Origin of the sequence: Candidatus Pedobacter colombiensis, from assembly GCA_029202485.1 — a bacterium.
Lineage (GTDB): Bacteria > Bacteroidota > Bacteroidia > Sphingobacteriales > Sphingobacteriaceae > Pedobacter > Pedobacter colombiensis.
The window spans coordinates 2595218-2652888 of record CP119313.1 but is presented as its reverse complement, the minus strand read 5'-3'; the positions used below and the strand labels follow the sequence as shown (position 1 = coordinate 2652888).

Here is a 57671-nt window from a genome sequence, read left to right as displayed (position 1 = left end):
CAAGATATAGACAATGACTTGGTCAGAGTTAATTATATCGACGGTGGTAAGCTGATCCAGCTTGACGTAAATGCAGTTCTTGTGGCTACCGGTAGAAAGCCTAATATTGATACTTTAAATGTTGCGGCAGCGGGTGTAAAACTGGATGAAAGAGGGTATATTGCAGTTGATGACTCTTTAAAAACCAACCAGCCGCACATTTGGGCAATTGGCGATGTTAATGGTGGTCCACAGTTTACCTATATCTCCCTTGATGATTTTCGGATCATCAGAGATCAAATATTTGGTGGCGATTACACTTCAATTGCCGAAAGGAAACAAGTTGCCTTTTCCGTTTTTATCAGCCCTCCATTAGCACATATTGGTTTAAGGGAATGGGAGGCTATTGAAAAAGGATATAAAATCAAGGTTGGAAAACTTCCGGCAATAGCTATACCCAGGGCCAGAATTTTAAATGAAACTAATGGTATATTAAAAACGATTGTGGATACTGAAACCAATAGAATATTGGGTTGTACACTTTTCTGTGCCGATTCCAGTGAAATGATCAATACAGTTCAAATAGCGATTAATGCTGGTTTGGATTTCAAAATTCTAAGGGATACGATATACACGCACCCATCTATGACGGAAGCCTTAAATGATTTGTATACTTTGATCTAGTGATTAAGACTTACGAGCTGATAGATATTTAAGGATTAGATAAACTAAAAGTTTTGTCTCCACTCTCCACCAAATCTGTTGGTCACCATATTCTAAACTTACCCAAGTTCAAAACAAATCAATATTTAATATGTTCACATAAAACATTTTGATCGTCATTCCAACAACTAGCAAATGAAGACAATATCGCAACTCCAGCTCAGAAATATTATGGGAAATCAAATAAAATATTAGAAAGGAGGAAAAAATCAAAAGAGAAACACCCAGAAAAAGAAAATCAGATTACATCATTTGCAAGGCAAAAAATAATCCAAGAATTGCTCTTTAAAACGCAAAAAAAATAACCAATTCTATAAACGGGAGTGTGCTAGTTTTTTATGGATTAAAAGTACACTTTGGTTAGATGATATACCAAAAATTACTCAAATTATTAACTAGTTAAATATATAGACAAAATGAGTTCAAATAAAATAAATTCATTATTAGCAAGAAATACGGAAAATGCTCCAAAAGGTATCGGTCCATATTCACAAACTGTAGCTTTCTCTCATTACAATAATCTTTCAGCTCAATTACCCATCGACCCCAAAACCGGTAAATTGATAGCTGGCGGTATAAAAGAGCAGGCTGAACAGTGCTTTAAAAATATCAAGGCAATTGTAGACAGCATCGACCATGTTATGAGCGACATTGTTAGAATCACGGTGTTCGTTAAGAATATCAAAGATATTGACGCTGTAGACGAGGTTTATAAAACTTCTTTCCCAACCTATGTTCCTACAAGGACAACAGTCGCAGTTGCAGCTTTATCTATGGATGCTTTGGTACAAATTGAAGCACTTGTTTCACACGGTGAAGGTACAATTCCAAACGCACCACAATCAGGAGACCTTATAAAGCTTACAAATAACACGGTAAATGCGCCAATAAGTCCTCTGTCTATGCAAACTGTAGCTTTTTCTCATTACAATAATCTTTCAGCCCAATTACCTATCGATCCAAAATCTGGTAAATTGGTCGATGGCGGAGTAAAAGAACAGGCTGCACAGTGCTTAAAAAATATTAAGGCAATTTTAGAAAGTATCGACGTTCCTTTTGACGATATTGTTAAAATTAATATCTTCCTTAAAAACCTCTCAGATATTGAAGCCGTAAACGAAGTTTATTCAACATTTTTCCCAGACTCGGCTATTGCCAGAACAGTAAAATATGTCCCTGCGCGTACAACAATTGCAGTATCAGCTTTACCTATGGATGCTTTTGTACAAATTGAAGCAGTGGTATCACATGGAGATGGAACGCCTCCACAAGCTATTGAACACAGACACGGAATCGTTATATGGGCAAAAAACACTGAAAATGCTCCAAAGTGTAATCTGTCTACACAAACTGTAGCATTTTCTCATTACAATCATCTTTCAGCTCAATTACCTATCGACCCAAAAACTGGGGAATTAGTAGGTACTGCAATAAAAGAGCAGACCGAACAGTGCTTGAAAAATATCAAAGCAATTGTAGAAAGTATCAATCACGTTATGGAGGAGGTGGTTAAGGTAAATATCTTCCTTAAAAACATTACAGATATTGATGCTGTAGATCAAGTTTACAAAACATTCTTCCCTGGCGGTGTTCCTGCACGAAGAACAGTTGGCGTATCAGCTTTACCTAAAGATGCTTTAATCCAAATCGATGTAGTTGTAGCAAACGCTGAAGGAACACCTCCAAAAGCGTAACAGGCATTTGTTTGTAAATACAGGATATCAAAGTTACTTGTTAATGCCGACAGTGAATGCGAAATTACATATTGTCCAGTCCTGAAATCGGGATACAGGATTTCAGGACTAGACAATGTAATCGCAATCCTACTCTTCACACCTCTATATTCTTCATTTAATGAGAGTTAATTATTTAGAACAAAATCCAACTCTCAAGCGTTTAAATGCTATATAAAAATTAACTTATTAGAAGAAATTCTTATCACCAAATTTTTCAATTATGCACCTGGTACCAAGAGAAACAGAAAAGCTAATGTTGCATGTCGCTGGCGAATTAGCTAAAAGCAGAAAGGCCCGTGGTCTTAAATTAAACTATCCGGAAAGCATTGCTCTTATTAGTAGTGAACTGCTAGAGGGTGCTCGTGATGGACGAACTGTTGCCGACTTAATGCAATTCGGTGCTACCCTACTTTGTCGAGAAGACGTGATGGAAGGTATACCTGAGATGATTCATGACGTTCAAGTCGAGGCAACTTTTCCAGACGGAACAAAATTAGTAACAGTTCATAACCCCATTCGTTAATTTAAAAAGCATAACCATGATACCAGGAGAATTTTTTATAAAAGATGGTAATATCATTTGTAATGAAGGTCGCAAAACAATCAAAATAAAGGTCATCAACGAAGGAGATCGCCCTATTCAAGTAGGCTCTCATTATCACTTTTTTGAAGTGAACAGACAAATGTCCTTTGACCGTGAAAAAGCTTATGGAATGCACTTAAACATCATTTCCACTACAGCAGTACGTTTTGAGCCAGGAGAAATCAAAGAAGTGGAACTGACTGAATACGCAGGTAGCAAACGTATTTTTGGACATAATGACTTAGTAAATGGCGCTCTTGCAGAAAAGAAGCAGGTAGCAATGGATAAATTAGCTGAGGATCAATTTAAAAACATTATATCATGAGTTTAAATGTAAGTAAAAGGAATTATGCCAATATTTTTGGTCCTACTGTTGGAGATAAAATTCGTCTCGGTGATACCGAAATCATAGTTGAAGTTGAAAAGGATTATTTATCTCATGGAGACGAAAGTAAATTTGGGGGTGGAAAAACCATACGGGACGGGATGTGCCAGTCTTCTACCGCATTAGAGGCCGATGTATTAGATTTGGTAATAACTGGAGTTATCATTATTGATCACTGGGGAGTTGTTAAAGCGGATGTGGGCATTAAAGATGGTAAAATTGTAGGCATTGGACGAGCAGGGAATCCAGATATCACAGATGGCATTACTCCTAATATGATTATAGGTGCATCAACGGAAGTGCATGGAGGTGCTGGGCAAATTTTGACTGCTGGGGGTATTGATACACACATTCACTTTATCAGTCCAACACAAATGGAGACAGCTTTGTATAGTGGTGTTACCACTATGATTGGTGGAGGAACGGGGCCAGCTGATGGAAGCTTCGCGACAACGGTGACCGCCGGAAAATGGAATATAAAAAGAATGCTGCAGGCAGCGGAGGAATTTCCAGTTAATGTTGGTTTTTTCGGAAAGGGAAATGTTGCGGAAGAAAGACCAATTGAAGAACAAATTGAAGCAGGAGCTTTGGGTGTAAAAATCCATGAGGATTGGGGTGCTACTCCATCAGTGATTGATGCATCATTAAACGTAGCCGACAAGTATGATGTACAAGTGGCTATCCATACAGATACCTTAAACGAAGGAGGTTTCCTAGAAGACACAATGAAAGCTATTGCAGGTCGTGTGATCCATACTTTTCACACTGAAGGAGCTGGCGGTGGTCATGCTCCAGATATTATTAAAGCGGCAATGTACCCCAATGTACTTCCAGCATCAACAAACCCAACTCGTCCTTATACTATAAACACCATTGATGAGCACCTAGACATGCTGATGGTTTGTCACCATTTAAGCAAGGATATTCCTGAAGATGTGGCATTCGCTGATTCAAGAATCCGACCCGAAACCATTGCAGCTGAAGATGTACTACAAGACATGGGCGTATTTAGCATCATGAGTTCAGATTCACAAGCTATGGGACGTGTTGGGGAAGTCATCACCCGTACTTGGCAGACAGCGGATAAAATGAAGAAACAAAGAGGTTCTTTGGCGGAAGACGACAAACTTGACAATGACAACTTCCGGGCTCGTCGATATGTTGCAAAATATACTATAAATCCTGCGATTGCCCATGGAATCTCATCTTATGTTGGTTCAGTTGAAGTAGGTAAATATGCTGATTTAGTACTTTGGAAACCTGCATTATTCGGTGCAAAACCGGAAGTAATTGTTAAATCAGGGTTGATTATGGCTAGCAAAATGGGTGATGCAAATGCATCCATCCCTACACCTCAACCCATCATTATGCGCAATATGTTTGCTAATTACGGCAAAGCATTAACAGCGTCAGCATTTATTTTTGTTTCAAAAATCTCTTTAGAGAAAGGTATAAAAGAAGAATATGGTTTAGAAAAAACATTATTGCCAGTTTTCGGATGCCGAAACATTGGTAAAAAGGATATGATCAACAATACAGGTACTCCTGAAATAATGGTTAATCCAGAAAACTATCAAGTTAGTATAGAAGGTGAGGTTATTACCTGTGAACCTGCTAGTGAAGTAGCATTAGCACAACGTTATTTCTTGTTTTAATAGGAGAGACCATCAATCTAATAAAATTAACTCCTTGTTTATTGTCCGGAGTTAATGGTTCTTACCTTGGGCATGGGTGTATCTAAAAATATATCTCTTAGAAAAGACACAAAATGATCGTACATGGAATAATTGGAAATGAGTCAACTCATCCCATCGATGGATTGGAGAGAGATGTCTTGGAGATGGAATGGTTCGAAGCCACAAAGCGTATTCAAAGAAGAATAAGCAAAGGTGGTACAGATATCGCCATCAGGTTTATGCGTGAGGGAGATCGTCTTCATGAAGGTGATATTGTTTATCAAGACGAACAAAAAGCTATTATCGTGCATGTTAAACCCTGTGAAGCCATTGTGATGACTCCTTCCTCTTTACTGGAAATGGGAACTATTTGCTATGAAATAGGGAATAAACATTTACCCCTCTTCATCCAAGAGGATAAAATAATGATGCCTTTTGAGCAACCCATGTTTAGGTGGTTAGAAGCCAGTGGGTATCATCCGGAAAAGCGGATCGTACAATTACTCAACCTTCTAAAATCAAACGTTGCACCACACGGACATGGTAGTACCTCTCTATTTACCAAAATCATAAACCTAGCCTCATCAAACGATTAAATATGGAAACAAACTATTTAGGAAGCCTACTTCATTTAGCAGACCCGACCCTTCCTATTGGAGGCTATTCTCATTCTAATGGATTAGAAAGCTACATACAAAACGGAAAGGTAAACAGTATAGCTTCAGCAAAACTTTTTGTGGAGAATATGCTGACGTACAACTTGAAGTATAACGATGCATCCTTTGTAAAATTAGCTTATGAAGCAACTGAAGCGGATGATATACAGGAAATTATAAAACTCGATCAAGAATGTACCGCATTGAAAAGTCCGCGAGAAATCAGACAAGCCAGTCAGAAACTGGGTTTACGATTAATTAAGATTTTTCGGCGACAAGTTGAATTTAAAATAGTCAAGGAATATGAAAAAGCTATTCTTGACAATGTGGCAACTATACATTATTGCATTGCCTTTGGGATGTATGGACAACTTTTAGGCATACCAATTCAGGAAACTTTGTTCGCTTTTTATTATAATGCTGCTATTGGAATGATTACCAATTCAGTAAAGTTAGTCCCTTTGGGGCAACTTGATGGACAGGATATTTTATTTCAATTGCAACCTGTCATCACACAATTAACGAAAGAAACTGCATTCATAAATAGAGAACTTGTTGGCTTGTGCAATATCGCTTTTGATATTCGATGCATGCAACATGAACGTCTATATTCAAGACTTTACATGTCATGATTTATTAAAAAATGGAACCAAGAAAATATATAAAAATCGGCGTTGCTGGTCCAGTAGGTTCAGGAAAAACGGCCTTACTAGAGCGTTTAAGTCGCAGAATGTTAAATGATTACAATATTGGCGTGATTACGAATGACATTTATACCAAAGAAGATGCTGAATTCATGATCAAAAATAGTCTTTTACCGAAAGAAAAAATTATCGGAGTCGAAACAGGTGGTTGTCCGCATACTGCTATTCGTGAAGATGCCAGCATGAACCTAGAAGCTGTAGATGAATTGGTAACACGCTTTCCTGATATCGAATTAATCCTTATTGAAAGCGGAGGCGATAATCTTTCTGCCACCTTCAGTCCAGATCTTGCTGATGTAACCATTTTTGTCATTGATGTTGCCGAAGGTGAAAAAATTCCACGTAAAGGAGGTCCAGGCATTACTCGCTCAGATTTACTTTTAATTAATAAAATTGATTTGGCACCTTATGTATGCGCCAGTTTAGAAGTGATGGAAAATGATGCAAGGCGTATGCGTAATGGTGCACCATTTTTGTTTTCAAACCTTCTTGCGATGGAAGGACTGGATGAAATAATTGGTTGGATCAAGAAGTACGCCCTTTTAGAAGATGTTGAAGAACCAAACTTAATCCGATAACCCAATGGTATGTTCACTCAAAATCGCAGTGGAAGAAAGAAATGGAAGATCCTTTTTGAGGGATTCTTATGTGACTCAACCCTTTCGGATAGTGCCTGTAGGTCAAAACAGATCAGATTATTTTTCATATTTAATGATCATGAGTTCGTCTCCAGGTATATTAAATGGTGACATGTATGATATACAAATAGAAGTTAAAGAAAATGCACGCCTTCAATTACAATCCCAATCCTATCAACGTCTCTATAATATGGATGGTAGTGCATCTCAACTGATGGAAATCCAATTAGCAAAAAACAGTTCATTTTCTTATGTACCTCATCCGATAGTTCCTCACGAAAATTCAAACTTTAAGAGTATTAATAAAGTTCGTATGGAGTACGGCTGTGATTTATTGATGAGTGAAATCATCACCTGTGGACGAAAACATTATGGGGAATCATTTCAATACAGTCATTTTCAAAATATAATTGAAGTCTATCATGACAATCGTTTGCTTTTGAAAGACAATGTATTGTTAAAGCCGGCCTTAATGCCTTTGGAGTCACTCGGAATGCTAGAAGGCTTCACTCATCAAGGTACTTTAATTTTTATAAATACAAAAAAAGAAAAGGTATTAGAGCTTATCGAACATTTTCATGATGAAATGGAAAAGCTTGAAGATGTAACTTTTGGAATTAGTGATATACAGCATTATGGCTTCGTTATTCGAATTCTTGGCAATGGAGCCGAGCAATTATTTGATTTTTTTAAGCAAGTACAGCACCATCTCTGGAAACGTAGTTTTAGAAACAATTAATTAAATAACATGACATCAACACTATTGACCCTATCCATTACAGCGATTACGATTAGCTTTTTCCATACAGCGTCTGGGCCAGATCACTATTTGCCCTTCATAGTGCTTTCACGTTCTCGAAAATGGAGCATGCCTAAAACTATCTCACTTACCGTTATATGTGGCTTTGGCCATATTTTAAGTTCGGTTCTTTTGGGGCTCTTTGGTGTATTTTTAGGTTGGCAATTAAATCGAATTACGTGGTTTCAAGATATCCGAGCAAATGTATCGAGTTGGGCATTACTCGGCTTTGGATTATTGTATTTACTATATGGTTTAAGGCAAGCTTATCTAAACAAACCGCATAAGCATTTTGATGTCATGGGCGAAGATGTATATGTATTTGAGCATCAGCATGGAGAACCTGTGATGCAGAATAAGCGGGTAAAAGTTACACCACTGGTGTTGTTCGCTATTTTCGTAATGGGTCCTAGTGAGCCACTAGTACCATTGTTATTTTATTCAGGAGTAAATAGATCCATCAGTGAGGTGGTCGTCTTGATTGGTGTATTTACCATCAGTACGATTTTAACGATGGTCGGTATGGTTTTTCTTGGAATCTATGGTTACTCTTTCTTCAAAGCGGATAAACTAGAACGTTTTGTACATGCAATAGGCGGTGTAGTTGTAACAATTTGCGGTATAGGAATGGTGTTTTTAGGATGGTAATCCAAAAAGATTTATAAATTAAATATAAAAATAAAATGTATACATCGATAAAATTAGGAGTGCAAAGTATATTACGAGGTTTTGGTCAAGTGATGCTCCAAAGAAATGCGTGGACAGGATTATTGTTTTTATTGGCAATTTGTTATGATTCATTTTTGATGGCTGGTATTGCACTGATTAGCAACATCATAGGAACGCTTACAGCAAAGTTGTTAAAATTCAGAGAATTAAACATTGAAAATGGAATATATGGATTCAATGCGACACTGACGGGCATCGCCTTAGCATTCTATTTCCAACTGAATTCAATTGTATTATTAACCATTTTTATCGGTTGCATTTTGTCAACCTTATTAATGGAACTCTCCATTCGATACAAAATTCCAGTTTTTACATTCCCTTTCATATTAATAGTTGGTATTGCGCTGATGGTATTAAATATATTTGAAATTGCAGAAAAATCGATACCTGAAAATGTTGTAGACATCATAAAGTTTGAGGAGCTCACAGACTTTTTTGTTCAGGGGCATGCCTTTGGACAAGTTCTTTTTCAGGGAAGTGAAGTTGCTGGTCTTATTTTTCTTTTAGGCGTATATATAAATTCTCCAATTGCTGCATTATATGCTTTTGTGGCGACTACGATCAGTGTAGCCATTTCACATTTTGGAAAAGGACCGCTAGACATGATCAATAGTGGAATGTATTCTTTTAATGCTGTATTATGTGGAATCGCTTTCAGTGGACCCAAACCAAGGGACGGGGTTTTCGTATTCATATCAGTAGTAGTGGCAACCCTATTTGATATGTTAATGGTTCATTATGGATGGACCACACTAACCTTCCCTTTTGTGGTGGCCATGTGGGTTGTACTACCTATTCGGGGATTACTCACATACATAGAATCAAAAATTATAAAACTAAATCAAATTATTCTAAGCAAAAAACAAAAATGAAATATAAACTGCAAGTATTCGGATTAGGCACCTTACTATTTCGCAATTCAGCCATGCACAAGACTTGATCTATAACCTTTTAGATTTTGATTTTGTTGAAGAATTCAACATTTATTTAGGAAATTAAAGAGCCTCCTATCGGAATCGAACCAATGACCTACTGATTACAAGTCAGTTGCTCTACCAGCTGAGCTAAGGAGGCTTTTAATTGTTTGAGGCCGCAAATCTATAACTTTATTATTTCCCCGCAAATTATTTTTTAGAAGTTTTTCTGGATAATTATGGCTTTGGCTTTTAATTTTCTAGCTATTAATGAATTGGCTTCAGAAACTTTTTATATATAATATATCTACGATAATGACGTCCGACACTGGCACTTCATTCCAGACGGCTCCCGTTTCTGCTGATCGCTGCTCAGAAAGCAAGGTGATAGAACTTATTATCGGCTGCCATTCTTGGGAAGTATTCAGGAAGGCTGGCCATCTTAATTTCCGTAAAGCCGTTTTTTTCATAAAAGCGACATGCGGCTTTTAATATATCCACTGTTCCAAGATAAATATCTGTAATGTCGTTGTCGCGGCAAAATTGGATGAATTTATCAAGCAATAATTGAGCAATACCGAATTCATTCCCTCTAAATTCCTTTTTAACGAACATTTTTCGCAATGCACAAGCTTTATGACCCGTATTGATCAATGCAATAGTGCCTACCAATTCATCATTGTATTTTGCACCCCAGAAATTGCCACCGCCTTGTTGATAAAATGACTCAATATTTAGCAGATCGGGTTGATCTTCTAAAGTTACAGGGACATTAAATTCAATTTGTTGAATAGGTAAAATCAGGTTTATGATTTGCTCACTGTATTTGTTGTTAATTTGATAGATTTTGATGGTGCTGCTCATAGTTAATGATTGATGTGTATATCCCTGTTTAATTGCATTGTTTGCTTTTGTGGAAATAAATTAAATAAAGTCTGATTTATTAAGTAAAAATAGGCTTACTAAAATCATAATTATGTAAAAAATGAAATTTAGAGTCTACTTATTTTAAAACTAGCTGATTAAATTTAATAATAGGGTAAAAAAACTGACATTATATTTCAAAAACGCGTGCAAAATATAATTTTGTGTTGTACTTTTGCGGAAAATTTCAAATAAATGACTCGAAAAAATAGTAATCCGGAAAAAACTGTGGATGTTGTGCTGATTGGGGCAGGTATAATGAGTGCTACTTTAGGTATGTTACTCAAGGAACTTCAGTCGGATATCACTATCGAAATTTTTGAAAGATTAGATGTTGCAGCCGCTGAAAGTTCAGACGCCTGGAACAATGCAGGCACTGGTCATTCGGCCTTTTGTGAATTGAATTATACCCCGCAATCGGCTGATGGATCTGTTGATACTAAAAAAGCTGTTTCTATCGCAGAATCATTTGAGGTTTCCAAGCAGTTTTGGTCTTTTCTTGTGAAAAGCAAATTGGTAGATAAACCTGAAACATTTATTAAAAGTATCCCACATGTGAGTTTTGTATGGGGTGAAAAAAACGTTGATTTTTTACAGAAACGTTTTGAAAAATTACAGGAAAGTGATTTGTTTAAAGGTATGGTCTATTCTGAAGATGCGAAGCAACTTGCGGAATGGATGCCTTTGGTGATGAAGGATCGTAGCCCTTCTGATAAAGTTGCTGCAACAAAAATGGAGCTGGGAACGGATGTTAATTTTGGCGCGCTGACCAGAATGATGTTCAATAAATTACAAGCGAAACCAGATGTAAAACTTCATTTTCATCACGATGTGAAAAAACTTAAGCAGAAAAATGGCTTATGGGAAGTAAAGGTTAAGGATGAGGCTACGGGACAAAAAAGAGTAGTAAAAGCAAAATTTGTGTTTATAGGTGCTGGTGGTGGTTCTTTGCCGTTGCTTGAAAAAGCCGGTATCCCGGAAGGTAATGGTTTTGGTGGTTTCCCGGTAAGTGGTCAATGGCTTAAATGTGTAAACCCTGAAATTATTGAACAGCACCATGCAAAAGTATATGGGAAAGCTTCGGTAGGTGCACCTCCGATGTCTGTACCGCATTTAGACACCAGGATGATTGATGGAAAAAAGGCATTGCTTTTTGGACCATATGCAGGTTTCTCAACCCGTTTCTTAAAAAATGGTTCATTACTAGACCTTCCTTTATCTATTAAAGCGAATAATATCCGTCCAATGATATCAGCTGGATTAGATAATTTACCATTAACCAAATACCTGATCAATCAGGTTCGTCAGTCACCTGAGGATCGTATGATTGCATTAAGAGAGTATTTCCCGGCTGCAAAAATGGAAGACTGGGAATTGGAAACTGCAGGTCAACGTGTACAGGTAATTAAAAAAGATGAGAAGCACGGTGGTATCCTTGAATTTGGTACCGAAGTGGTAACTGCCGCTGATGGCTCCATTGCTGCACTTCTAGGTGCTTCTCCAGGTGCTTCAACAGCGGTTTCCATTATGATCTCCTTATTGGAACGTTGCTTCCCTGACCAAATCAATACACCTGGGTGGCAGCAAAAGCTTAAACAGATGGTCCCTTCTTACGGCGAATCATTAAATGGTAATTCGCAACTAACAGACAACATCAGAGCACAAACAACGCATGCGCTTGGATTGAGTTATGGATTAAATTAGTTAAACTCAAATGATAAAGAAAGGCTATCCCATAACAGGGTAGCCTTTTTTGTTGTATATTTAAGAGAAATGCTAACTCTTTAATAAAGTGCATATGCCCCGTTGGTCTAAAATAACGCTTAAAGTCTTCGCAATCTTTGTAGCACTGGTCTTCCTTATTTACGTTGGTCTGGCGACTTATGTAAATGCTAATCAAAAAAAGTTGCTAACTACAGTTACGGAGCAACTTAACAAAAACCTTAATGGTACCCTGACTATTGGGGGTATGAATTCTTCTTTTCTTAAAGGTTTTCCAGGTGTATCATTAAGCCTTAAAAATGTAATTCTTAAAGATAGTCTCTGGGATAGGCACAAGCACAACCTGTTGGAGGCAAAAGATTTTGATGTTTCAGTAAATGTGTTAGGGCTTTTAAGAGGTGATATTGATATTGAAAAAATAGGTATTAACAACTCTACTATTTACTTATTTACAGATAGCAATGGTTATAGCAATACAGCTGTCTTTAAAAATAAGAAACAACAAGATAAACCGGCAGAAAAAGGATCGGTTCCTGCTAAAATCAGACACATCATATTAAATAACGTAGATTTTGTAGTTGACAATAAAAGAGGACATAAACTTTTTCATTTTGTAATAGATGAGTTGAAAGGGAAAATGGACTATCCTTTATCTGGTGGCTGGAAAGCTGATGTTAGATTGAAAACGCTTGCAAAAAGTTTAACTTTTAATACAAGTCGTGGAAGTTTTATAAAAGACAAGTTGCTGGAAGGACCATTTAAGATTAGTTATGATGCTGATACTGATACACATATTGTTGATGTGGCGCCTAATAAGTTGAATATTGGTAATGATCTGTTTATCATTGGTGGCAGATTTGATACTTCAAAAGAAAATACGGATTTCACGATAAATATTGAGGCTCCAAATATTCTTTGGAAAAGCGCTGCGGGACTTCTTGCTCCAAATATAACGATGAAGCTCAATATGTTTAATCTGGATAAGCCTATTCACGCCAAGTGTACCTTGAAAGGAAATATGGGGGCAGGGGGCGACCCGCTGATCGATGTAGCCGTCCTAGTCAGGGATAATGTATTGACTACTCCAGGTGGAGTTGTTGATGACTGTAATTTTAATGGAACATTTACCAATAACTATGTAAATGGAAAAGGTTTAGGTGATGAAAATTCTATCATTAAACTTTACCAGTTTAAAGGCAGCTATAAAGAGATACCATTTTTAATGGATACTGTATTTATCAATAATCTTGAAAAGCCCATTGCCAGAGGTAAGTTTACATCACAGTTTGAAATTGCAAAATTAAACAATATAGTAGGGCAGGAGACTTTAAAATTTGGGAAGGGAACTGCAAACGTAAACCTGACTTATACTGCTGATATTGTGAATTTTCAACTGGCAAAGCCATTGGTTTCAGGATCAATAGCTATCAAAAATGCAGATGTTAATTATGTGCCCAGGAAGCTTAGTTTTAACAATACGGCTATTCTGCTGAATTTTGCGAATAATGACCTTTTTATAAAGAACATTCGTCTGCAGAGTGGCAAAAGTGTTGTTTTAATGGATGGTGTGGTACGTAATTTTCTAAATCTATATTATACTGCACCGGAAAAGATTTTACTAACCTGGAAGATCCGCAGTCCACAAATACATTTGGCTGAATTTTTAGGTTTTCTGGGGAGTAGAAGTCAGGCTGCGAAAGCAAGAAGTAAACAAGCGAAACAAACTACCATTTCGGAGGATTTAAATACGGTATTCGAGAAAAGTAATGTGAATATGCACTTAAACGTAGATAAAGTTTATTACAACAAGTTTTTGGCGACAAATGCCATTGCAGATCTTCAGCTTTCTGAATCCGGTATAGCCATTAAAAATGTAAGCTTAAAACATGCCGGTGGTTCACTTAAACTCAATGGGAATGTTAGCCAGAAAGGAGGCTTAAACAGATTTACCGTGAATACTATTTTAAGCAATGTAGACATTCAACATTTCTTTTATTCCTTTGATAATTTTGGTATGAAAACACTTACTTCAAAAAACTTAAAGGGTTATTTGTTTTCTAAAACCAATATTTCGGGGGGCATTACAGATCAGGGAAAGTTGGTAACAAGTTCTATGATGGGGAGTCTCCTGTTTGACCTTAAAAAGGGAGCACTGCTTAACTTTGATCCCATCATTAATGTCGGGAAATTTGCTTTTCCTTTTAGAGATCTGAATAATATTACATTTGATAACCTGAATGGCAAATTTGATATACGCGGACAAAAGATCACCATTAACCCTATGGAAATCAATTCCAGTTTGTTAAATATGGATGTTGCCGGAGTTTACTCCTTGTCTACAGGCACAAATATAGCGTTAGATGTACCGCTTCGAAATCCTAAAAAAGATGCAGATATTACCGATGCGGCTGAAAAAAAAGCAAGGCGAATGAAGGGTATAGTTTTACATTTGTTAGCTACGGATGGTGAGGATGGGAAGATTAAAATTAAACTGAACAGAAACCGGAAAGCGAGCAAGTAAAGACTTATATTTGAGTATGTTAATGTATAACCCCAAATAAAGTAATCTTATGAAACGTAATGCAACTGCCGTTTGGAATGGCACAATCAAAGAAGGCTCCGGTCATATTACTACTGCCAGCAAAGTACTTGATCAGACACAATATTCTTTCAATAGCAGGTTTGCCGATGGCATTGGTACCAATCCTGAAGAGCTTATGGCAGCAGCACATGCAGGCTGTTTTACAATGAAGTTAAGTCTTGATTTAACTGAAGCCGGTTTTACACCGGGTACTTTGGAAACCACAAGTACAGTTACCCTTGATAATGGTGTAATTAAAAGTTCCAGCCTTGTGCTTAAAGCAAGTATACCAGGTATCACGGATGCTCAGTTTCAGGAAATTGCAGCGGGTGCAAAAGCTACTTGTCCGGTAAGTAAAGCTTATAATGTTGACATTACACTGGAAGCTTCTTTAGTTTAGTCAATATTTTCTATAAAATCGATCAATTATCCTCCTGTTTATTTCATAGATAGGAGGATTTTTGTCTATTTTCGGGTTTTCATTACAGATTTATAACCCGAACCACAATGAACAAGCCAATACTTGTTTTGAAATTAGGCACCGCCTCCATAACCACTACAAAAGGAGAGCTTGATGAATTGGTAATTGCAGATGTTGCGCGTCAGGTAGCAGATGTTGCTAAAGATTACCGGCTGATACTTGTTTCGTCTGGCGCAGTGGGTGCCGGCAAAAAATACATCAAAAACTATAAAGGAAAGATCTCTGAGCGTAAAGCCGCAGCTTCAATCGGTAACCCTTTATTATTGAATATTTACGCTAAGCATTTTTTACCATACGGCATATCCATAGCCCAAAGTCTTTGCGAGCGCCAGCACTTCTCTAACAGAAAGCAATTTTTGCAGTTAAAGGAAACCTATGAAGAGTTATGGAAGAATGATGTGATCCCTATTGCCAATGAAAATGATGTAGTGAGCAGCCTGGAGTTAAAGTTCTCGGATAATGATGAGCTTGCTACTTTATTAGGTGTCGGTTTTGGTGCTTCAGTAATTTTATTAGGGACTTCAGTTCCTGGAGTACTGGACAGAGAAGGTAAGGTGATTGATAGAATCGAAAGCATAAACAACGATATATTTTCGCTTGCAGACAAAAACAAATCAGATTTAGGTTTAGGGGGAATGATCTCTAAATTGACCTTTGCACATCTGGCCTCGGCTATGGGGATTAAGGTGGTCATATTCGGAGTCCGTACACCCGATGGCATAAATAAGGCTGTTAAGGAAGAAACAGGTACGGTTTGTATTCCTAAGGATTGCAGCATTTCGGCCCGAAATAAATGGCTGGCTAGCGGTAGCTTAGTTACCGGTCGCATCATGGTTGATGATGGTGCCTGCGAAGCCATCAGAAATCGTAAAAGTTTACTTGCGGTAGGTGTACTTTCTGTTATAGAGAAATTTAGTGACGGAGAGATCTTTGAAATCACGGATGCTAAGGATAATATCATTGCAGTTGCCCGTGCTAAAACTTCATCCGAAGCCATAGTTAAAGACTCAAAACAACATAATCTGGAAATCGCAAATGCGAGCGATATTGTAATATTGTAAATGATGGAATCAATTCAACAACAGTTAATTAATGCGAAAAAAGCTCAGCAATCTATTTCTTCGCTGAGTGATAAAGGAAAACAAGACCTAATCAATGATTTAGCTAAGCTGATCAAAGCACAGTCTGCGGAAATCATTGCTGAAAATCTAAAAGATTTGGAGAAAATGCCTGTATCAGACCCCAAATGGGATCGCCTGTTGTTGAATGAAGCCCGGATATTAGCGCTTGCATCAAGCCTTAATGATGTGGCAAGCCTTGATGACCCTACTAATAGGGTGCTTTCAGAAAATACATTGACAAATGGACTTTTTATCCAAAAGAAAACCGTTCCAATTGGTGTTGTAGGGGTAATATACGAGTCGCGACCAAACGTAACTATCGATGTTGCTGCTTTATGTATCAGATCTGGAAATGTATGTTTATTGCGAGGTGGACAAGATGCTTATCATACCAATTTATTTATCGTTTCTTTAATTCAGCGAGTTTTAACTGAGCATGGACTGGATAAGCATGTGGTACAACAACTTCCAGCGGATAGGAAGTATATTTTGGATATTTTACAAGCCGAAAAATATATTGACGTGATTATTCCACGCGGGTCAAATCAGTTGATAGAATTTGTACGTAAAAACGCATTGGTTCCTGTGATAGAAACAGGAGCAGGGGTTTGCCATACTTATATAGAAAAGACTGCAAAGCTTGCTGAAGCTGCTGATATTGTAGTAAATGCTAAAGTATCCAGACCGTCGGTATGCAATGCTTTAGACACCATTGTGGTAGATAGTGCTGTTGCTGAGCCATTTTTAAATCTGATAGCACCTTTGTTATCGGAGTATAATGTAGAAATGTTTGCAGATGAACGTTCTTTTCCAATTCTGAAGCAGCTGAACTATCCTAAGATTAATAAAGCTGCACCGGAAGATTTTGGAAGGGAGTTCCTTGACTTTAAATGTTCTGTGAAGGTAGTGGATCATATAGATGAAGCTCTGGCACATATTGCTAATTTCTCATCAAAACATTCTGAAGCCATTGTAACGGAAGACCATGCTAAAGCTGAGCGTTTCCTAAATGAAGTTGATGCGGCGGTGGTTTATTTAAATGCCTCAACAAGGTTTACTGATGGACAAGTATTTGGTCTTGGAGCCGAAATTGGTATCTCTACTCAAAAGCTCCACGCTCGTGGTCCTTTTGCACTCGAAAAACTGGTTACCGAGAAATGGGTAGTCAGGGGTGCAGGTCAGGTTCGCTAATCCGCTTATTTACAGTTGTATGTGTGTGCTGTAATTCCCCTTTTTGGGGAAATAATGCATCGGGGAAATTTGGTGTTGCAACACTAAAATACCTTGATTTAATTGCATTCAGCTTAGTTTCTTTGGCTTGAATTTTGAAAATGCTTGTATAGTATTCCACCACATATAAATTACAAGTACTTGAGATCAGACAGCCTACTTAGAATGCTTGAAGTAATAGATGATTATGCTATTCTCTTTTTAGACAGGCATGGAAATGTTGAGAATTGGAATAAAGAAGCGGAGAAGATTAAAGGATATGCAGCCGAGGAAATTATCGGGCAAAACTTTAGTGTATTCTATAATGAGGAGAGTAGGAGGAACAAATTACCTGAATTACTTATTGAAGAAGCCAGGCTACGCGGTAGGGCTCAACATGAAGGTTGGCGATTAAGAAAAGGTGGTGAGCTGTTTTGGGCCTTTGTTACGATTTCTGCAATTTATGGCGATAAAAATGAGGTAGTAGGCTATTCTAAGTTTATCAGAGATCTTACTGCTAAACGCCATCTGGAAAAAACTACGGAAGAATATGCCCGTGAGCTGGAAATCAAAAATAAGGAGCTGGAGCAATTTGTATATATCGCCTCTCATGATTTACAGGAACCCTTACTTACTGTTAAAAACTTCGTTGAGTTGTTTAAGGACGAGTATAAAGACGTTTTTGATGACAATGCAAGGTTATATCTGCAGTTTATAGATCGTTCTACAGAAAGAATGAGAAATCTGATCAAGGGCTTACTTGATTATGCAAGATTAGGTGGACAACAAGTTAAAACACTTGTGGATTGTAATACGCTAATGGATAGTTTGCAGAATGATTTGTTTAGTAGTATAACGGCTGCGGGAGCTAAAATCACCTATGAAGGTCTTCCTATTGTTTATGGTTTTGAAACAGCATTAAGACAACTTTTTCAAAATCTTTTAAGTAACTCCTTGAAATTCAAAAAGCCGAATGTGTTGCCCCAAATTGACATCTCAGTAGTTGCTCATGATAATTTCTGGCATTTTGAATTTAAAGATAATGGGATCGGTATTGAAGAACGCTATAAGGAGAAGGTGTTTGTTATGTTTCAGCGTTTACATAACGTGGCCGATTACGAAGGCTATGGCATTGGACTGTCTCATTGCAAGAAGATCGTTGAATTGCATGGGGGTAGAATTTTTGTTGAGTCTATTTTAAATGAAGGAAGTACCTTCAGCTTCACGCTAAGGGTATAAGATTAAAGAAAGACATAGAAATTGATAAGGATAAAAGAAAAGTATATTAATGAAAAGATATAAAGATCTTGACTGTGTATTGTTAGTTGATGATGATATTTCTACAAATTTCATCCATCGGAGGATCGTGGAAAATGCTAAGATAGATGTAGATGTGAAGGAGATTTCCTCTGCAAAAGAAGCATTGGATTATTTAACTTATTCGGGTAAATATGAAAATATGGAACATGCGCCAAAGGCCGGCATCATATTTTTAGACATCAATATGCCCGGTATGAATGGTTGGGACTTTATTGCCGAATATAAAAAATTAGACGAAAAACATAAAGCCAGAATTGTGGTCGTTATGCTTACCACTTCGCTTAATCCTGATGATGAGCAACACGCTGCAAGTGTTGAAGAGATTGCTACATATTTACATAAGCCTCTAAACATAGAGGCTTTCGCTAAGATTGCGGATAAATATTTTGAAGTAGCGGATGAGGAATGATCCTGAGGTAATTAAACCTCAAGATCACTCATTACAGCTTTAATTTTTTCGCCAAGTCTGGTATCTGTTTCTTTAAAGCTTGCTTTATCTTTTAATGCTGCATTTACACTGCAATAGAACTTAATCTTAGGTTCAGTTCCGGAAGGTCTTGCTGAAACAATACTTCCGTCTTCAGTTATAAACTGTAATACATCAGATTTAGGTAGTTCCAACTCAGTTTTTACATTGGACTTTAAATCTGTCTGCACACCAAGCTCATAATCTTTCAGCGTTTCAATTTTCGAACCACCTAAAGTTGCAGGAGGATTATTTCTAAACTTCTCCATCATAGCTTTAATATCCTCAGCACCGGTCTTACCTTTTTTAGTGATAGATACCAGCTCTTCTTTATATAGACCGTATTCTATATACATATTCAATAATGCATCATATAGACTGCTGCCTTTATCTTTATAGAAGGCGGTCATTTCGGCAATAAAAGCACAGGAAACTACTGCGTCTTTATCTCTCACTAAATCACCAATCAGGTAGCCATAACTTTCCTCGCCACCGCCTATAAAGGTTTTCTTACCTTCTAATTGGGTCATAATCTGGCCAATCCATTTAAAGCCGGTTAAGGTATTGTAGTAAGTAACGTTTTTAGCTTCTGCAATGGCTTCTATTAAATTAGAAGTTACAATGGTTTTTACAATGTATTCGTTTCCAGTAAGTTTTCCTTTTTCCTGCCATGCAGTTAACAAATAATTGATAAGTAGACTGCCGGTTTGATTTCCATTTAACAACACAAATTCCCCATCCTTATTTTTAACGGCTATACCTACACGGTCTGCATCCGGATCGGTAGCCAGTACCAGGTCTGCATCAATATCCTGCGCTTTCTTCAAAGCCAGTGTTAATGCTTCCTTTTCCTCGGGATTAGGGTAAACCACTGTAGGGAAATTTCCGTCTGGTTTACTTTGCTCTTCAACAATCGTTAAATTGGTAAAGCCAAATTGTGCCAATGCTTTAGGAACAAGGGTAATTCCTGTTCCGTGGATAGGAGAGTAAACTATTTTAAGATCCTTTTGGCGGGAAATTGCTTCTGGTGAAACAGATAATGCGGTTATTTTATCCAGATAAAGCTGGTCAATTTCTTCACCAATCAGTTCAATATTGCTATCTATACGGTCAAACTTAACAGTGTCAATGCTTTTGATTTTTGCTACTTCATCCATTACCATGCTGTCGTCTGGTGAAGTAAACTGTCCACCATCAGCGCCATAAGCTTTATAGCCATTGTATTCTTTAGGATTGTGAGAAGCGGTAAGCATTACGCCACTTTTGCAACCTAAATGACGGATAGCAAAGGACAATTCAGGAGTAGGTCTTAAGGCCGAAAAGAAATAAACATGGATGCCATTTGCCGAGAATACATCAGCAGTAATCTTAGCAAAATAGTCAGAGTTGTTGCGGCTGTCGTGCGCTATCGCTACTTTAATTTTTTCTCCAGGGTATTTATTGTTCAGGTAATTAGACAAACCCTGAGTTGCAGTCCCTATTGTGTACTTGTTGATCCTGTTAGAACCCGGACCCATTATCCCTCTCAATCCTCCGGTTCCAAACTCAAGACTTCTGTAAAAAGAGTCTGTAAGTTCAGTGTAAGCTTCCTTATCTAAAAGGTCCTGTATCTCTCCTTTGGTATTTTTATCGTAATTACCGTTAAGCCATTCGTTTATTGTGCCTAAAGTAGCTTGTTCTAACTGCATATATTGTCCTTCCAAATTTTATTTTGTCTATTTTGCCTTTATTATGTGCGTTTTATTTAAATTCACGCCCAATTACAAGTATATGACCATTTTGGTTAAAATTAAAATACTTGAGGCAAATAAATATAGCTATTTATGCAGCTTTTAACCTATAAAAATTAAATAAACCGAAAATGAGACAATTAGGCCTGGCCCTGGGGTTTCAAAATTATTAACAACAACAAAGAATTATGAAAGTATTAAAGTTTGGAGGCACTTCTGTAGGAAGCCCTGAGCGCATGAAAAAATTGTTGGATATTATTAATCCAGCAGAAGAACAAATTGTCGTATTGTCGGCCGTGTCCGGTACTACCAATAGTTTAGTAGAGATTTCAGCCAAACTTTTAAAGGAAGATAAACAGGTTGCGTTAAGCTTAATTAACGCATTACACCAAAAATATAATGAGTTTGTAATTGAGCTTTTAACCGAAGGTGAATTTCGTGAGCATGGACAGGAAGTTGTAGATTATCATTTCAACTTTTTAAGCACTTTGGCTAATGACATCTTTACCCCGGTTGAAGAGAAGGTGGTATTGGCGCAAGGTGAATTGTTGTCCACTACCTTATATCATATTTATTTAAAATCAATTGGAGTACCATCTGTATTGCTTCCTGCATTAGATTTTATGAAAATTGATGAGGATAACGAACCTGATGTACCTTATGCGACTAAACATTTGCAACCGATATTGGACCAGCATAAAGGTAATAAGCTGTTTATTACTCAGGGATTTATCTGCAGAAATAGCTTTGGCGAGGTAGACAACCTGCGTCGCGGGGGTAGCGATTATACTGCATCGTTAATTGGTGCGGCAATTTTAGCTGAAGAAGTTCAGATCTGGACAGATATTGATGGGATGCATAATAATGATCCAAGGATTGTAAAAGGGACCAAACCAATTGCACAACTTTCGTTTGATGAGGCTGCTGAGTTAGCGTATTTCGGCGCTAAAATTCTGCACCCGCAATCAGTTTTCCCAGCACAGAAGTATAAAATTCCGGTTAGGTTACTCAATACCATGGAGCCACAGGCTGCCGGAACATTAATTTCTGCAGAAAGTGAAAAAGGAAAAATCAAATCTATAGCTGCAAAAGATGGAATTACTGCTATTAAAATTCAATCGAGCCGCATGTTATTGGCTTATGGCTTTTTAAGAAAGGTATTTGAAATTTTTGAAAGATATAAAACACCAATAGATATGATTACTACTTCTGAAGTAGCAGTATCATTAACGATTGACTTTACAGATAATCTGGAGAAGATTGTTGAAGAACTGCATGACTTTGGTTCTGTGGAAATTGATACGGATCAATCTATTGTTTGCGTTGTTGGTGATTTCAGTGCGGAGAAGCATGGCTTTGCATCTCGTGTATTGGATTCTATCAAACACATTCCACTAAGAATGATTTCTTATGGCGGAAGTAATTATAACATTTCGTTATTGATCAATACTGCTGATAAAACTGAGGCTTTAAAAAGTTTACATAACAGGTTGTTTGAATAAAAAGAGGCAGGGGGCTATCTTTTTTTTATCCATACCAGGATACCAATAAATATAAAGATGAGTATGATGAAGAATCTGATTCTTCTGTCATACTCTTTTTTGCTGATCTTATGATTTCTAAGATCTATATTGTTGCCGATGTAAATTAAGCCAAGTACAACTACAAAAAATATAACAAGATATTTAAACATTATGTTTTCTAATAAAGATATATCACGCTTCGCAAACATAGAAACACCTTTCTATTATTACGATTTGGGACTGTTACAGGATACTTTAAGCACCTGCGCAGACGCCGCGAAGTTATACAATTTTCATGTGCACTATGCGATGAAGGCAAATTTCAACCCAATTGTTTTGCAAAAGATTAAGGCTGTTGGTTTTGGTGCCGATTGTGTTAGTGGTGGAGAAGTAAATAAGGCTATCGAAGTTGGCTTTAGTAAAGACCAGGTTGTTTTCGCAGGTGTTGGTAAGTCGGACAAGGAAATTAACCATGCTTTAGACCAGGATATATTCTGTTTCAATGTAGAATCTGTTCAGGAGCTGGAAGTGATTAATGAGCTGGCCGCAAAAAAAGGTAAAGTTGCGAGGGTAGCCATCCGTATCAATCCGAATGTTGATGCGCACACCCACCATAACATTACCACAGGTTTAGATGAGAATAAGTTTGGTGTAAATTCATGGGATTTGCCACAATGCGCCGAAACCTTAAGAGCTTCTGCAAATATTGAGTTTGTGGGTATACATTTTCATATTGGCTCTCAGATCACGAATCTGGATGTCTATAAAAACCTTTGTGTGCGTGTAAACGAGTTTGCCCTATGGTTCGAAGAAAGAGGGTTTACCGTAAAGGTGTTAAATGTAGGCGGTGGCTTAGGTATTGACTACCACAATCCAGATCATCAGATTCCAGATTTTAATAGCTACTTCAAGATATTTTCGGAATTTCTGGATATAAAACCTACACAGGAAGTTCATTTTGAACTGGGAAGGGCTGTAGTTGGTCAATGTGCATCCTTGATTAGCAGAGTTCTATATGTAAAGAATGGTAAGCAAAAGAACTTTGTGATATTGGATGCGGGTATGACTGAATTGATGCGTCCTGCTCTATATCAAGCGTACCATAAAATTGAAAACTTAACCCGTGGCAATAAAACTGCTTTAAAGTATGATATTGTAGGGCCGATTTGCGAAAGCACGGACTGTTTTGGAAAAGAGGTAGAGCAACCGGAAACTTTTAGGGGTGATTTGTATGCCATTAGAAGTGCTGGTGCTTATGGAGAAGTAATGGCTTCAAAATATAACCTGCGCGATGAAATCAGATCAGTTTATAGCGAAGAGGCTTAAATAAAAAAGGGGCATTTCAATTAAGAAATGCCCCTTTTTTATTACTTTATTCATCAAAGAAATCAAGTAAGCCCCCCAGGTAATACTCATCTAAACCTTCGGTAAAGTCTTCAAAGTCCTCATCTGGTATATTGGTTTGTACAAACTCCAGGGACGTTCCTTTCTTATCTTCATGCAATTTAATGGTTACTATTGAAGGTTCACTATCTTCTCCAAAATACCACTGTTGCACGATTTTCTTTCCATATTCAAATTCGATATTCTTACCCACAATATCGCCATCCCAAAAAGAGAATTCGGTCCCCGGTTCCTCAGTAAATTCAACCTCAGCGCCGGTCCACAATTTAATGCTTTGTGCTTTGGTCATCGCGAGATATACTTCTTCCGGAGAAGCAGGGATCTGATAATATTTTTTAAAATTCTTCATTAATCTATTTAAACGCATTTAATCCGGTTATGTCCATTCCGGTTATTAGTAAGTGTATATCGTGTGTACCCTCGTAGGTTACTACTGATTCTAAGTTCATCATATGGCGCATAATTGAGTACTCGCCGGTTATGCCCATGCCGCCCAGCATTTGTCTGGCGTTTCTGGCTACATCCAATGCAATTTCAACGCTGTTTCTTTTTGCCATTGATATTTGTTCCGAAGAAGCTCTGTTTTCACCCTTAAGCACGCCAAGTCGCCATACCAAAAGCTGACCTTTTGTAATTTCAGTGATCATCTCTGCCAGCTTTTTTTGCTGTAACTGAAAACCACCAATAGGTTTCCCGAATTGAATGCGTTCTTTTGAATATCGTAAAGCAGTATCGTAGCAATCCATTGCTGCACCTAAAGCACCCCATGCTATACCGTAGCGTGCCTGGTTTAAGCAACCTAGCGGACCTTTTAATCCGGTAATGTTGGGGAAGATGTTCTCTTTCGGAACCTTCACATTGTCAAACACCAGTTCGCCGGTAGCCGAAGCTCTTAAGCTCCATTTACCATGTGTTTCGGGGGTTGTAAAACCTTCCATGCCGCGTTCTACGATCATTCCTCTTATCTTACCCGACTCATCCTTTGCCCATACCACAGCGATATCAGCAAAAGGAGCATTAGAGATCCACATTTTTGCACCATTCAGCAAGTAATGATCACCCTTATCTTTAATATTGGTCACCATTCCACCTGGGTTCGAACCATGGTCGGGTTCAGTTAAACCAAAACAGCCCATCAGTTCGCCTGTCGCGAGTTTTGGTAGGTATTTACGACGTTGCTCTTCCGTGCCATAAGTAAATATAGGGTACATAACCAATGATCCTTGCACGGAAGCTGTTGATCTGATGCCAGAGTCTCCACGTTCAATTTCCTGCATCAATATGCCATAAGCTATATAATCTAAACCAGCACCACCATATTCGACCGGAATAGTAGGACCAAAGGCACCGATTTCTCCCAATCCATTAATAATATGCTTAGGAAACTCAGCTTTTTGTGCATAATCTTCAATAATCGGACTTACTTCTTTTTTTACCCAATCTCTGGCAGTAGAACGGATTAGCTTATGCTCTTCAGATAGTAGTTCGTCTATTAAGTAGTAATCAGGGGCTTCGTAAAGATCTTTTTTCGCAGATTTGTTCATTGTTTACGCTATATTTGGTTTATCAATCAGCCGTCCGTTCAAAGGTACTAATTTCAAAGTATGGGCGGTTAATACCTTATAAAAAATTAATTTTGCCTAATGCCCCAAGATCGTAATTATATTCAGACAGTTGCACTTAAAGATGTTAAATGTTTTGCTTTACATGGCTATTATCCGGAAGAGCAGTTGACTGGTATTTATTTTATGGTTGATGCTGTAGTGGAATTTACTCGTTTTGGTGATACTGAAAATTTACAGCACACCGTAAATTATGAAGTATTAAATACCATTATATTAGCGGAAATGGCTAAAACTCAGAAAATGCTGGAAACGGTAATCAAAAATGTAATAGATCGTATCCTTGATGCTTATCCATTTGTCTTAACCGCTACTGTGGGCATCAGAAAGTTAAATCCGCCCATGCCCGGCGAAGTAGGGCACTCATTTGTACAGTTGAGTTATAAAGCTTCTTAAAACTGTAATTGCTCAAAAGTAATCATCCTTTCTCTTTCTTCTTGTGGTATAGGGAAAGAGCGTTTAGTTGCATAATCAAAAGCCACGCAAGTGGTTTTTCCGCGGTTACATATTTCTTCCTTGTCTTGTATCAGCTTTACCAATATATATTCTAAGTCGAAGCTGCTATTTCCAATTTTAGATGTTCGCACGTACATGCTGATCTTATCTTCTATAAAAACAGGTAAAATATAGTCCAGTGAAGCTTGGGCTATTACTACCCCGGTTTTTTTCCAGTCCCACTGTATCGCCTGGTTCCAGTACTTTGCTCTGGCTATTTCCAGGTAAGTAAAATATACTGCATTGTTTACATGGCCCAACATATCAAAATCTGCAAAACGAGTTTCTATTGCGGTTTTATACTTAAAACTGTCTAAAGGATTGATTGTTTCTGTCTTTTTGTCTTGCTTTTTGTTTTTATTGCGCCAAAATGTCTTAAATATCATAATAAATAGGGTTGGTATAAGAGTTGAATAAGGAATTACATATATAACTGAAAATTTAAAAATCTTAAAATAGGAGAAATAATTATGACACTAGTAAAATTTAACAACAGAACCAGGAATACCGCACCTTATTTTAACAATGTATTCGACTCATTGTTTAGTGAAGCATTAAATAAGAATTTAACTATTAATAAAGTTCCGGGGGTGAACATTTTAGAGACTGAGGCAGATTACAAGATTGAATTGGCTGCACCGGGCTTAACAAAAGAAGATTTTCAAATCAACCTTAAAAAAGATACATTATCAGTTTGGGCTGAGAAAAAAGTCAGCGAAACTGAAGAAAAGAAAGACTACACAAGAAAAGAGTTTGACTACTTTTCTTTCGCAAGATCGTTTGTCTTGCCAGAAAGTGTAGATGGAGATAAAATAACAGCTGAATATACCAATGGTATCTTAAACATTACCATAGGTAAGAAAGATGAGTCTAAGTCAGCTACTAAAGAAATAAAAGTTTCATAATTGGTTTGGAAGTGAATAGGAGCAAGGATTAAGGAGCAAGGATTAAGGATAAAAGAGCAAAGAACAAGGATCGCATGAAGGGCTAAACACCCAGTCTTTGATCCTTGCTCCTTAATCCTTGCTCTTACTCCTTAACCTCTTTAAGATCGTTTTTATTTAACCAGCCTTTAGTAACCTGACCGTCTTTATTGGTATGCGTTACGTAAATAAAGCCATTATCTTCTTCAATTACGTTAAATTTCGCGTTGTTCCATAAACCCAATACGCCATTTTTAGGCGAATTGCCATTTGCTGCTTCATAGAAATAAACAACTCCCTTTGGAAGCTGATATTTTTTACCTTCGCTAACGATTATCGGTCCTGTTTCCTTAGCTTTCGCCTCAGCCGCCTTTGCTGAAGCGGCCATTTGGGCTTCATATTCCTTTTTTAGACTATCAATCTCAGCCTTTTGCGCGGCGGTATCAATTTGCACAGGCTGCATTTGGGTAGTTGTATCTACATGATATTCCGGTACAACACTACTGGTGTCAACTTTTGCAGTGGCTGCCGTATCCAAAACAGCTTGATGATTGCCACCATCGTTTTTCATAAATAGCCCATAGGCAGAAAGCATACCCAATATAATGATGGATAAAATCATGATGGCAAACACCGGTTTAGATAAGCTTATGTCATCAGAAGAAGTGGGTGTTTCCGGCTTAACCTCCTTTTGGTAAAAGGAATTAGGGGAAGCAACCAACTTTGCAGCTTCCACCAATTCACCACCACGATGTATAATGGCATCTTGTAATGCAGCGCCATTGGCGTACCGCTTTTCGGGATTCTTTTCCAGGCATTTATGAATGACTTGCAATAGCCATTGTGGTACATGCATTTCCTTTTTTTTCTTTTCCAGATCCCAGCTTTCCGGTAAACGGTTTCTCCGCAAAGCCATCAAATCGGGAACTGCGGCCTCTATATGCGAAACCATCACCTGATTGCGTGAGCTCTCATTCTTGTTAATCAATGGAAAAGGAACCGTACCGGCAAGCAATTCATAAAGTATGATGCCATAGCTGTATATATCCGTCTGAAAAAACATTTCTCCATCATGCTGCTCCGGAGCCATAAACTCTACCGCGCCAGCATGTCGTAAACTGGTGCGGCGTTGTTCATCAGACATAATTGCCAAACCAAAATCAAGTAATACATAATTGCCCGTATCGGTATTGAACTTTACATTGTTGCTTTTTACGTCGCCATGCTTAATGCCCACACGGTGACAATGCGCAAGCGCATTGGCCAATTGTTCAGCCAGTTTAATTACCTCATGAATGGTAAAGATGGGGCTGTGTGGTGGCATTAAAAGTTTCTCCAGATCTGGACCTTCAATGTACTCCATTTCTATAAAAGGGAAGGAGCCGCTTTCAGTAAGTCCAGAGCCCAGTATTTTTACCACATTGGGGTTCGGTACCTCGTTTACCTTTTTTAGCTTCTCTACCTCATTTTTAAACTTGATGAAGTTCTTATCATCCTCACTCTCTGTATGTATAGGGGTAGGCATAATCTTCACAGCCGTGATGATGGTGCCAACTCGTTTACCCTTATAAACAGAACCCTGGCCGCCCGTGCTCAAAGCGCCAAGATTTTCTAATCCTTCTGTTATCGTAAAAACTTTACTCATTGTATAATATTAATTATTATCGACTTCAATATAGCTAAATTCTAAAACTGCAAGTTCGCCCAGAATAATCTGGTCGCCTTCCATTAATATGTGACCCAGTTCGGTTACATTTAATTTTACCGGGTTATGCTCGCCAAGCGACCTGATTTTTACCTTGTTTCTGGGAGGTATGCCACCTTCGTCTGCAAATAACAGAAACGAGCCTGTATTGCTATCCCATTCAATATGTGCATGTTGCCTACTGATGAATTTATTAGCTTCATTGAAACTGGCGTCAGGAAATGCAATATGGTTGATGCGGAAAAAGCCATCGCTAACCTGTACCTTATGTTCTCTTCCAATATTGATTTTACCATTTTCAGGACCAATTTTATAGGCCATTTTCTCTGACTCTCCATTCAAAGTACGAATGTAAGCTGTTTTAGATTTGGTCACTACCACATGTTCCGGCGTTCTGATATAAAGGGAAGCATTGATGCCCTTCAGTTTTATGGCATCACCAGGCAATTCTTCTACAAAGTTGATTTGCATGGTCCAGTTTTGAGGCAGGTCAATAGCAAAATCATCTGCTATGCGCTGTATTTCATTTTTAAAACGGCCTTCATCTTCGGCAAATACCGCTGATTCGTACATGAATTTCTCTGCCGGTAAGCAGCCGATAAGCAAAGCCAGACCTTTAATATGTTTGCCTTCGCCACCTTCAAGCTTTTGTAATTCTTGTTTTATAGCCGTTAGCAATAGCTCTCTAATGGCTTTTACATCCTGTGGTGGCTCCGGATTACGTTTGTTAAATAGATTAAACATATCATGTCTATTTTAAAATTTTATTCATTCTTTTCCTTACTCAAATACCCTAATTTCAAGAGGGCAGGTATCACGTGTTGTCCTGCTAGTTTTACAGCTTTACTAGATCCTCTTGTAGATTCTATCCTGATACATACTACGATATGACCTTTTCCATTTGCCCTTGGTGCAAAAAAAGTATACCATCCATCGTTGATTTTCTGATCTTTCCAGATCCGTTCGGGGGTTCCTGTTTTTCCAGCCACCTTTAAGCCTAACGTATAGGTTTTATTTTCACTTTGCTTAAGCATATAACCGGTGATCAGATCTGCATATTGTGGATCGTTAGCAATTTTTATAGCAGGATTAACTAAGGTGGCCGAATCACTGATTTTTAAGACGTAACGATTGGCAACCAGTTTACCTTTATTGGCTACACCAGATACCAGCCGGGCTACGGCAGCAGGAGTAGCAATCAGTTCACCCTGTCCCCATGCCATTCCTGATATTCCTTTTGCTCTTGTACGGCGAATACGTGCAGGATCATATTTAGGCTTGGTATTAAATTCTGTTTTTTCCCATAAGGCCCTCCATTTGTCCTCCTGTTTAAGGTTATTCGTATCTCTATCGTAATAATAGCCACCAACTCCGCGTAAAAACATACCTGTTTTTAAGTATAGCGTAGCCATTTCATTTTGGAGGTGCTCTTCATTCGCAATTTTAATAAAATACACGTTGTTAGATTTTACCAATGCACGTTCCAGATTAATGCGTCCGGTTTCATCAGGTTCAACACCCTTAGTTCTAATGCGCTCTTCAGAACTTACCGTAAATACCCTATTTGCGGCATTAGGACCTAATTTATTAAAGGCCGCCATTGTAGTCAACACTTTAGCCGTTGATCCCGGTGGTGTGGCCGTAGTAAAGCCTAAATCTGCAGTAGTATACCAACCAGTTAGCTTATTTTGCTCGGTAATAGGCATATTTAGCAAATCCCAGTTTTTAATAGGGGGAAGTGGGTAAACTGCCGAAGCCAATACATCACCAGTTGCATCTTCCATAATCACTACAGATACCCTGCTGTTTCTTATGGCTGTATCCTGCGCCATAGTATTTTGAATGCTGGTCTGCAAGCCAGCATCTATGGTCAGTTTTACATCTCTGTTTCTTCTTTTAAATGCTTCAACTTCAGCGCTGTTAATGCCAGATAGTAAAAGTGGAGCAAGAGCTGTATAATCCCTTTTACTTACTGTCATTTCCTTTACACCTTTTGGCAAGAAACGGTCTTCGTGATATTTATTGGCATGCGTATTAAATGAAACTGTAGGAGTCTTAAATCCTCTCAGTTCTGCCGCATGTTCATATTCTGCAAAGTAGCCATTGGTGCTGCCATTAAAAACACCGGTATTGTTATCTCCAACCCAAAAGAAGAGTTGTTCCTCAAATGGATAATATCGATCAACGCGCTTATGCTCGGCCGAATCTAAATCATAATTAATCCCTGCTGCATGAAGTTCGTGCTGCTGTTTTCTGATGTGCTCAGGTTTACTCGTGGCCAGAATACGTCCATTTCTGTCATACAAATCACCTGCTGCCAGTTTGTTCATCAATATCGCGATCCGCGGATTATAGCTGAACATGCGGGCACCACTTTTGTCGGCTACCAATGCAGGTTGTACTACCCATTTCTCATTGTGGGTGATGTAGTTAGATACAGTCATCGTAAGTAGTATGATAGCTATAGTAGCAGCAAGCAATGCCGGCACGAGATTTTTATCTTGTTGTTTGGTGATGTAAGCCATTTGCACGGTTGTCCCCTTAACTTTCGATACAGATAGTAAAAATCCTGCAGCCAACATATTCGCTACCAAAGACGAGCCTCCATAGCTGATAAAGGGGAGGGCAACACCAGATAGCGGCAATGCACCTGTTGAGCCTCCGGCAATCAATAAAAACTGTATAAACAAACTAATACCTACACCTGCACATAAATAAAACAGGAAGGGCATTCCGGTTTGCCGGCCAATAAGTATGGCGCGATGCAGAAATATCAGGAACAATATAAAAATGCCAATGATACCTGTCCAGCCAAACTCTTCGCCAATAGCAGGTAAAATCATATCGGTATGGGCTTCGGGAATGGTTTTCGCAAAAGCCTGACCAACACCCTGACCGCTAATCCCTCCGCTGGCAATTGCCCAGATGCCATTGGCCACCTGGTCGCCACCATAAACCTCGTTGTTCCAGGGATCTTGCCATATTGATTTACGCTCTGTAAGCCTGTTTACCGGACCCGGAATTAATTTATCCAGATAGGGCACCTGATCGATGAGTAAAAAAGCAGCCATGACCATAACAATCATGATGGCCGATTCGCTGGTCTTTTTATTGATCACCATAATTAGCGATACCAATACAGCTGTAACGAGCGTAGCGATCCAGACGTTCAGGAACCAGGCACTAAATACATAGATAATGATAGCAGTAACCATCATCATAAAATCGCCGCGCGAGAAAGAAAACAGAATGATAAAAGTAAAGCAAACCACCATTGCAGGTCCCAGGTCTCCCAGTAACAAGTACATTAATATGGCAACCACCATGGCAAATAAAGCAAAGGAGAAGAAAATCCAGCGTTTGCGCCAGCTACTGTACTCGGTGATAAATCGCTCGTTGGAGGCAAAAAAGCCAGCCAGGAACAAGATAATACCGTATTTTACGATCTCGCTGGGTTGTACACCAAACAAGTTTACCTTTACACCGCTGCCTTCCGGACCAGTGCCAAATATGATGGTCATGGCCAATAGACACAAGGCCATTATTGCCCATTGCCAGCCCTTAGCTTTGCTGTATGCATTTTTTACCAGTAACATCCTGTACCAGCGGGAGTCTACATTGAACTTACGCATCTGTATCGACAACATGATGCAGATACTGAATACCCCTATGCCATAAAAAATAAGGCTGTCTCTGGCCAAAAATCTATCTCGTAAAGGATCTTGCAGACTTAACAAAGTAAGAAAGGAGATACCCGTCATCAACATAATGATTGGTAGGATCAGCTGGTCTGCTTGCGGGTATTTTACACTCATTAAAAGATGCAGTAGAAAGAAGCCTGCAAAAAAAGAAACAGCAATGATCCAGTACCATTTATTGTAATCTGCCGGTGTTCGCACAATCAGCGATTTTTCTTTCTTAAGGATTTTAAAGTCCCTGGTCGAAAACAGCTTAATACTATGTGGCGACTGTCGGAAATTTAGCGTAGTATTCTTATCTAAATCTTCTAAGCCCTGGGATCTGCCAAACTGAAAGCCCGGCTTTAACGGAAGTACCCCATATGCCTTATCGTCAGGCAGATGTTGAAAGTTATATTCGCCATTTGCATCTGTGCGCAGATAAGCAATAAAATCATTGACCACATCAGCTTCAGTATAGGCTGTATCTTGTGGTAATATCATTTGTAATCTAACTAAGACTCCTGATGCCGGTTTTCCTGCAGTATCAACGATCTTTCCCTTTATGCCATAGTTCCCTTTTGCAAAATCCTTTTGTGCAGGCAATTGCTGTGGTCGCTGTTGTTCTTCTTTATATTTTAGAGAGTCTGATCCGGTAAAGCCCAGCAATAAACGAGAAGCAATAACACGTTCTTTAAAGTTTTTTCCACCCTGTGTAAAAGCGATGTCGGCTGGCACAAAAAACTTGCGTTTATTGAGTTCGCCAATATTGTCAATCGCTTCTTTATACAATGGGATACCACTTGTGACCACATTTTCAATCAGATCGATATCCTTTTTGTCCTCAAAGTAATAGCCTTTATTCAACAGGGTTTTAATTTGTTTACCGGGATTAGCAGCATTGATATTCACCATTGTTCCATTAGCCAGTCGCTGAGGTACATCAGCGAAATTTTGCTGCTGGGCATGGTATAGCGTAACAAACAAAGCACCCAAGACAAGAGTAATGAGCAGTAAGAAGATACGCTCAACCTTTCTATTGGGGGTGGTAATTGATTGTTTGCTCATATTCACTATTTGTTAGGTTTTACAGCCGGAGCATCCGTTCTGATGAATTGTACATTTTTTAGCAATACACCTTTTCGTTGCAATGCGCTCACAGTATCAAAGTTCTCCAAAGTAAAGTTTTCCAGTAAAACGCTTTTATTGGTAGCTTCAATTAAAAAAGGTTGTCCTTTGTATCCTGAGTCGCTTTTTAGGGTGATTTTGCCTGAAGCTTTCAAATACAAGCTATCTCTGGTTATTTTAATCGGTTCGCTAATCAGTATAGGTGATTTAAACACAGAATCATCCAGTATCAAGATGTTTCCGGTAAGTTTGTTCAGGGTGTCCTGCAACTTTAAGGCCTGAGCATTTTTAGCATATAGTGTAGAATCTACTTTTGGATGTGGTTCATTATTGGTGTCGCCGGATGATTGTTTCCATAAAAAATACGTTATTGCTGCCAGTACTACAAAAGCTATAAAAATCAATAAGGGGCTTATCGGGGTTGCTTTATTTTGTATGGATTGTTCAGTTTTGACAGTTTCAACTTGTTGTTCCGTTGTTTTTTCCTGAGGAGTTGTTGTTTCAGTTATTGCTGGTAAAATTTTATCCTTCTTAGGGCGAGCCGCAGGTTTTGTAACTTCGTGAACGAATGCTGCTTTGTTATTTTTGACAAGCACTATCGTAATGTTATCAAGACCCCCATTTTGGTTAGCTGCATCAATAAGCTCGATACCCTTTTCTTCAAGTTCAGTGTCTTTTAAGAGTACATCGGTGATGGTTTGCTTATTCACCATATCTGATAAACCATCACTGCATAGCAGGATCACATCACCAGGTAAAAAAGGAGAATTTCCTGTTTCTATATAATCTTCCTGCACGCCAATATTGCCTGCAAAGCCTAATGCTTTATTGATCTCATTACGCTTGGGATGTTGCATGGCTTGCTCCTCGGTTAGGCGTCCCGAATCTTCCATGAAGCCTACAAATGACTGATCTTTAGATATTTTTATTAAAGAGCTGTCGCGTAGTAAATACAAGCGGGTGTCGCCAACATGGGCATAATGGAATTGGTTATTTTTAAGGTCTGCCAGCGCTACAGTCAGCACACAAGCCATGTCTTCATATTCCTTGTTTTCCTGTTTTGCGGCAAGGATCTGATCATTTGCCTCGGTAATTGCTGACTGCATTAATAGCGATAAGTCACCACCTGGCTTGTCGATCAGCTTTAATATCGTGTCTCGGGCAATGGCCGCTGCAACTTCACCACCGGTATAGCCACCAACCCCATCTATTACACAGGCAAGGACAAATTCTGTCCCCGCTATTCTTTCGGCAATAAAGGTATCTTCATTATTGCTGCGTAATTTTCCGGTATCAGTTATTCCAAAATAATTTCTATCCATTGTTGCTGTTTGGATTTTTAATAGCCACAAAGTGCGCGATCAATAAGATCACACAGATTAGCAGTAACGCTACAGATAGGCATTGCGACATAAACTAGGCTTTAAATATATTAACACCAATAATTCCGTTCAGGATGATTCTGGAATTTACGGGGAGTTCGGTCCATTTTGGATCATCGGGATTGCTTCTTTCAACCAGATTTTCGTTCAAAATCGTCTTTTCTCCGAAAGAAGAAAGGAAAAATTTATTTTCTGTTTTGCTGTAACGGATTTGAAGATGTGGTGAGTTTACCCATTCTGATGGGATCTTAAAGATATTTCCATCCATTCTTGTTTCCTCATTACCTGAAACCGTGATGTCATTAGATTTCATCAGGTATTCCAGTTTTTGTCCAGAAAAGGCTTTATCCGGCAGGGTAGTCTCAAATCTGGCTAGTAAAGTGTTTTCCTCAACAACTTCCTGCTTGGGTGCAACTTTTAAGTTGGCCAGATAGGGGATTTCGTAATACCCTTCGCTATAGAAGATAAAATCCTTTAACAGATCGTTGCTGATATCAAATGTTTGTGCCAATCCGGTTTGCCGAGGGATAAACGTAACCCTTAGATTCTCTTGTTTCTGCGCACCATCGGGCATTAATTTACCAATAAAACCCTTATCTCCTGACTTATAATCCGGATGTGAAACAAAGCGAAAAACCCATTTATTGCTAGACGGTTCGACTCTTTTACCCGTAGCAGCATAGTCGTTCAATATTTCGTAAAACTTTTTTACAGATTCCTGTGCAATGAGCCCGAATAAGCCGTTTTTATTGTCCATAAATGTACGGTAGTCATCAGTATTCAGGCAAATAATAAACTCATGGTAGAAAACTATGCGCTCGGCAAATGAAAGCTCTGCGATAGATTCCTTGAATTTATCTATGATGTATTTATAAACTGTATCTGGGGTAAGTGGTTGTGATTTAGCTGTCGGAGCGGACTCATTGTTGCTTAAAAACCAATCCTGTATTCCTATTCTTTGCCAAAAAGAAGGTTTTTCTTCCATCTATAAGGGGTTAATGTTCTGGTGCAATTGCTATATAACGGTAAAGCTAGTTAATTCAGTACAAAAATTACACGCTAATATAGCGTGATAAATTGTTTGTTTACGCAGTGTGGAATTTTAATTAAAACATATTCTTCATTTTGATGTTCATCATTGGACAAAATTTTAAAAGTATAATACAATGGAAAAGATCAGCGCACATACAAATGCATTAAACTGGTTTGAAATACCCGTTATTGACACCGCAAGAGCGAAAAAGTTTTATGAGTCTATTTTTGATATTAAGATGGATACTCAGGATATGATGGATATGGAAATGACATTTTTTCCTTTCGACATGCAATCTCAGAACGGTAAGGTTTCGGGTGCTTTGGTAAAAAGCGATATGCACAAACCTGGGTTAGAGGGTACAATTGTTTACCTTAATGCCAATCCTACCATTCAGACGGTGATCGATAAGATTGAGCCTGCCGGTGGTAAGGTGGTTATGCCTAAAACATTAATCAATGAACAAGTGGGGTACATGGCGTTCTTCATAGACCCTGAAGGAAACCGTATGGCATTACATGCCGGTGGTTAAAAAAACAGCCCCGAAAAGTGCTAGACAATCGGGGCTGTAAAAATTATACGTTTACGATTTCTAGGTATAACCCAGAATCTTTAATACCTGTTTACTGTTTTGTTCTTCGCCAAACACTTCAAAGTTGAAGGTCTCATCCCGATTACGACGGATGATGACGTGTTTAGGGCTAGGCAATAAGCAATGGTGTATACCACCATAACCACTCAATACTTCCTGATAAGCGCCGGTATTGAAGAAACCTAAATATTGAACTTTACGTGTTTTAGGCATAAACACACTATTCATGTGTGCTTCCTGATTGTAGTAATCCTGTCCGTCACAAGTAATACCACCAAGGTTTACCCTTTCGTATTCTGCATCCCAGTTGTTGATCGGAAGGAGGATATATTTTTGGTTCAATGCCCAAACATCCGGTAAATTGGTAATGAATGATCCGTCAAGCATCAGCCATTTCTCTCTGTCGTTCTGTTGTTTACGTCCTAATACCTTGTATAAAATACCGGATGCTTCAGCTACGGTGTATTTACCAAATTCAGTAATGATATCCGGTTCAACAACATCATGTTCCGCACAGATTTCTTTAATCCTTTTCACAATTTCGTTTACCATGTATTCGTAATCGAAATCAAATACCAGTGAATCTTTAAATGGCATACCACCACCAATATCCAAAGTATCCAGTTCAGGATTGATCTTTTTAAATTTGCAATATAGCGTTACATATTTTTCCAGCTCGTTCCAGTAGTACGGAGAATCTGTAATACCCGAGTTGATGAAGAAATGCAATAGTTTAACCCTAAAATTAGGGTTTGCAGCGATTTTATTGTTATAAAAATCTATTACATCTTCCAAACGAACACCTAAACGGGAAGTATAGAATTGTGAATCCGGTTGTTCCTCAGCCGCAATACGGATACCCAGGTTACAAGGAGTGTCCATTTCCACTTCATCATCAAAAAGGTTAAATTCCTCTTTGTTGTCTAACACCGGGATGATGTTTTTATAACCATCATGCAACATATCAATGATATATTGCTTGTACTGATAGGTTTTAAAACCATTACAGATTACCGTAATATCCTTGGTCAGGGCGCCTTTTTTCTCCAACGCCTCAATCATTGGCATATCAAATGCAGAGGAAGTTTCGAGGTGGATGCCATTTTTAAGGGCTTCTTCAACAATATGTCTGAAGTGCGAGCTTTTGGTACAATAGCAGTATTTATAATCGCCACGATAGTTGTTCTTGATGATCGCTGTCTGGAACAACAATTTGGCCTGCTGAATTTTCTTACTGATCATAGGAAGGTAAGTGAAACGCAATGGCGTGCCATAGGTTTCAATCATTTCCATCAGATTGAGGTCTTGAAAATATAATTCGTCGTCTATTACGCTGTAACCTTCCTGAGGGAAACCAACACTTAGATCAAGAAATTCGGAGTAACTCTGCATTTTTTTATTTTTGAACTATTATTTATAAGGTTTGGCAAATTAAAATAAGTTAATTTTGGGGTCAAAGATAAACACTTTATAAAATACACCCGTATTTTTTTTATGACTAAGACTTTAAAAATTATTGAGGTAAAATCTGAGATCGGCGCCGGCACACGTGGGGCCAGTTTAGGGGTGGATGCAATTAAGATTGCTGCGCTTGATTTTGGAAGCCGTTTTTTTAAAAAACATAAGTCTGTAGAAGTGCCTACAGAGAATCATTTATTGCTTGAAAGTACCGGTAGCCCATTTGCAAAGCGGATTTCAGGAATATTGACGATGGTAGAACGGGTGAGCGACGAGGTAAGTTCGACCTTAGCAAAAGGTGAATTTCCGATCGTATTAGCGGGCGACCACAGTACTGCTGCAGGTACCATTGCAGGGATAAAAGCCATGTATCCGAAGTCGAAATTAGGGGTAGTATGGATTGATGCGCATGCAGATTTACATTCTCCTTACACAACGCCATCGGGGAATATGCACGGAATGCCGCTTGCGATGGCACTTGATGAGGACAATTTAGACGCAAAAGTGAATAAGCTGGATCAGGAAACGATTAATTACTGGTATCAACTTAAAAATGTGGGTAAGATCGCACCTAAGATCAATTACCGCGATCTGGTGCTGATTTCGGCCCGGGATATGGAACGGCCTGAGGAGGCATTGATCAAGAAGCATAAGGTTAAGATCGTTACTACTGCAGACCTTAGAAAAAGAGGGGTAGAACGGACTGTAATTGAGACACTTCAGTATTTAGATCATTGTGATTTGATCTATGTTTCTTTTGATGTGGATTCACTTGACCCTACAGCTTCAAGAGGGACGGGTACTCCGGTAGCACAGGGATTAACGGAAAGGGAAGCAGGCAAGTTAATGTCGGGCCTGATTACCAATCAGAAGGTTTGCTGCTTCGAAATTGTAGAAGTGAACCCAACCTTAGACCGGGAAAACCAGATGGCAGAGCATGCCTTTGAAATTTTAATTAAAGCAACTAACGCTTTCAGAAACGAATAGTAGATTTGGGGATTATTAGCATATGAACATCGAACATAATATTATAGCTGCAACTGTAGCAGCAGTAAAAGAGTTATATCAGCAGGATTTACCTGAGAACCAGGTGAATTTACAGGATACAAGGACTGAATTTGAGGGACAGATCACTATAGTGGTATTTCCTATAGTGCGTTTCTCCAAAAAATCACCGGAGGCTACGGCTACCGATCTGGGCGAATATTTAGTCGCAAACCTTGAAGAGGTTACTGCTTTTAACGTGGTTAAGGGCTTTTTAAACCTGAGCATTGCCGATGCTTATTGGGTAAATCTATTTAATACTACTTTGTTAAACCCTTCATTTGGTTTATTTAAATCCAATGGCAAAAAGGTGATGGTCGAATATTCATCACCAAATACCAATAAGCCTTTGCATTTGGGCCACGTCAGAAATAACTTATTGGGTTATTCGGTGGCAGAATTGCTTAAAGCGAGCGGTTACGATGTGATTAAAGTAAACCTGGTGAACGACAGGGGGATTCATATCTGTAAATCCATGCTGGCCTGGCAGAAATGGGGCAATGGCGAAACACCTGAAAGCTCGTTGATGAAAGGTGATCACCTTGTAGGGAAGTATTATGTAGTTTTCGATAAGGAGTATAAAAAAGAAATTGAGGCTTTAAAGCTGGAAGGGCAAACAGAGGAGGAGGCTAAAAAGAATGCATCTTTAATTAAAGAAGCGCAGAAAATGCTTCAGGATTGGGAAGCTGGCGTTCCGGAAGTGATTGAACTCTGGAAGACCATGAACGGTTGGGTGTACGACGGCTTTGCTGTTTCCTATAAAAACCTGGGTGTTGATTTTGATAAGTACTATTACGAAAGCAATACCTATTTATTGGGTAAGGGTACAGTTGATGAAGGGCTTGAAAAAGGAGTTTTCTTTAAAAAGCCGGACGGTTCGGTATGGATTGACTTAACTGCTGATGGTTTAGACCAAAAATTGGTTTTACGTGCTGATGGTACATCTGTATACATTACTCAGGATTTGGGTACTGCCCAGATGAAGTACGACGATTTTAAAATGGATGAGTCGATCTACGTGGTGGGTAATGAGCAGGATTATCATTTTAAGGTGTTGTTCTTGATTTTAGAAAAGCTGGGTAAAAGCTGGGCTAAAGGTTTGCACCATTTATCGTATGGCATGGTAGATTTGCCAAGTGGCAAGATGAAATCGCGTGAAGGAACTGTTGTTGATGCGGATGATCTGATTGCCGAAATGATAGAGACCGCTAAGGCTAAAACGGAAGCCTTGGGTAAGGTAAATGATTTTGAGGATGAAGAGAAGGAGCGTTTGTACTATAATATCGGTATGGGTGCTTTAAAGTACTTTTTGTTGAAAGTAGAACCTAAGAAAAGATTGCTGTTTGATCCTGCAGAGTCTATCGATTTTCAGGGAAATACAGGTCCTTTTATACAATATACGCATGCAAGGATTAAATCATTATTGCTGAAAGCAGATTATGATTTTGCCAATGCAGGTGTTGTAGGTGCAGCAATTACAGCTACAGAGTTAGAAATGATTATGCTGTTGGCTAAGTATCCTTCAGAGATTCAATCGGCTGCGAAGACGCATAGTCCGGCAGTTTTAGCTAACTACTTGTATGAAGTAGCTAAGCTATTCAATAAGTTTTATCATGAGACCCCGCCGATTATTAAGGAAGAAAATGAGGCTGTTAAGCAGCACCGTTTAAACTTAAGCTTTGTAATTGCGGAGGTTTTGAAAAAAGGTATGCGTATTTTAGGAATTACGGTTCCGGAAAGAATGTAGTTATGATCATCCATTTTTATAAACTAATCAAGATTTCCCATGATTACAAATGATACTATAGTCGCCTTATCAACCCCGCCTGGAGTGGGTGCTATAGGTGTAATCCGTCTTTCAGGAAAAGATGCCATTGCCATAACCAATTCTGTTTTTAGTGGTAAAGATTTGCTTAAGCAAGAATCGCATACCATACATTTTGGTTTAATTAAAGACGGTGATGTGGTTATAGATGAGGTGCTTGTCAGTTTGTTTGTAGCGCCAAAATCGTATACCAAAGAAAACGTGGTGGAGATCTCGTGCCATGGTTCCAATTATATTATCCAACAGATCATTAGTTTGCTGATCAGAAAAGGGGCTTCTGCTGCTAAACCGGGTGAATTTACTTTAAGGGCATTTTTAAATGGTGGCTTGGATCTTTCTCAGGCTGAGGCTGTAGCAGATTTGATTTCGTCTGACTCGGCAGCGGCACATAGTGTGGCGATGAATCAGTTGAGAGGCGGTTTTAGTACGGAATTGAATGTATTGCGAGAGCAGCTGATTCATTTTGCTTCGATGATTGAGCTGGAGCTTGATTTTGCAGAGGAAGATGTCGAATTTGCAAACAGGGATCAGTTACAGGCATTGATCGAGAAGATTATTGTGGTGTTGAATAAGCTGATCCGTTCTTTTGAATTGGGGAATGTGATTAAGCAAGGGATCAATACGGTAATTGCCGGTCGGCCTAATGCGGGTAAGTCGACCTTGTTGAATGCTTTGCTGAACGAGGATCGTGCTATTGTAAGTGAAATTGCAGGTACAACCAGGGATACGATTGAAGAGGTACTGAATATTAATGGCATCAACTTCAGGTTGATTGATACTGCTGGTATTCGTGAGGCTACGGATACGATTGAAGCGATTGGCGTGGAGAAAACCATGCAGAAGATCAATCAATCGGCGGTGTTGGTTTATTTGTTTGATGTGCTGAACCTTTCTGCTACTGAAATTCATGATGATATTAAAAGGTTGCACAAGCCGGGGATGCCATTTTTGGCGGTTGCCAATAAAATGGACCTTTCCTATAGTGACAGATTAAAGGAGCTTAAATTACCTGCGGACATTCATTTTATTGCTATTTCTGCTAAGGAAAACCTTCATATTGAAGAGTTGAAGCAGCTGTTGTACGATACAGCAGTAGGAGATCAGTTGTCTGATAATCATACCATGGTTACGAACATCAGGCATGTAGAGGCTTTGCAGAGAACCAGGAGCGCTTTAAATAGTGTAGCCGAAGGTTTAGTTAATCCGGTGACTTCTGACTTCTTAGCAATGGATATTAAGCAGGCGCTTCATTACCTTGGAGAGATTACAGGACAGGTTACTACCGATGATTTGTTGGAGAATATATTTAGCAAGTTTTGTATCGGAAAGTAAGAGCACAAAATATCAGAGAATGAAATATAGAAAACCCCACTGAAATATACTTCAGTGGGGTTTTTGCTTTGCGCCTTTAAACACGTCTACATACTTTTGTATGTATTTAACTTATTTCAGGTGAGTTCAAATATAAAGATCAATACGATTTGTCAATACTGCGGGAATGACTTCATTGCAAAGACAACTGTAACCCGATATTGCTCCATGAAGTGCAATAGAAAGACCTATAAGCATAAAATCATGCAGGGGAAATTACAGGGCAAAGAACAACGGATGTTTGAAATCAAGGCCAAACCAATGATAGAACTCAAAGCAAAAGAGTTCCTTTTGGTTAGGGATGCTGCAGTGTTACTAAACAGTTCCAGACAAACTATTTATAGTCTTATAAAAGCAGGGAAAATTAAGGCTAAAAATATCCTGAAAAAGAAAACGCTGATTCCGCGTATAGAAATAGATAAACTATTTCAACAGGAGCCAGGGGTGCCATTGATTACCTTAAAGAAGCCAAAGCCACTCAAGGTAAAGGATTTCTACACTATTGGTGAAGCTGAAAAAGTAACAGGGATGTCTTCGAAAGCTTTACATTCTTTAATCTTAAAACACAATATTCCCAAGTTCCAAAAGGGTGCTCATGTGTATATTGAGCTTATTTTGTCAATATTTGTCGTTTTATCGTTTTTTGCATTTCACGTTTTGTAACGCATCTGTAGATCAGGTGCTTCTAGAAATTTAGTCATGAACATTTATAAAGTTATTTGGCTATTTGCCTAATAGATTGGCATATTTTCGACTATGCAGCCCCTCAATACCAATTGTCTATCATGGAATCTATGACATTTCGATGTATATTATGGTGAACGAAACAGAAATTGCAGAGCGTGCATTAGCGCAATTGGCAGATTATACCGGTCTGATGGGTACATAAAATTTAATGAGTGACCAGTTAGATAAGGATATTGATGGATCTATTGATTTGGATTTGGGAAGTACTCACCTGCGGCACGGAATGCGGTAAGCATCTAAGACATTTAATGACATTTTTAATAATGTCAACTTCTGTTGTTTTTAAATTTAGAAAAGAAAAGTCAAGATTTGTGCTACTCAACTCTGTTTAAGCTCAACTACTTTTGTAGTATAAAGGGAACAATTCTAAATAATTGAAATCTGCATGTTGAAGTTAGCTTATATCCTGTTTTTACAAATTTGCCTCTTAACTATCTCATATAGTTATGGCAATTGTGCCGAAAAGAGGATAAATAGTAAGGTAACAACTGAATCAGTTCTTGAGGCCTTAACTCCCAATAAGGCTAAATTTGAAAAAGCGTTATCAGATTCTAGTCAATTCGAATTTATCTTATCGGAGGATACTTTTGAAACGAATGAATATAGTAGTCATTTGTTTGGATCTCCACTTAATTTAAATGGTATAAGTTTAAGTGATTACTATTTTATTTATACAGAAGGTATAAAATTGAACAATCAAGGACTATTGGAACGAAACATTATTCCTTTTCGAAACATATCAAGAAATATCCTGTTTCATAACTTACAAATCCGTTTTTAAAATTGAAATTAAGCACGTTTATTTTGTAATAAAATTAGATTCGTTTTTAATTAAAATTAGAAAAGAGTACTGAAAATTTTATTTTAATTGGACAACACTTATGTCTTTAAGTGATCATTAAATTTTTCGCAACAAATAAATAGTTATAAGTCTTCGCCAAAAAAGATGTACTTCTAGACTTATCTATTTGGAAAAGTCGCTATTCCTATCGTTTTAAGCCGTTTTTATTACATCTAAAAAAATCATAACTAATCTAAAAGAGATCAGTTATGGGGATTTCAATACTACACGCGATCATTTTTTAAACTAAACTAAAATATATTATTATGCATCTAACACCAAGAGAAATTGAGAAGCTAATGCTGCATACTGCAGGTGAACTAGCGCAAAAGAGAAAAGCCCGCGGCTTAAAATTAAACTATCCTGAAACCATTGCTCTTATCAGTAGTGAATTGTTGGAATGTGCCCGCGATGGTAAGACAGTAGCCGAATTAATGCAATACGGCGCTACACTTCTTCGCAGAGAAGATGTGATGGAAGGAGTTCCGGAAATGATTCATGATATACAAATTGAAGCAACATTTCCAGACGGAACTAAACTGGTAACAGTGCACAATCCGGTACGATAACTATAAAAACATACTATTATGATTCCAGGAGAAATTATCCTTAAGGATAGCGATATCATTTGTAATGAAGGTCGCGATACAATAAAAATTAAAGTTACAAATACTGGTGACAGACCTATACAAGTAGGTTCCCATTTTCACTTTTTCGAAGTGAATCGAATGATGTCTTTTGACCGGGAAAAAGCATTCGGAATGAGATTAAATATTATTGCCAGTACAGCTGTGCGATTTGAGCCAGGCGAGGTAAAAGAGATTGAATTAACTGAATATGGTGGAGGTCAGCGCCTTTTTGGTCACAACAATTTAGTTGATGGAGACTTATCTCCACAAAATAAAGCTGCTGCATTAGAACGATTAGAAGAAGGGAAATTTAAAAATGTAAAATCATGAGTTTAGAAGTAACCAGGAAAAATTATACCAGCATTTTTGGTCCAACGGTAGGAGATCAAATACGTTTAGGAGATACCGACCTTATTATAGAAATTGAAAAAGATTTCTGCTCTTATGGAGATGAAGCAAAATTTGGCGGTGGAAAAACAATTAGAGATGGCATGTGCCAATCTTCAACAGCTTTGCGTGACGAAGGCGTTCTTGACTTTGTAATTACGGGTGCCACGATTATTGACCATTGGGGAATCGTAAAAGCAGACATCGGAATTAAAAATGGAAAAATTATTGGAGTTGGTAGAGCAGGAAATCCAGATATTACTGATAATATCACCCCTGGAATGATCATCGGGGCTTCAACAGAAGTTCATGGAGGACATGGCTATATAGTTACGGCTGGAGGAATTGATACACATATTCACTTTATTAGCCCTACCCAAATGGAAACTGCTTTGTATAGCGGTATTACCACAATGATAGGTGGTGGAACAGGTCCTGCGGATGGGACAAATGCTACGACTGTTACACCAGGAAAATACAATATTAAGAGAATGTTACAGGCTGCAGAAGCTTTCCCGGTAAATGTTGGCTTCTTTGGAAAAGGGAATGTGGCTATGGAAGCTCCAATTGCAGAGCAAATTGAAGCAGGAGCATTAGGAGTAAAAATCCATGAAGATTGGGGAGCAACACCAGCAGTGATAGACGCTTCTCTAAAAGTTGCGGACAAATATGATGTGCAAGTAGCCATTCATACCGATACGCTTAACGAAGGAGGATTTCTTGAAGATACGATGAATGCAATTGCAGGACGTGTCATTCATACTTTCCATACCGAGGGAGCTGGTGGTGGTCACGCGCCTGATATTATCAAGGCAGCGATGTATCCAAATGTATTGCCCGCATCTACAAACCCTACCAGACCTTACACTACAAATACGATAGATGAACACTTAGATATGTTGATGGTTTGTCATCACTTGAGTCCACTAATTCCAGAAGATGTAGCTTTTGCTGATTCACGTATTCGTCCTGAAACTATTGCAGCCGAAGATGTACTTCAAGATATGGGCGTATTTAGTATTATGAGTTCCGATTCTCAAGCGATGGGTCGTATTGGTGAGGTAATTACCCGCACATGGCAAACGGCAGACAAGATGAAGAAACAAAAAGGTCATTTGGCAGAAGATCACGAAAACAAAAACGACAACTTCCGTGCAAAAAGATATGTTTCAAAATATACAATCAACCCTGCAATTGCTCACGGAATATCCAATCATGTTGGATCGATAGAAGTAGGTAAGATTGCTGATTTGGTAATTTGGAAACCAGCCTTATTTGGGGTAAAACCAGAGATTATTGTAAAAGGGGGCTTTATTGCGGCAAGCAAAATGGGTGATGCTAATGCCTCTATTCCAACACCACAACCTATTATTATGCGCAATATGTTTGGAACATACGGAAGAGCATTGACAAAAACTGTTTTCACATTCGTATCTAAAGCAAGTATTGATAATAATATTGCCGAAGAATATGGTTTGGAAAAAACCTTATTAGCGGTTTCAAACTGTAGAAACATTGGTAAAAAAGATATGATTCATAACAATGCTACACCAGAGATTATGGTAAATGCTGAAAACTATACTGTGACAATCGACGGAGAGAAAATCACTTGCGAACCAGTGAATAAACTTCCATTAGCACAACTATACTTCCTGTTTTAATTAAAGCAATAAAACAAGCAATCGAACATTTATAGCAGGAATAAATGGGTCAACACTCGGATTGGGAGTTTCAAAAAATATCTCCCTTAAAAAGAAAAAAGAATGATTATACAACAGGTAATCGGAAACACGCAAACACAATCAATTGAAGGCCTGGAGGTTGATTTACTGGAAATAGAATGGTTTGAAGCTACAAAGAGAATTCAGCGTAGGCGAACAAATGCAGGGATGGAAATCGCTATTAAGTTCACTCAGGAAGGACAACGATTGCATCAAGATGATATTCTCTATCAAGATTGCAAAAAAGTTGTCGTAGTGCATATCAAACCTTGTGAAGCGATAGTAATGACACCTGCATCCTTATTAGAAATGGGCACCATTTGCTATGAAATTGGAAACAAGCATCTTCCATTATTTATTCAGAACGATCAGATTATGATGCCTTTTGAAATGCCAATGTTTCGATGGCTGGAAGCCAGTGGCTACTCACCTGAAAAACAGAAAATACAACTTTTGCATTTGCTGAAATCAAATGTAGCACCACACGGACATGGTAGCACGTCACTATTTACTAAAATTCTAAATATAGCAGCTTCAAATGACTAATATAGAAAACACCTATTTAGGAAGTCTACTTCATTTGGCAGATCCTACTTTGCCTATTGGAGGATATTCCCACTCCAATGGATTGGAGACCTACGTTCAGGTTGAGGTGGTATGTACTGTAGCTTCAGCGAAAGTATTTGTTACAAACATGTTAATGTATAACATTAAATATAATGATGCAGCATTCCTAAAACTAGCGTATGAAGCAACAGCTAATAATGATTTAGAAACTATAATTAAACTTGATCAAGAATGTAGTGCTTTAAAGAGTCCACGTGAGTTACGAGAGGCAAGCCAAAAACTAGGGATTCGATTAATTAAAATTTTTCGCAGACAAAAGGCTTTTGATATCATTAATGACTATGAAAAAGCAATTGCGAACAAAGAAGCTAGTGCACATTATTGTATTGCCTTTGGGATGTACGCACAGTTATTAGAAATACCACTTGCCGAAGCCTTATTTGCATTTTATTACAACGCAGCCATTGGGATGATTACCAACTCGGTTAAGCTTGTGCCTCTTGGACAATTGGAAGGGCAAGATATTTTATTCGAACTTCAATCCCTTATTAAAAAATTAGCAAAAGAAACATTAACAATAGATAGAGCGCTTGTGGGACTTTGCAATATCGCATTTGATATTCGCTGCATGCAACACGAGAGGCTTTATTCAAGATTATACATGTCTTAAAAAACAAGAAAAAGAAAAATGGAAGAAAGAAAATATGTAAAAATAGGAGTTGCGGGACCAGTAGGATCAGGAAAGACAGCATTATTAGAACGTTTAAGCCGAAAAATGCTAAACGATTATAATTTAGGAGTAATCACCAATGATATCTACACTAAAGAAGATGCAGAATATATGGTGAAAAATAGTCTTTTGCCAAAGGATAAAATCATAGGAGTAGAAACAGGAGGTTGCCCTCACACAGCAATTCGTGAAGATGCCAGTATGAATCTGGAGGCTGTAGACGAATTGGTTTCGCGCTTTCCCGATATCGAATTAATCCTTATCGAAAGTGGTGGAGATAACCTTTCTGCAACCTTTTCACCAGACCTTGCTGACGTGACTATTTTTGTAATTGACGTTGCCGAAGGAGAGAAAATCCCTCGCAAAGGTGGTCCGGGCATCACAAGATCTGATTTACTTTTGATTAATAAAATTGACTTAGCGCCTTATGTGGGTGCAAGTCTCGAAGTGATGGAACATGATGCAAGGAGAATGAGAAAAGGAGCGCCATTTGTGTTCTCAAACCTTAGATCTACAGAAGGAATTGATGAGGTTATAGGATGGATCAGGAAATATGCATTGCTGGAAGATGTTGAAGAACCAAATTTAATCCGATAATCGAATGCTAAGTACCCTAAAAATTGAAGTAGAAGAACGGGAGGGACAATCATTTTTAAGAGATGCATACTTTACGCAGCCTTTCAGGATTACTCCTGTGGGACAGTATAAATCAGATGGAGCTTCGTATTTGATGATCATGAGTTCATCGCCGGGAATTTTAAGTGGTGATGCCTATGATATTCAAGTGAATGTCAAAGAAAATGCACGTTTGCAATTGCAATCTCAATCCTACCAGCGATTGTTTAATATGGAAGGTAGTGCTTCGCAAATCATGAGTGTCAAAATCGATAAAGGAGCTTCATTTTCTTATGTACCACATCCCGTTGTGCCTCATGAAGGTTCTACTTTCAAAAGTCATAACAAGATTAACATCGAAGATGATTGTGAGCTAACAATAAGCGAAATCATTACCTGCGGTCGTAAACATCACGGAGAAACTTTTAAATACGCTCATTTTCAGAACTTACTGGAAGTATATCACCACGATCGACTCATTTTAAAGGACAATGTCCTGTTAAGACCAGATATTATGCCCTTATCGGCTATGGGTTTACTGGAAGGCTTTACGCATCAAGGAACTTTGGTCTATCTAAATACAAAAAATGAAGATGTGGAAGATCATATCGAATACTTTTTTAAAGAATTAGAAGAATTGGAAAATGTCTCATTTGGAATCAGTGCGCTTGAAGCCAGGGGTTTTGTCATTAGAATTCTAGGCAACGGAGGAGAGCAGATGTTTGATTTCTTCAGAAAGGTACAGAGCGTGCTTTGGGAAGAAAAAATAGCAATACTAATTTAAGCAGCTTATGGATTCAAATTTAATAGCATTATCAATTACAGCCATCAGTATCAGTTTTTTTCATACTGCTTCGGGTCCTGATCATTATTTGCCATTTATTGTTTTATCGCGTTCACGCAAATGGAATATGTCCAGAACAATTATGCTTACCATTGTTTGCGGTTTAGGACATATTCTGAGTTCAGTAGTTTTAGGACTTGTTGGAGTTTTCTTAGGCTGGCAAATCAATAAAATAACATTTTTTCAGGATTTCCGCGGTAACATTGCGAGCTGGGCGCTGCTTTTATTTGGCGCAATTTACTTTTGTTATGGGCTTTGGGCTGCTTACAAAAATAAAGCACACAAGCACTTTGATGTGATGGGGGAAGATGTATTTGTGTATTCGCACAAACACGGGGAAGTGGTTATGCCTGCAAATCGAATTAAAGTAACCCCATTGGTGTTATTTGCCATTTTTGTGATGGGGCCAAGTGAACCACTGATTCCCCTGCTATTCTATTCAGGATTGAATCGTTCCGTTCCGGAAATTTCCACTCTTATCGGTGTATTTACACTAAGCACAGTTTTGACTATGCTTGGAATGGTACTTTTGGGAGTTTATGGATATTCTTTTTTCAAAACAGAAAGATTCGAACGTTATACTCCTGCAATTAGTGGAGCAGTAGTTTTAGCATGCGGTGTTGGGATGGTCTTTTTTGGTTGGTAATTCAAACAATTTTTTACTTGTATAAATATAAAAAAATGAAAAAAATAAAAGCAATAGTAGAAACTGTACTCAAGGGCATTGGTCAAATCATGCTTCAGGAAAGTGCCTGGACGGGTTTACTGTTTTTAATTGCGATATCGTATGACTCTATACTTATGGGCGTTGTTGCTTTGATGTGTTCTATCATCGGAACTGCAACAGCAAGGATTTGTAAGTTCAGTGACGAAAATATAAAAGCTGGTTTGTACGGATTTAATGCGACGCTAATTGGAGTAGGATTGGTTTTCTTCTTCGAAACTAGTCCATTTATATGGCTTACAATTATTTTAGGGGCTATACTCAGCACGTTTTTAATGGAATTTTCTCTTCGGAAAAAAATTCCCTTTTTTACTTTTCCATTTATCGTGGTTACGGCAGGTTTTGTTTTGACAATTAAACACTTTGGTCTTGCCACTTTAAACGTTCCTAAAGCTTTAACAACAATAAGTGAATTAAGAGACTTCACAGTGGTTGCCCATGCATATGGCCAGGTGATATTTCAAGGAAGTCTCTTAGCGGGATTATTGTTTTTCTTAGGTGTCTTTGTGAAAAATCCTACTGCGGCCTTGTATGGACTCATGGGAGCGCTTATCGCGGGAGCCGTTGCACGTTTTGATAAGGATTCTGTGCAATTAATCAATGATGGCATGTTTAGCTTTAATGCAGTTTTATGCGGAATTGCATGTAGTGGAATAAAACCGAGGGATGGAGTTTATGTATTTATATCTGTAGTAATTGCAACCTACTTCGATGTTTCTATGATGGAGAATGGCTGGATTACCCTTACGTTCCCATTTGTTTTATCTATGTGGGTGATTGTTGCTCTAAAAAAGCTGGTGAGTCATTTTGAAAATAAAATAAAAAACAGGAGCCATTAATTATAGAAGAAGATAAATCGTAATGAGAGGCAAACTTTTTATTGGGATTGTACTACTGTTATCAGGACAAAATGGATTGGCTCAGGTGGTAAATAAGTCAGAAGCAGATACGGTACATCTACGTGAAATAATTATTAGTAACAGCGATTTCAGAAAGCAGATAATGAAAGTCGATTTAAAAATGATACCAGTAAATTCCGCGCAGGATTTATTGCGAAAGGTTCCCGGACTATTTATTGCTCAGCATGCTGGTGGTGGTAAGGCAGAACAAATATTTTTGCGCGGTTTTGATAATGATCATGGAACCGATATCAGCGTTATGGCTGATGGCATACCAGTAAATATAGTCTCACATGCACATGGACAAGGATATGCTGATTTACACTTTCTGATTCCAGAAACGATCAGGGATATCGATTTTGGCAAAGGATCTTATTATGCTGATAAAGGAGATTTTAATACCTCTGGATATGTGAATTTTAACACATTTGACAAATTAGAGAATAATCTTTTCAAAATTGAAGGTGGTTCTTTTAATACCATACGTGCCGTAACGATGATCAATCTTTTAAATAAAAATAGTCAGGATAAGAATTTCTATGTAGCGAGCGAGTTCAATTATTCTGATGGACCATTTGATATCAAACAGCATTTTAATCGTATTAATTTTTTAGCCAAATACAATCAATGGATTGATAGGAAACAATATCTATCCATTCTGGGGTCTACATTTACCTCGGGCTGGAATGCTTCAGGTCAGATTCCTGAAAGAGCTGTAGAACAAGGGATTATTAGTAGATGGGGGTCTATAGATCCTACTGAAGGTGGAAGTACTGCAAGAACAAACTTTGCGGTAAGCTATAGGTATCTGGCTAGTGAAAAAGAAGAGGTTTCCAGTAATTTATTCTATTCTAAGTATGATTTTAATCTATTTTCAGATTTTACTTTTTTTCTGAAAGATCCTGTTCATGGAGATGAGATTCAGCAGACCGACAATCGTTCTATTTATGGTTTTGAGAACAAGTATATTCGAAGGTTTGTATTTGAGAATAGTAGTATGACCTGGACCTCTGGACTAGGTTTACGTCTGGATGATATCAAAGATTTACAATTGAGTCATGTTTTTCAGCGTGATCTATTGTTGGACAGAATGTCTGATGTATCTGCGACCGAAATTAATGTTCATGGTTATAGTACAATTGATTGGAGAGTCGGGAAATGGACGATAAACCCCGCAGTACGTTTAGATCATTTTGTTTTTAATCTTCACAATCGACTTGTAAGTATTCCCGCCGCTCAAGAAGCTTCGGCGACAAGAGTAAGTCCGAAACTGAATATTTCCTATACGCAAAATAGTAATGTACAGTGGTATGTTAAATCTGGCTTTGGTTTTCACTCAAATGACGTTAGAGTTGTGGTTGCACAGGATGGCAAAGACATACTGCCTTATTCTTTTGGAAGTGATCTGGGAGTTATTCTTCGACCAACAGCCAATATAATTATTCAACCTGCCATTTGGCAAATGTTTTTACAACAAGAGTTTGTCTATGTGGGAGATGAAGCTGTCGTAGAACCATCAGGGAAAACATGTCGTTGGGGGCTGGACTTAAGTTTGCGATACCAACCATTTTCATGGTTATACCTGGATGGAGACATCAATTATGCGCATGCACGTGCCGTCGAAAAGCCTAAAGGAGAAGATTATATTCCATTAGTTCCTGCCCTTACAAGTACTGGAGGAGTAGCGGTAAAACTTCTTTCAGGCTTTTTGGCAAATCTAAGATACCGTTATATGGATTCAAAACCTGCTACTGAAGATAATTCAGTAAGAACCAGAGGTTATTTGGTCAATGATCTTGTACTGGTATATGGAAAGAAAAAATGGGAAGTAAATCTGCAGGTTCAAAATATCTTTGACCGCAAATGGAACGAAGCGCAATTTGAAACAGAAACCAGACTTAGAAATGAAACAAGTTCAGTATCAGAATTATGTTTTACGCCCGGGACGCCCCTGGCTATAAAAGCAGGAATAAGTTATAGATTTTAATGCTTACACAAATAGAATTAAACAAAAAATAAATACATACAACAAATAATATTATGAGCGACATTAAAAAAAATTCAAGAAACACAGAAAATGCACCAAAAAACCCTGTTTCAACACAAACAGTAGCATTCTCTCATTACAACAATATTTCAGCGCAATTACCTATTGATGCTAAAACGGGGAAAATTGTTGGTAATACAATAAAAGAGCAGACAAAGCAATGCTTAGCAAATATTCAAGCGATTGTCGAAAGTATCGACCATGTTATGGACGATGTTGTTAAAATGACTATTTTTCTAAAGGATATTTCAGACACTGAGGCCGTAGACGAAGTTTATAAAACATTCTTCAAAAGCCACCTTCCTACACGTACAACTGTTGCAGTGGATGCCTTACCTATTATGGATGGTGCTTTGTTACAAATAGATGCTCTTATCTCAAACGGTGAAGGTACGACTCCACAAAAAGCTTTAGATCTGATTAAAGTGACTAGAAATACTGAAAATGCACCAAAGAGCATACATGCGCAGACCGTAGCATTTTCTCATTATAACAATATTTCATCGCAATTACCGATCGATCCTCAATCGGGCAAAATAGTAGCTGGTAATGTAAAAGAGCAGACTGAGCAGTGCTTAAAAAACATTAAAGCAATTTTAGAAAGTATCGGCCACGTTATGAACGATGTTGTTAAAACAACTATTTTTCTTAAAAATATCTCAGATGTTGAAGTAGTAAACGGAGTTTTGGCAAAATTCTTTCCAAATTATGTTCCCGCGAGAACAATTGTAAATGCTTCAGCTTTACCTATGGGGGCTTTGGTACAAATTGATACTGTTGTATCACACGGTGATGGAACACCTCCACAACTTCCTGAAGACGCCCGCTTACTGGTAATCGAATCAAGCAACACAGAAAATGCACCAAAAGTTTCGTATGCACACACCGTTGCTTATTCTCATTACAATCATATTTCAGGTCAATTACCGTTAGACCCAAAAACGAATGAAGTAGTAGTTGGTGGTATCAAAGAGCAGGCTGGGCAGTGTTTAAACAATATCAATGCAATTTTAGAAAGTATCGACCACAATATGGACGATATTGTTAAAATAAATATCCAACTTAAAAATATTGGAGATATTGATGCTATAAACGAAATCTACACAGCATTTTTCAAAAACGACTTGCCTGCAAGAACAACAATTGGCGTTGCTGCTATTCCTATGAATGCTTTGATCCAAGTTGATGCTGTTGCATCCAACAGTGAAGGCACACCTGCCTAAATACGAGATTATTTTATGTTTTGATCTCATGTCACTGAAAAACTTCGCTTATTTTGTAGCAGGGTCTTTTTAGAGAATAAAAAAACGCTTATAACAGGATTTTTAAATATCCTTTATAAGCGTTTTCACTTTTAGAACTAAATTGTAAATTTTATTGTTTTAAAAACTGTGATCGGTACTCAGAAGGAGACTGTCCTACCAGTTTTTTAAATATACGTGAAAAATAAGAAGGGGATTGATAATTTAATTCAAACGCTATTTCTGCTATTTCTTTCGAAATATCTTGCAAAAGAATTTGACTGTGCTGGATCGTAATTTCACTTATCCATTGTTTTGGGGGCTTCCCGGTAGTTTCCCTAACACATTTATTGAGATAATTATCTGATATTTGTAATAAATCAGAATAAAAATCGATGGTTTTATGACTAATATGGTTTTTCTGTACTAATTCCCTAAAATGAAAAGAGATTGAGCTTGTGCGGTTGAGCGCTCCGCTCTCTTTGTTTTCTGTGCCTATAATTTTTAATAAGACGGATTGAAAAAGAGCTATAGTTATCGCATTACTATGTTTATCTTCGTTTAATTCTTGTTCTAATAATTCAAATAAACGAATAAGCCAATTGATGGTAGTAGGGTTTGAAATGGAGAAGAGAGAAGCGTCAAAGAATTTTAAAACGCTATTGTTTAACGCAATCTGAGTGATAACCTCATTTTCATAAATAACAAAAAAACCTTCAACATCCTCTGAAAGGGCTAATGTTGCTGTAAAGTTTCCTTGTTTAATATTTAGCGCTTCATTAGCATTAATTTCAAAAACAGCTGTTTCCAGCTGTTGCTTTACATATCCCTTTGTTACAAAAATCAGAAAGTTAAAAGTCGTCTGATAGGGATTAACTGGTATTACAATTTTTTTTAAGTAATTTTCAATTCGATACAGTTGCAAGTTGGAATTATTAAAGAGATTGTGAGTTGTTATATCCGGAAGAAAGAACTTTTTGTACTCATAATTACTAATTAATTTCGGATCATTTTTCATATAAACCTGATTTTCTAAAGCTACAAGGCAAAATGTATAGGGTGCGATATAGGATTAAAAATTAATTTTTAAAATACTGTTGTATATTGAATTATATAGTTTAAAAACAATAAGGCTTCGATTTTACTTCTTTAAACAGATATAAATGTCACTAAACCTGATGATGTAAATTTACTCATTAATAAGAGATTTATCATATAATACTAAGAAAAACAGATTTAGACTTTGAGAATGAAGCGGTTTTGAATCCTGCGATCATAAGCGAAGGGGATTTTCTTTATTTATTCTACAGAGCAGTGAGAAAAGGAAACTATTCCAGTATAGGTTTTTGTAAATTAGATGGGCCTTTAACAGTTAAAGAACGTTTTGATATCCCGCTCTTGACTCCTGAATTTGAGTAAGAATCGCAACCTGACGCATTAAATCAGGAAGAGTTTTTTGAAGGAGTTTCTATTCCTAGAAACAAAGAACTAATGCGAGTTTTCAGAGATTTAGATATGGTAGAACAATTAGGTTCAGGTGTACCAAGAATTTTAGAAAGTTATCCTAAAGAATGTTTCCGGTTTATGGAAAATTTTACCAGGATGACATTTCCAATAAACGACCAAGTTAACGACCAAGCCAACTATAATGGTATAACGATAGATGTAAATAAGCTCTTGAAACTTTTAGCAGATTTAGGCGAGAAAGGTGAACGTAAATTCCTTTACGAATTCAAAATGCTACTGAACGGCAAGTAGAATAATATAAAAAAAACTTATATGATAGATTCATTAAAAACATTCATAGAAAAAGATCAACTTCCTCATAATTATGTTCAATCACTTCAAACAATATTGACTGACAAAAAATATACCTATAATGAAACGGGAGAATTAATAGTTACAACAGGTCACTACAAAGACTTTTTCCTATCAATAAAGGAAAGAGGTGTTTATATAACAGGAAGCCTTACAGCATATATTTTTGGCACTAATTTAAAAACAGCTTTTAAAGATGATCTTTACAATGGTATATGTAAACTTAGTAAGGAACTCTCAATAAATGTTTTTGAAGGAAAAGTACTCCGATTGGATATCGCCACAAATATTATTAGCCATTCAAGAACACTACACCTTACTTTATTGCTGCACACAGGAAGTTAAGCTTGATTATTATAAATTAGTTCTAAACAGAATATTAGAATTAGACGATAAAGAATTTGAAATTTTAGTTACTCATATTTTATCAGCGTTAGGTTTTGAAGGTTCAGAACATAAGGGGAAAGTAGGAGATGGGGGAGTAGATGCAACTGGTGAATTGGATGTTTCTGGATTAGCCAAGATCAAAATTTTTGTTCAGGCTAAGAGATATAAACTTGGCTCCAAAATAAATCATAATGTAGTAAAAAATTTAAGGTCAAATATTCCATCAGGAGGACAAGGAGCATTTATTACCACAGCAGAGTTTCAAAAAAGAGCACAAGAAATTGCTAATGAGTCGGGGTTTCCTAGAATAGGACTAATTAATGGAGAACAACTTGTTGATATTTTGACGGTTCATTGGAATGATATTCCCGATGATTTTAAGGAAAAACTAGGGTTAAAGATTGGACTTGTTATTTCATAAATTTTGAGCCCATTTCTATTTGTTACCTTTATTTTCATATTCTCTACCTAACTATATTACAGTTTTCAGAGTATTTAATATAACTTATTGATAATGATTGGCTGATGACTTTCTGTATTGGGAAATAAACATACAAAATAACACGAAATAGAAATATAGAAAACCCCTCTGAAATATGCTTCAGAGGGGTTTTTGCTTTTCGCCTTTAAACACCTCTACATACTTTTGTATGTATTTAACTTATTTCAGGTGAGTTCAAATATATCGATCAAATTGATCTGTGAATACTGCGGAAATGACTTTATTGGTAAGACAACGGTAACCCGGTTTTGCTCATTAAAGTGCAATAGCAAGGCGTACAAACAGAAAACCCGGCAGGTGAAATTACAGGGCAAAAAACTACTGATTAGGGAAATCAAGACGAAACCGATTGAAGAACTCAAAGCAACGGAGTTCCTTTTAGTGAAAGATGCAGCTTTTTCATCAGAAACCAGTAATATTGATTTCTATCCTGCGTTGCGACATCCGGATACTGGCAAGCTTAGCACCCGGGGATTACTCAGAAACTAACTTCAAGAATCATTATTTTTGTTATAGTTTAGGGTCTCAAAAATATATATAGCCTTAGCTTAATTGAACACGTTGTGTATACACAAATAAAATATTAAACATTTAATAGGAAAAATATGAAATCTACATTGTTTTTTATAATGATAAGTTTTACAGCTTGTGTCAGCTTTGGACAAACATCTAACGACAAAACTTCAGTTGCTAAGGTTGTAAGTGATTTTCAAG

Annotated in this window: 55 protein-coding genes, 1 tRNA gene and 1 pseudogene (2 of these 57 running past the window's edge); 44 read left to right on the top strand and 13 right to left on the bottom strand. The window is 37.8% G+C overall.

Features of this window, described 5'->3' with window-relative positions; all coding sequences use genetic code 11:
* From P0Y49_11350 to P0Y49_11300, 11 genes are all read left to right on the top strand, one after another.
* A protein-coding gene (locus tag P0Y49_11350; GenBank protein WEK21729.1) for an FAD-dependent oxidoreductase crosses the window boundary here: on the top strand, nt 1-663 show its end. 693 nt of this gene lie to the left of the window's left edge; only the last 663 of its 1356 coding nucleotides appear in the window; its start codon lies beyond the left edge, outside the window; the stop codon is at nt 661-663.
* A gap of 455 nt (nt 664-1118) precedes the next feature.
* Nucleotides 1119-2396, top strand: a complete 1278-nt coding sequence (locus P0Y49_11345) for a Rid family detoxifying hydrolase (protein ID WEK21728.1) — start codon at nt 1119-1121, stop codon at nt 2394-2396.
* A gap of 262 nt (nt 2397-2658) precedes the next feature.
* A complete protein-coding gene (gene ureA, locus P0Y49_11340; protein ID WEK21727.1) occupies nt 2659-2961 on the top strand; it encodes an urease subunit gamma in 303 nt (100 codons plus the stop codon).
* Nucleotides 2962-2977: 16 nt separating this feature from the next.
* Entirely contained in the window at nt 2978-3346 is a 369-nt protein-coding gene (gene ureB, locus P0Y49_11335; GenBank protein WEK21726.1) for an urease subunit beta, read from the top strand.
* On the top strand, nt 3343-5061 hold the full coding sequence (gene ureC, locus P0Y49_11330) for an urease subunit alpha (protein ID WEK21725.1): 1719 nt from the start codon (nt 3343-3345) through the stop codon (nt 5059-5061). The genes ureB (P0Y49_11335) and ureC (P0Y49_11330) overlap by 4 nt, the downstream gene beginning before the upstream one ends.
* 113 nt (nt 5062-5174) lie before the next feature.
* Complete coding sequence (gene ureE, locus P0Y49_11325) at nt 5175-5678, top strand: urease accessory protein UreE (protein WEK21724.1); 504 nt, start codon at nt 5175-5177, stop codon at nt 5676-5678.
* A gap of 2 nt (nt 5679-5680) precedes the next feature.
* Nucleotides 5681-6370, top strand: coding sequence for an urease accessory protein UreF (locus tag P0Y49_11320; GenBank protein ID WEK21723.1), 690 nt, complete (start codon nt 5681-5683; stop codon nt 6368-6370).
* A gap of 11 nt (nt 6371-6381) precedes the next feature.
* Nucleotides 6382-7020 (top strand): urease accessory protein UreG, encoded by a 639-nt coding sequence (gene ureG / locus P0Y49_11315; GenBank protein ID WEK21722.1) that lies wholly within the window; start codon nt 6382-6384, stop codon nt 7018-7020.
* A gap of 28 nt (nt 7021-7048) precedes the next feature.
* Nucleotides 7049-7819 (top strand): urease accessory protein UreD, encoded by a 771-nt coding sequence (locus P0Y49_11310; GenBank protein WEK21721.1) that lies wholly within the window; start codon nt 7049-7051, stop codon nt 7817-7819.
* A gap of 9 nt (nt 7820-7828) precedes the next feature.
* Complete coding sequence (locus P0Y49_11305; protein WEK21720.1) at nt 7829-8527, top strand: hypothetical protein; 699 nt, start codon at nt 7829-7831, stop codon at nt 8525-8527.
* A gap of 35 nt (nt 8528-8562) precedes the next feature.
* Nucleotides 8563-9480 (top strand): urea transporter, encoded by a 918-nt coding sequence (locus P0Y49_11300; protein WEK21719.1) that lies wholly within the window; start codon nt 8563-8565, stop codon nt 9478-9480.
* A 129-nt stretch (nt 9481-9609) separates the two neighbouring features.
* Here P0Y49_11300 and P0Y49_11295 read toward each other — a convergent pair.
* Both P0Y49_11295 and P0Y49_11290 read right to left on the bottom strand, forming a co-directional pair.
* Nucleotides 9610-9682: transfer RNA gene (locus P0Y49_11295), tRNA-Thr, on the bottom strand.
* A 212-nt stretch (nt 9683-9894) separates the two neighbouring features.
* The gene (locus P0Y49_11290; protein ID WEK21718.1) at nt 9895-10386 is read right to left on the bottom strand and encodes a GNAT family N-acetyltransferase; all 492 of its coding nucleotides are present in this window, start codon (nt 10384-10386) and stop codon (nt 9895-9897) included.
* 255 nt (nt 10387-10641) lie between these two features.
* Here P0Y49_11290 and P0Y49_11285 point away from each other — a divergent pair, with 255 nt between their 5' ends.
* From P0Y49_11285 to P0Y49_11255, 7 genes are all read left to right on the top strand, one after another.
* Complete coding sequence (locus tag P0Y49_11285) at nt 10642-12150, top strand: malate:quinone oxidoreductase (GenBank protein WEK21717.1); 1509 nt, start codon at nt 10642-10644, stop codon at nt 12148-12150.
* A gap of 94 nt (nt 12151-12244) precedes the next feature.
* Nucleotides 12245-14689 (top strand): AsmA-like C-terminal region-containing protein, encoded by a 2445-nt coding sequence (locus tag P0Y49_11280; GenBank protein WEK21716.1) that lies wholly within the window; start codon nt 12245-12247, stop codon nt 14687-14689.
* Nucleotides 14690-14738: 49 nt separating this feature from the next.
* Nucleotides 14739-15149 carry an OsmC family protein gene (locus P0Y49_11275; GenBank protein ID WEK21715.1) on the top strand — a complete coding sequence of 137 codons (411 nt, stop codon included), beginning with the start codon at nt 14739-14741 and terminating at the stop codon, nt 15147-15149.
* 107 nt (nt 15150-15256) lie between these two features.
* Nucleotides 15257-16291: a glutamate 5-kinase gene (gene proB / locus P0Y49_11270; GenBank protein ID WEK21714.1), complete on the top strand. Its 1035-nt coding sequence runs from the start codon at nt 15257-15259 to the stop codon at nt 16289-16291.
* A 3-nt stretch (nt 16292-16294) separates the two neighbouring features.
* Nucleotides 16295-17542, top strand: a complete 1248-nt coding sequence (locus P0Y49_11265) for a glutamate-5-semialdehyde dehydrogenase (protein ID WEK21791.1) — start codon at nt 16295-16297, stop codon at nt 17540-17542.
* Nucleotides 17543-17746: 204 nt separating this feature from the next.
* The gene (locus P0Y49_11260; GenBank protein WEK21713.1) at nt 17747-18799 is read left to right on the top strand and encodes an ATP-binding protein; all 1053 of its coding nucleotides are present in this window, start codon (nt 17747-17749) and stop codon (nt 18797-18799) included.
* Nucleotides 18800-18848: 49 nt separating this feature from the next.
* Entirely contained in the window at nt 18849-19289 is a 441-nt protein-coding gene (locus P0Y49_11255) for a response regulator (GenBank protein WEK21712.1), read from the top strand.
* A gap of 11 nt (nt 19290-19300) precedes the next feature.
* On the opposite strand, the gene P0Y49_11250 is transcribed toward P0Y49_11255, so the two are convergent.
* Nucleotides 19301-21034, bottom strand: coding sequence for a phospho-sugar mutase (locus P0Y49_11250; protein WEK21711.1), 1734 nt, complete (start codon nt 21032-21034; stop codon nt 19301-19303).
* Nucleotides 21035-21264: 230 nt separating this feature from the next.
* On the opposite strand from P0Y49_11250, the gene P0Y49_11245 reads away from it, so the two are divergent.
* Entirely contained in the window at nt 21265-22578 is a 1314-nt protein-coding gene (locus tag P0Y49_11245) for an aspartate kinase (GenBank protein ID WEK21710.1), read from the top strand.
* A gap of 192 nt (nt 22579-22770) precedes the next feature.
* Nucleotides 22771-23925, top strand: coding sequence for a diaminopimelate decarboxylase (gene lysA, locus P0Y49_11240; GenBank protein ID WEK21709.1), 1155 nt, complete (start codon nt 22771-22773; stop codon nt 23923-23925).
* Between the two features lie 46 nt (nt 23926-23971).
* Here lysA and P0Y49_11235 read toward each other — a convergent pair whose 3' ends face one another.
* Both P0Y49_11235 and P0Y49_11230 read right to left on the bottom strand, forming a co-directional pair.
* Complete coding sequence (locus P0Y49_11235; protein WEK21708.1) at nt 23972-24352, bottom strand: SRPBCC domain-containing protein; 381 nt, start codon at nt 24350-24352, stop codon at nt 23972-23974.
* Nucleotides 24353-24356: 4 nt separating this feature from the next.
* Complete coding sequence (locus P0Y49_11230) at nt 24357-25547, bottom strand: acyl-CoA dehydrogenase family protein (protein ID WEK21707.1); 1191 nt, start codon at nt 25545-25547, stop codon at nt 24357-24359.
* Between the two features lie 99 nt (nt 25548-25646).
* On the opposite strand from P0Y49_11230, the gene P0Y49_11225 reads away from it, so the two are divergent.
* Nucleotides 25647-26021 carry a dihydroneopterin aldolase gene (locus tag P0Y49_11225; GenBank protein WEK21706.1) on the top strand — a complete coding sequence of 125 codons (375 nt, stop codon included), beginning with the start codon at nt 25647-25649 and terminating at the stop codon, nt 26019-26021.
* Here P0Y49_11225 and P0Y49_11220 read toward each other — a convergent pair.
* The gene (locus tag P0Y49_11220; protein WEK21705.1) at nt 26018-26506 is read right to left on the bottom strand and encodes a thioesterase family protein; all 489 of its coding nucleotides are present in this window, start codon (nt 26504-26506) and stop codon (nt 26018-26020) included. The genes P0Y49_11225 and P0Y49_11220 overlap by 4 nt on opposite strands.
* An 84-nt stretch (nt 26507-26590) precedes the next feature.
* On the opposite strand from P0Y49_11220, the gene P0Y49_11215 reads away from it, so the two are divergent.
* Nucleotides 26591-27025 (top strand): Hsp20/alpha crystallin family protein, encoded by a 435-nt coding sequence (locus tag P0Y49_11215; protein WEK21704.1) that lies wholly within the window; start codon nt 26591-26593, stop codon nt 27023-27025.
* Between the two features lie 124 nt (nt 27026-27149).
* On the opposite strand, the gene P0Y49_11210 is transcribed toward P0Y49_11215, so the two are convergent.
* The 5 genes from P0Y49_11210 to P0Y49_11190 form a co-directional block, all read right to left on the bottom strand.
* Complete coding sequence (locus P0Y49_11210) at nt 27150-28688, bottom strand: serine/threonine-protein kinase (protein WEK21703.1); 1539 nt, start codon at nt 28686-28688, stop codon at nt 27150-27152.
* A 9-nt stretch (nt 28689-28697) separates the two neighbouring features.
* Nucleotides 28698-29492, bottom strand: a complete 795-nt coding sequence (locus P0Y49_11205; GenBank protein WEK21702.1) for an FHA domain-containing protein — start codon at nt 29490-29492, stop codon at nt 28698-28700.
* Between the two features lie 20 nt (nt 29493-29512).
* Complete coding sequence (locus P0Y49_11200) at nt 29513-33493, bottom strand: FtsW/RodA/SpoVE family cell cycle protein (protein WEK21701.1); 3981 nt, start codon at nt 33491-33493, stop codon at nt 29513-29515.
* Between the two features lie 5 nt (nt 33494-33498).
* Complete coding sequence (locus tag P0Y49_11195; protein ID WEK21700.1) at nt 33499-34875, bottom strand: protein phosphatase 2C domain-containing protein; 1377 nt, start codon at nt 34873-34875, stop codon at nt 33499-33501.
* Nucleotides 34876-34969: 94 nt separating this feature from the next.
* The gene (locus tag P0Y49_11190; GenBank protein WEK21699.1) at nt 34970-35920 is read right to left on the bottom strand and encodes a hypothetical protein; all 951 of its coding nucleotides are present in this window, start codon (nt 35918-35920) and stop codon (nt 34970-34972) included.
* Between the two features lie 181 nt (nt 35921-36101).
* Here P0Y49_11190 and P0Y49_11185 point away from each other — a divergent pair, with 181 nt between their 5' ends.
* Nucleotides 36102-36500, top strand: a complete 399-nt coding sequence (locus tag P0Y49_11185) for a VOC family protein (GenBank protein ID WEK21698.1) — start codon at nt 36102-36104, stop codon at nt 36498-36500.
* Between the two features lie 60 nt (nt 36501-36560).
* Here the strand turns inward: P0Y49_11185 and P0Y49_11180 are convergent, their stop codons facing one another.
* Nucleotides 36561-37952 (bottom strand): arginine decarboxylase, encoded by a 1392-nt coding sequence (locus P0Y49_11180; protein WEK21697.1) that lies wholly within the window; start codon nt 37950-37952, stop codon nt 36561-36563.
* A gap of 102 nt (nt 37953-38054) precedes the next feature.
* On the opposite strand from P0Y49_11180, the gene P0Y49_11175 reads away from it, so the two are divergent.
* From P0Y49_11175 to P0Y49_11100, 16 genes are all read left to right on the top strand, one after another.
* Entirely contained in the window at nt 38055-39005 is a 951-nt protein-coding gene (locus P0Y49_11175; protein ID WEK21696.1) for an arginase, read from the top strand.
* Nucleotides 39006-39027: 22 nt separating this feature from the next.
* Nucleotides 39028-40809, top strand: a complete 1782-nt coding sequence (gene argS, locus P0Y49_11170; GenBank protein ID WEK21695.1) for an arginine--tRNA ligase — start codon at nt 39028-39030, stop codon at nt 40807-40809.
* Nucleotides 40810-40848: 39 nt separating this feature from the next.
* The gene (mnmE, locus tag P0Y49_11165) at nt 40849-42219 is read left to right on the top strand and encodes a tRNA uridine-5-carboxymethylaminomethyl(34) synthesis GTPase MnmE (GenBank protein ID WEK21694.1); all 1371 of its coding nucleotides are present in this window, start codon (nt 40849-40851) and stop codon (nt 42217-42219) included.
* 120 nt (nt 42220-42339) lie between these two features.
* Complete coding sequence (locus tag P0Y49_11160; GenBank protein ID WEK21693.1) at nt 42340-42921, top strand: helix-turn-helix domain-containing protein; 582 nt, start codon at nt 42340-42342, stop codon at nt 42919-42921.
* A gap of 76 nt (nt 42922-42997) precedes the next feature.
* On the top strand, nt 42998-43147 hold the full coding sequence (locus tag P0Y49_11155; protein WEK21692.1) for a hypothetical protein: 150 nt from the start codon (nt 42998-43000) through the stop codon (nt 43145-43147).
* 965 nt (nt 43148-44112) lie between these two features.
* Nucleotides 44113-44415 (top strand): urease subunit gamma, encoded by a 303-nt coding sequence (gene ureA / locus P0Y49_11150; GenBank protein ID WEK21691.1) that lies wholly within the window; start codon nt 44113-44115, stop codon nt 44413-44415.
* An 18-nt stretch (nt 44416-44433) separates the two neighbouring features.
* Nucleotides 44434-44805, top strand: coding sequence for an urease subunit beta (gene ureB, locus P0Y49_11145; protein WEK21690.1), 372 nt, complete (start codon nt 44434-44436; stop codon nt 44803-44805).
* Nucleotides 44802-46523: an urease subunit alpha gene (gene ureC / locus P0Y49_11140; protein WEK21689.1), complete on the top strand. Its 1722-nt coding sequence runs from the start codon at nt 44802-44804 to the stop codon at nt 46521-46523. The genes ureB (P0Y49_11145) and ureC (P0Y49_11140) overlap by 4 nt, the downstream gene beginning before the upstream one ends.
* 102 nt (nt 46524-46625) lie before the next feature.
* Nucleotides 46626-47129, top strand: a complete 504-nt coding sequence (gene ureE / locus P0Y49_11135) for an urease accessory protein UreE (protein ID WEK21688.1) — start codon at nt 46626-46628, stop codon at nt 47127-47129.
* Entirely contained in the window at nt 47122-47820 is a 699-nt protein-coding gene (locus P0Y49_11130) for an urease accessory protein UreF (protein ID WEK21687.1), read from the top strand. The genes ureE (P0Y49_11135) and P0Y49_11130 overlap by 8 nt, the downstream gene beginning before the upstream one ends.
* 18 nt (nt 47821-47838) lie before the next feature.
* Complete coding sequence (gene ureG, locus P0Y49_11125) at nt 47839-48477, top strand: urease accessory protein UreG (GenBank protein ID WEK21686.1); 639 nt, start codon at nt 47839-47841, stop codon at nt 48475-48477.
* Nucleotides 48478-48481: 4 nt separating this feature from the next.
* Nucleotides 48482-49279 (top strand): urease accessory protein UreD, encoded by a 798-nt coding sequence (locus tag P0Y49_11120; GenBank protein WEK21685.1) that lies wholly within the window; start codon nt 48482-48484, stop codon nt 49277-49279.
* Nucleotides 49280-49286: 7 nt separating this feature from the next.
* Nucleotides 49287-49985, top strand: a complete 699-nt coding sequence (locus P0Y49_11115; protein WEK21684.1) for a hypothetical protein — start codon at nt 49287-49289, stop codon at nt 49983-49985.
* A 35-nt stretch (nt 49986-50020) separates the two neighbouring features.
* Nucleotides 50021-50902: an urea transporter gene (locus P0Y49_11110; GenBank protein WEK21683.1), complete on the top strand. Its 882-nt coding sequence runs from the start codon at nt 50021-50023 to the stop codon at nt 50900-50902.
* Between the two features lie 22 nt (nt 50903-50924).
* Nucleotides 50925-52949, top strand: a complete 2025-nt coding sequence (locus P0Y49_11105) for a TonB-dependent receptor plug domain-containing protein (GenBank protein ID WEK21682.1) — start codon at nt 50925-50927, stop codon at nt 52947-52949.
* 53 nt (nt 52950-53002) lie between these two features.
* On the top strand, nt 53003-54232 hold the full coding sequence (locus tag P0Y49_11100; protein WEK21681.1) for a RidA family protein: 1230 nt from the start codon (nt 53003-53005) through the stop codon (nt 54230-54232).
* A 151-nt stretch (nt 54233-54383) separates the two neighbouring features.
* Here P0Y49_11100 and P0Y49_11095 read toward each other — a convergent pair whose 3' ends face one another.
* Nucleotides 54384-55268 carry an AraC family transcriptional regulator gene (locus P0Y49_11095; protein WEK21680.1) on the bottom strand — a complete coding sequence of 295 codons (885 nt, stop codon included), beginning with the start codon at nt 55266-55268 and terminating at the stop codon, nt 54384-54386.
* A 437-nt stretch (nt 55269-55705) separates the two neighbouring features.
* Between P0Y49_11095 and P0Y49_11090 the strand changes: the two are divergent.
* From P0Y49_11090 to P0Y49_11070, 5 genes and pseudogenes are all read left to right on the top strand, one after another.
* A pseudogene (locus P0Y49_11090) lies at nt 55706-56008 on the top strand (ATP-binding protein).
* 21 nt (nt 56009-56029) lie between these two features.
* Nucleotides 56030-56413 carry a hypothetical protein gene (locus P0Y49_11085; protein ID WEK21679.1) on the top strand — a complete coding sequence of 128 codons (384 nt, stop codon included), beginning with the start codon at nt 56030-56032 and terminating at the stop codon, nt 56411-56413.
* The gene (locus P0Y49_11080) at nt 56319-56876 is read left to right on the top strand and encodes a restriction endonuclease (protein ID WEK21678.1); all 558 of its coding nucleotides are present in this window, start codon (nt 56319-56321) and stop codon (nt 56874-56876) included. Before P0Y49_11085 ends, P0Y49_11080 begins: the two co-directional genes overlap by 95 nt.
* 249 nt (nt 56877-57125) lie before the next feature.
* Nucleotides 57126-57446, top strand: coding sequence for a hypothetical protein (locus P0Y49_11075; GenBank protein ID WEK21677.1), 321 nt, complete (start codon nt 57126-57128; stop codon nt 57444-57446).
* A gap of 116 nt (nt 57447-57562) precedes the next feature.
* Nucleotides 57563-57671 carry the beginning of an SgcJ/EcaC family oxidoreductase gene (locus tag P0Y49_11070; protein ID WEK21676.1) on the top strand. Its footprint extends 350 nt past the window's final position, so only the first 109 of its 459 coding nucleotides appear in the window; it begins with the start codon at nt 57563-57565; its stop codon lies beyond the right edge, outside the window.

Coding starts and splice junctions, on each gene's coding strand:
- argS (WEK21695.1), top strand. CDS start 39,028: ATGAACATCGAACATAATATTATAGCTGCAACTGTAGCAGCAGTAAAA.
- ureG (WEK21686.1), top strand. CDS start 47,839: ATGGAAGAAAGAAAATATGTAAAAATAGGAGTTGCGGGACCAGTAGGA.
- P0Y49_11235 (WEK21708.1), bottom strand. CDS start 24,352: ATGAAGAATTTTAAAAAATATTATCAGATCCCTGCTTCTCCGGAAGAA.
- ureG (WEK21722.1), top strand. CDS start 6,382: ATGGAACCAAGAAAATATATAAAAATCGGCGTTGCTGGTCCAGTAGGT.
- P0Y49_11095 (WEK21680.1), bottom strand. CDS start 55,268: ATGAAAAATGATCCGAAATTAATTAGTAATTATGAGTACAAAAAGTTC.
- P0Y49_11290 (WEK21718.1), bottom strand. CDS start 10,386: ATGAGCAGCACCATCAAAATCTATCAAATTAACAACAAATACAGTGAG.
- P0Y49_11245 (WEK21710.1), top strand. CDS start 21,265: ATGAAAGTATTAAAGTTTGGAGGCACTTCTGTAGGAAGCCCTGAGCGC.
- P0Y49_11345 (WEK21728.1), top strand. CDS start 1,119: ATGAGTTCAAATAAAATAAATTCATTATTAGCAAGAAATACGGAAAAT.
- P0Y49_11120 (WEK21685.1), top strand. CDS start 48,482: ATGCTAAGTACCCTAAAAATTGAAGTAGAAGAACGGGAGGGACAATCA.
- P0Y49_11110 (WEK21683.1), top strand. CDS start 50,021: ATGAAAAAAATAAAAGCAATAGTAGAAACTGTACTCAAGGGCATTGGT.
- P0Y49_11175 (WEK21696.1), top strand. CDS start 38,055: ATGACTAAGACTTTAAAAATTATTGAGGTAAAATCTGAGATCGGCGCC.
- P0Y49_11250 (WEK21711.1), bottom strand. CDS start 21,034: ATGCAGTTAGAACAAGCTACTTTAGGCACAATAAACGAATGGCTTAAC.
- proB (WEK21714.1), top strand. CDS start 15,257: ATGAACAAGCCAATACTTGTTTTGAAATTAGGCACCGCCTCCATAACC.
- ureC (WEK21725.1), top strand. CDS start 3,343: ATGAGTTTAAATGTAAGTAAAAGGAATTATGCCAATATTTTTGGTCCT.
- ureE (WEK21688.1), top strand. CDS start 46,626: ATGATTATACAACAGGTAATCGGAAACACGCAAACACAATCAATTGAA.
- P0Y49_11305 (WEK21720.1), top strand. CDS start 7,829: ATGACATCAACACTATTGACCCTATCCATTACAGCGATTACGATTAGC.
- P0Y49_11255 (WEK21712.1), top strand. CDS start 18,849: ATGAAAAGATATAAAGATCTTGACTGTGTATTGTTAGTTGATGATGAT.
- P0Y49_11115 (WEK21684.1), top strand. CDS start 49,287: ATGGATTCAAATTTAATAGCATTATCAATTACAGCCATCAGTATCAGT.
- P0Y49_11280 (WEK21716.1), top strand. CDS start 12,245: ATGCCCCGTTGGTCTAAAATAACGCTTAAAGTCTTCGCAATCTTTGTA.
- P0Y49_11180 (WEK21697.1), bottom strand. CDS start 37,952: ATGCAGAGTTACTCCGAATTTCTTGATCTAAGTGTTGGTTTCCCTCAG.
- P0Y49_11210 (WEK21703.1), bottom strand. CDS start 28,688: ATGAGTAAAGTTTTTACGATAACAGAAGGATTAGAAAATCTTGGCGCT.
- P0Y49_11105 (WEK21682.1), top strand. CDS start 50,925: ATGAGAGGCAAACTTTTTATTGGGATTGTACTACTGTTATCAGGACAA.
- P0Y49_11265 (WEK21791.1), top strand. CDS start 16,295: ATGGAATCAATTCAACAACAGTTAATTAATGCGAAAAAAGCTCAGCAA.
- P0Y49_11185 (WEK21698.1), top strand. CDS start 36,102: ATGGAAAAGATCAGCGCACATACAAATGCATTAAACTGGTTTGAAATA.
- P0Y49_11285 (WEK21717.1), top strand. CDS start 10,642: ATGACTCGAAAAAATAGTAATCCGGAAAAAACTGTGGATGTTGTGCTG.
- P0Y49_11230 (WEK21707.1), bottom strand. CDS start 25,547: ATGAACAAATCTGCGAAAAAAGATCTTTACGAAGCCCCTGATTACTAC.
- mnmE (WEK21694.1), top strand. CDS start 40,849: ATGATTACAAATGATACTATAGTCGCCTTATCAACCCCGCCTGGAGTG.
- P0Y49_11200 (WEK21701.1), bottom strand. CDS start 33,493: ATGAGCAAACAATCAATTACCACCCCCAATAGAAAGGTTGAGCGTATC.
- P0Y49_11275 (WEK21715.1), top strand. CDS start 14,739: ATGAAACGTAATGCAACTGCCGTTTGGAATGGCACAATCAAAGAAGGC.
- P0Y49_11320 (WEK21723.1), top strand. CDS start 5,681: ATGGAAACAAACTATTTAGGAAGCCTACTTCATTTAGCAGACCCGACC.
- P0Y49_11190 (WEK21699.1), bottom strand. CDS start 35,920: ATGGAAGAAAAACCTTCTTTTTGGCAAAGAATAGGAATACAGGATTGG.
- P0Y49_11215 (WEK21704.1), top strand. CDS start 26,591: ATGACACTAGTAAAATTTAACAACAGAACCAGGAATACCGCACCTTAT.
- P0Y49_11130 (WEK21687.1), top strand. CDS start 47,122: ATGACTAATATAGAAAACACCTATTTAGGAAGTCTACTTCATTTGGCA.
- lysA (WEK21709.1), top strand. CDS start 22,771: ATGTTTTCTAATAAAGATATATCACGCTTCGCAAACATAGAAACACCT.
- ureB (WEK21690.1), top strand. CDS start 44,434: ATGATTCCAGGAGAAATTATCCTTAAGGATAGCGATATCATTTGTAAT.
- P0Y49_11195 (WEK21700.1), bottom strand. CDS start 34,875: ATGGATAGAAATTATTTTGGAATAACTGATACCGGAAAATTACGCAGC.
- P0Y49_11220 (WEK21705.1), bottom strand. CDS start 26,506: ATGATATTTAAGACATTTTGGCGCAATAAAAACAAAAAGCAAGACAAA.
- P0Y49_11300 (WEK21719.1), top strand. CDS start 8,563: ATGTATACATCGATAAAATTAGGAGTGCAAAGTATATTACGAGGTTTT.
- ureC (WEK21689.1), top strand. CDS start 44,802: ATGAGTTTAGAAGTAACCAGGAAAAATTATACCAGCATTTTTGGTCCA.
- P0Y49_11205 (WEK21702.1), bottom strand. CDS start 29,492: ATGTTTAATCTATTTAACAAACGTAATCCGGAGCCACCACAGGATGTA.
- P0Y49_11100 (WEK21681.1), top strand. CDS start 53,003: ATGAGCGACATTAAAAAAAATTCAAGAAACACAGAAAATGCACCAAAA.
- ureA (WEK21727.1), top strand. CDS start 2,659: ATGCACCTGGTACCAAGAGAAACAGAAAAGCTAATGTTGCATGTCGCT.
- P0Y49_11225 (WEK21706.1), top strand. CDS start 25,647: ATGCCCCAAGATCGTAATTATATTCAGACAGTTGCACTTAAAGATGTT.
- ureA (WEK21691.1), top strand. CDS start 44,113: ATGCATCTAACACCAAGAGAAATTGAGAAGCTAATGCTGCATACTGCA.
- ureE (WEK21724.1), top strand. CDS start 5,175: ATGATCGTACATGGAATAATTGGAAATGAGTCAACTCATCCCATCGAT.
- ureB (WEK21726.1), top strand. CDS start 2,978: ATGATACCAGGAGAATTTTTTATAAAAGATGGTAATATCATTTGTAAT.
- P0Y49_11260 (WEK21713.1), top strand. CDS start 17,747: ATGCTTGAAGTAATAGATGATTATGCTATTCTCTTTTTAGACAGGCAT.
- P0Y49_11085 (WEK21679.1), top strand. CDS start 56,030: ATGATAGATTCATTAAAAACATTCATAGAAAAAGATCAACTTCCTCAT.